57 protein-coding genes and 3 pseudogenes (1 of these 60 running past the window's edge) are annotated in these 57,671 nt (G+C 40.3%); 21 read left to right on the forward strand and 39 right to left on the reverse strand.

Going from position 1 to position 57,671, the window contains the following annotated elements:
* Positions 1 to 249 precede the first annotated feature (249 nt).
* Positions 250 to 1,509 (reverse strand): ATP-binding protein, encoded by a 1,260-nt coding sequence (locus M72_RS04530; RefSeq protein ID WP_055067350.1) that lies wholly within the window; start codon positions 1,507 to 1,509, stop codon positions 250 to 252.
* Positions 1,510 to 1,752: 243 nt separating this feature from the next.
* On the opposite strand from M72_RS04530, the pseudogene M72_RS16275 reads away from it, so the two are divergent.
* A pseudogene (locus M72_RS16275) lies at positions 1,753 to 1,989 on the forward strand (DUF6061 family protein).
* A 260-nt stretch (positions 1,990 to 2,249) separates the two neighbouring features.
* On the opposite strand, the gene M72_RS17055 reads toward M72_RS16275, so the two are convergent.
* The 6 genes from M72_RS17055 to M72_RS04555 form a co-directional block, all read right to left on the reverse strand.
* Positions 2,250 to 2,411, reverse strand: a complete 162-nt coding sequence (locus M72_RS17055) for a hypothetical protein (protein WP_155177687.1) — start codon at positions 2,409 to 2,411, stop codon at positions 2,250 to 2,252.
* A 5-nt stretch (positions 2,412 to 2,416) separates the two neighbouring features.
* Positions 2,417 to 4,861 (reverse strand): ABC transporter permease, encoded by a 2,445-nt coding sequence (locus M72_RS04535; RefSeq protein WP_055067351.1) that lies wholly within the window; start codon positions 4,859 to 4,861, stop codon positions 2,417 to 2,419.
* Entirely contained in the window at positions 4,858 to 5,532 is a 675-nt protein-coding gene (locus tag M72_RS04540; RefSeq protein ID WP_006426335.1) for an ABC transporter ATP-binding protein, read from the reverse strand. Before M72_RS04540 ends, M72_RS04535 begins: the two co-directional genes overlap by 4 nt.
* A gap of 136 nt (positions 5,533 to 5,668) precedes the next feature.
* Complete coding sequence (locus tag M72_RS04545) at positions 5,669 to 6,934, reverse strand: sensor histidine kinase (protein WP_055067352.1); 1,266 nt, start codon at positions 6,932 to 6,934, stop codon at positions 5,669 to 5,671.
* A complete protein-coding gene (locus tag M72_RS04550) occupies positions 6,910 to 7,599 on the reverse strand; it encodes a response regulator transcription factor (RefSeq protein ID WP_055067353.1) in 690 nt (229 codons plus the stop codon). The genes M72_RS04545 and M72_RS04550 overlap by 25 nt, the downstream gene beginning before the upstream one ends.
* A 391-nt stretch (positions 7,600 to 7,990) precedes the next feature.
* Positions 7,991 to 8,233: a hypothetical protein gene (locus M72_RS04555; protein WP_055067354.1), complete on the reverse strand. Its 243-nt coding sequence runs from the start codon at positions 8,231 to 8,233 to the stop codon at positions 7,991 to 7,993.
* A 179-nt stretch (positions 8,234 to 8,412) separates the two neighbouring features.
* Between M72_RS04555 and M72_RS04560 the strand changes: the two genes are divergently transcribed.
* On the forward strand, positions 8,413 to 9,681 hold the full coding sequence (locus M72_RS04560; protein ID WP_055067355.1) for an ATP-binding protein: 1,269 nt from the start codon (positions 8,413 to 8,415) through the stop codon (positions 9,679 to 9,681).
* Between the two features lie 147 nt (positions 9,682 to 9,828).
* Here M72_RS04560 and M72_RS04565 read toward each other — a convergent pair whose 3' ends face one another.
* From M72_RS04565 to M72_RS17315, 3 genes are all read right to left on the reverse strand, one after another.
* Positions 9,829 to 10,440, reverse strand: a complete 612-nt coding sequence (locus tag M72_RS04565) for an HAD family hydrolase (RefSeq protein ID WP_022045797.1) — start codon at positions 10,438 to 10,440, stop codon at positions 9,829 to 9,831.
* Positions 10,433 to 12,160 carry an AAA family ATPase gene (locus M72_RS04570; protein ID WP_055067356.1) on the reverse strand — a complete coding sequence of 576 codons (1,728 nt, stop codon included), beginning with the start codon at positions 12,158 to 12,160 and terminating at the stop codon, positions 10,433 to 10,435. Before M72_RS04570 ends, M72_RS04565 begins: the two co-directional genes overlap by 8 nt.
* 77 nt (positions 12,161 to 12,237) lie before the next feature.
* Positions 12,238 to 12,387: a virulence RhuM family protein gene (locus tag M72_RS17315; protein ID WP_138346057.1), complete on the reverse strand. Its 150-nt coding sequence runs from the start codon at positions 12,385 to 12,387 to the stop codon at positions 12,238 to 12,240.
* Positions 12,388 to 12,586: 199 nt separating this feature from the next.
* On the opposite strand from M72_RS17315, the gene M72_RS04575 reads away from it, so the two are divergent.
* Positions 12,587 to 12,910 carry a rhodanese-like domain-containing protein gene (locus M72_RS04575; protein WP_022045799.1) on the forward strand — a complete coding sequence of 108 codons (324 nt, stop codon included), beginning with the start codon at positions 12,587 to 12,589 and terminating at the stop codon, positions 12,908 to 12,910.
* 19 nt (positions 12,911 to 12,929) lie between these two features.
* Positions 12,930 to 13,853 (forward strand): GH25 family lysozyme, encoded by a 924-nt coding sequence (locus M72_RS04580; RefSeq protein ID WP_055067357.1) that lies wholly within the window; start codon positions 12,930 to 12,932, stop codon positions 13,851 to 13,853.
* A 21-nt stretch (positions 13,854 to 13,874) separates the two neighbouring features.
* Here M72_RS04580 and M72_RS04585 read toward each other — a convergent pair whose 3' ends face one another.
* Positions 13,875 to 14,987 carry a hypothetical protein gene (locus M72_RS04585; protein ID WP_141652694.1) on the reverse strand — a complete coding sequence of 371 codons (1,113 nt, stop codon included), beginning with the start codon at positions 14,985 to 14,987 and terminating at the stop codon, positions 13,875 to 13,877.
* A 221-nt stretch (positions 14,988 to 15,208) separates the two neighbouring features.
* On the opposite strand from M72_RS04585, the gene M72_RS04590 reads away from it, so the two are divergent.
* Both M72_RS04590 and M72_RS04595 read left to right on the forward strand, forming a co-directional pair.
* Positions 15,209 to 15,532 (forward strand): helix-turn-helix domain-containing protein, encoded by a 324-nt coding sequence (locus tag M72_RS04590; protein ID WP_022045802.1) that lies wholly within the window; start codon positions 15,209 to 15,211, stop codon positions 15,530 to 15,532.
* Positions 15,533 to 15,805: 273 nt separating this feature from the next.
* A pseudogene (locus M72_RS04595) lies at positions 15,806 to 16,261 on the forward strand (GNAT family N-acetyltransferase).
* A 227-nt stretch (positions 16,262 to 16,488) separates the two neighbouring features.
* Here M72_RS04595 and M72_RS17535 read toward each other — a convergent pair.
* The gene (locus tag M72_RS17535) at positions 16,489 to 16,620 is read right to left on the reverse strand and encodes a hypothetical protein (RefSeq protein WP_261291791.1); all 132 of its coding nucleotides are present in this window, start codon (positions 16,618 to 16,620) and stop codon (positions 16,489 to 16,491) included.
* A 314-nt stretch (positions 16,621 to 16,934) separates the two neighbouring features.
* Between M72_RS17535 and M72_RS04600 the strand changes: the two genes are divergently transcribed.
* The 6 genes from M72_RS04600 (at position 16,935) to M72_RS17060 (ending at position 20,456) form a co-directional block, all read left to right on the forward strand.
* A complete protein-coding gene (locus M72_RS04600) occupies positions 16,935 to 17,957 on the forward strand; it encodes a virulence RhuM family protein (RefSeq protein ID WP_055067359.1) in 1,023 nt (340 codons plus the stop codon).
* Between the two features lie 180 nt (positions 17,958 to 18,137).
* Positions 18,138 to 18,389 (forward strand): DUF3781 domain-containing protein, encoded by a 252-nt coding sequence (locus M72_RS04605; protein ID WP_055067410.1) that lies wholly within the window; start codon positions 18,138 to 18,140, stop codon positions 18,387 to 18,389.
* A complete protein-coding gene (locus M72_RS04610) occupies positions 18,386 to 18,853 on the forward strand; it encodes a GyrI-like domain-containing protein (protein ID WP_055067360.1) in 468 nt (155 codons plus the stop codon). The genes M72_RS04605 and M72_RS04610 overlap by 4 nt, the downstream gene beginning before the upstream one ends.
* Positions 18,854 to 18,914: 61 nt before the next feature.
* Positions 18,915 to 19,685 (forward strand): carbon-nitrogen hydrolase family protein, encoded by a 771-nt coding sequence (locus tag M72_RS04615; protein WP_055067361.1) that lies wholly within the window; start codon positions 18,915 to 18,917, stop codon positions 19,683 to 19,685.
* A gap of 90 nt (positions 19,686 to 19,775) precedes the next feature.
* Positions 19,776 to 20,159, forward strand: a complete 384-nt coding sequence (locus M72_RS04620; protein WP_055067362.1) for a VOC family protein — start codon at positions 19,776 to 19,778, stop codon at positions 20,157 to 20,159.
* Between the two features lie 99 nt (positions 20,160 to 20,258).
* Positions 20,259 to 20,456, forward strand: a complete 198-nt coding sequence (locus tag M72_RS17060; RefSeq protein ID WP_155175866.1) for a hypothetical protein — start codon at positions 20,259 to 20,261, stop codon at positions 20,454 to 20,456.
* 49 nt (positions 20,457 to 20,505) lie between these two features.
* Here the strand turns inward: M72_RS17060 and M72_RS04625 are convergent, their stop codons facing one another.
* The 4 genes from M72_RS04625 to M72_RS04640 all read right to left on the reverse strand — a co-directional run bounded on the left by M72_RS04625 (position 20,506) and on the right by M72_RS04640 (position 24,269).
* Positions 20,506 to 21,864 (reverse strand): transglutaminase domain-containing protein, encoded by a 1,359-nt coding sequence (locus tag M72_RS04625; protein WP_082413783.1) that lies wholly within the window; start codon positions 21,862 to 21,864, stop codon positions 20,506 to 20,508.
* A 118-nt stretch (positions 21,865 to 21,982) separates the two neighbouring features.
* Positions 21,983 to 22,246 carry a hypothetical protein gene (locus M72_RS04630; protein ID WP_055067364.1) on the reverse strand — a complete coding sequence of 88 codons (264 nt, stop codon included), beginning with the start codon at positions 22,244 to 22,246 and terminating at the stop codon, positions 21,983 to 21,985.
* 165 nt (positions 22,247 to 22,411) lie between these two features.
* Positions 22,412 to 23,887, reverse strand: a complete 1,476-nt coding sequence (locus tag M72_RS04635; protein WP_055067365.1) for a M56 family metallopeptidase — start codon at positions 23,885 to 23,887, stop codon at positions 22,412 to 22,414.
* The gene (locus M72_RS04640) at positions 23,871 to 24,269 is read right to left on the reverse strand and encodes a BlaI/MecI/CopY family transcriptional regulator (protein WP_082413784.1); all 399 of its coding nucleotides are present in this window, start codon (positions 24,267 to 24,269) and stop codon (positions 23,871 to 23,873) included. The genes M72_RS04635 and M72_RS04640 overlap by 17 nt, the downstream gene beginning before the upstream one ends.
* A gap of 241 nt (positions 24,270 to 24,510) precedes the next feature.
* On the opposite strand from M72_RS04640, the gene M72_RS04645 reads away from it, so the two are divergent.
* Positions 24,511 to 25,029 (forward strand): hypothetical protein, encoded by a 519-nt coding sequence (locus M72_RS04645; protein WP_055067366.1) that lies wholly within the window; start codon positions 24,511 to 24,513, stop codon positions 25,027 to 25,029.
* Between the two features lie 193 nt (positions 25,030 to 25,222).
* On the opposite strand, the gene istB is transcribed toward M72_RS04645, so the two are convergent.
* The 8 genes from istB to M72_RS04685 form a co-directional block, all read right to left on the reverse strand.
* On the reverse strand, positions 25,223 to 25,813 hold the full coding sequence (gene istB, locus M72_RS04650) for an IS21-like element helper ATPase IstB (RefSeq protein WP_206541804.1): 591 nt from the start codon (positions 25,811 to 25,813) through the stop codon (positions 25,223 to 25,225).
* 72 nt (positions 25,814 to 25,885) lie between these two features.
* Positions 25,886 to 26,851 carry a family 43 glycosylhydrolase gene (locus M72_RS04655; RefSeq protein ID WP_022046510.1) on the reverse strand — a complete coding sequence of 322 codons (966 nt, stop codon included), beginning with the start codon at positions 26,849 to 26,851 and terminating at the stop codon, positions 25,886 to 25,888.
* Between the two features lie 43 nt (positions 26,852 to 26,894).
* Positions 26,895 to 27,884, reverse strand: coding sequence for a LacI family DNA-binding transcriptional regulator (locus tag M72_RS04660; RefSeq protein ID WP_022046511.1), 990 nt, complete (start codon positions 27,882 to 27,884; stop codon positions 26,895 to 26,897).
* A gap of 96 nt (positions 27,885 to 27,980) precedes the next feature.
* The gene (gene arfA, locus M72_RS04665; protein WP_055067368.1) at positions 27,981 to 29,495 is read right to left on the reverse strand and encodes an arabinosylfuranosidase ArfA; all 1,515 of its coding nucleotides are present in this window, start codon (positions 29,493 to 29,495) and stop codon (positions 27,981 to 27,983) included.
* Positions 29,496 to 29,507: 12 nt separating this feature from the next.
* On the reverse strand, positions 29,508 to 30,353 hold the full coding sequence (locus M72_RS04670) for a carbohydrate ABC transporter permease (RefSeq protein WP_022046513.1): 846 nt from the start codon (positions 30,351 to 30,353) through the stop codon (positions 29,508 to 29,510).
* A 4-nt stretch (positions 30,354 to 30,357) separates the two neighbouring features.
* On the reverse strand, positions 30,358 to 31,242 hold the full coding sequence (locus M72_RS04675) for a carbohydrate ABC transporter permease (protein ID WP_022046514.1): 885 nt from the start codon (positions 31,240 to 31,242) through the stop codon (positions 30,358 to 30,360).
* Positions 31,243 to 31,318: 76 nt separating this feature from the next.
* Complete coding sequence (locus M72_RS04680) at positions 31,319 to 32,620, reverse strand: extracellular solute-binding protein (protein WP_055067369.1); 1,302 nt, start codon at positions 32,618 to 32,620, stop codon at positions 31,319 to 31,321.
* Positions 32,621 to 33,316: 696 nt separating this feature from the next.
* Entirely contained in the window at positions 33,317 to 34,081 is a 765-nt protein-coding gene (locus M72_RS04685; protein WP_055067370.1) for a YczE/YyaS/YitT family protein, read from the reverse strand.
* 129 nt (positions 34,082 to 34,210) lie between these two features.
* On the opposite strand from M72_RS04685, the gene M72_RS04690 reads away from it, so the two are divergent.
* Together M72_RS04690 and M72_RS04695 are read left to right on the forward strand one after the other, a co-directional pair.
* Complete coding sequence (locus M72_RS04690) at positions 34,211 to 34,600, forward strand: GntR family transcriptional regulator (protein ID WP_243275895.1); 390 nt, start codon at positions 34,211 to 34,213, stop codon at positions 34,598 to 34,600.
* Positions 34,601 to 34,605: 5 nt separating this feature from the next.
* Entirely contained in the window at positions 34,606 to 35,970 is a 1,365-nt protein-coding gene (locus M72_RS04695) for a DUF5808 domain-containing protein (protein WP_055067371.1), read from the forward strand.
* A 243-nt stretch (positions 35,971 to 36,213) separates the two neighbouring features.
* On the opposite strand, the gene M72_RS17065 is transcribed toward M72_RS04695, so the two are convergent.
* The 3 genes from M72_RS17065 to M72_RS17070 all read right to left on the reverse strand — a co-directional run bounded on the left by M72_RS17065 (position 36,214) and on the right by M72_RS17070 (position 38,073).
* Entirely contained in the window at positions 36,214 to 36,531 is a 318-nt protein-coding gene (locus M72_RS17065; RefSeq protein ID WP_055067372.1) for a hypothetical protein, read from the reverse strand.
* A 218-nt stretch (positions 36,532 to 36,749) separates the two neighbouring features.
* The gene (locus M72_RS04705; protein WP_138346109.1) at positions 36,750 to 37,409 is read right to left on the reverse strand and encodes an ATPase; all 660 of its coding nucleotides are present in this window, start codon (positions 37,407 to 37,409) and stop codon (positions 36,750 to 36,752) included.
* 508 nt (positions 37,410 to 37,917) lie between these two features.
* The gene (locus M72_RS17070) at positions 37,918 to 38,073 is read right to left on the reverse strand and encodes a hypothetical protein (protein WP_155175889.1); all 156 of its coding nucleotides are present in this window, start codon (positions 38,071 to 38,073) and stop codon (positions 37,918 to 37,920) included.
* 330 nt (positions 38,074 to 38,403) lie between these two features.
* On the opposite strand from M72_RS17070, the gene M72_RS04710 reads away from it, so the two are divergent.
* Positions 38,404 to 39,738: a TrkH family potassium uptake protein gene (locus tag M72_RS04710; RefSeq protein ID WP_055067374.1), complete on the forward strand. Its 1,335-nt coding sequence runs from the start codon at positions 38,404 to 38,406 to the stop codon at positions 39,736 to 39,738.
* A gap of 18 nt (positions 39,739 to 39,756) precedes the next feature.
* Complete coding sequence (locus M72_RS04715; protein ID WP_055067375.1) at positions 39,757 to 40,404, forward strand: potassium channel family protein; 648 nt, start codon at positions 39,757 to 39,759, stop codon at positions 40,402 to 40,404.
* A gap of 3 nt (positions 40,405 to 40,407) precedes the next feature.
* Here M72_RS04715 and M72_RS04720 read toward each other — a convergent pair whose 3' ends face one another.
* Positions 40,408 to 41,019 (reverse strand): DUF4317 family protein, encoded by a 612-nt coding sequence (locus M72_RS04720; RefSeq protein WP_055067376.1) that lies wholly within the window; start codon positions 41,017 to 41,019, stop codon positions 40,408 to 40,410.
* Positions 41,020 to 41,240: 221 nt separating this feature from the next.
* Here M72_RS04720 and M72_RS04725 point away from each other — a divergent pair, with 221 nt between their 5' ends.
* Positions 41,241 to 42,812, forward strand: a complete 1,572-nt coding sequence (locus M72_RS04725) for an AAA family ATPase (protein ID WP_055067377.1) — start codon at positions 41,241 to 41,243, stop codon at positions 42,810 to 42,812.
* A 34-nt stretch (positions 42,813 to 42,846) separates the two neighbouring features.
* Here M72_RS04725 and M72_RS04730 read toward each other — a convergent pair whose 3' ends face one another.
* From M72_RS04730 to M72_RS18045, 5 genes and pseudogenes are all read right to left on the reverse strand, one after another.
* Positions 42,847 to 43,791 (reverse strand): carbohydrate kinase family protein, encoded by a 945-nt coding sequence (locus M72_RS04730; RefSeq protein ID WP_055067378.1) that lies wholly within the window; start codon positions 43,789 to 43,791, stop codon positions 42,847 to 42,849.
* Positions 43,792 to 43,813: 22 nt separating this feature from the next.
* A complete protein-coding gene (locus M72_RS04735) occupies positions 43,814 to 45,280 on the reverse strand; it encodes a glycoside hydrolase family 32 protein (protein WP_055067379.1) in 1,467 nt (488 codons plus the stop codon).
* Positions 45,281 to 45,294: 14 nt separating this feature from the next.
* A complete protein-coding gene (locus tag M72_RS04740) occupies positions 45,295 to 46,974 on the reverse strand; it encodes a type 2 periplasmic-binding domain-containing protein (protein ID WP_055067380.1) in 1,680 nt (559 codons plus the stop codon).
* Between the two features lie 21 nt (positions 46,975 to 46,995).
* Positions 46,996 to 47,892, reverse strand: a complete 897-nt coding sequence (locus M72_RS04745; RefSeq protein WP_022045551.1) for a carbohydrate ABC transporter permease — start codon at positions 47,890 to 47,892, stop codon at positions 46,996 to 46,998.
* Positions 47,893 to 47,904: 12 nt separating this feature from the next.
* A pseudogene (locus tag M72_RS18045) lies at positions 47,905 to 48,843 on the reverse strand (ABC transporter permease).
* 219 nt (positions 48,844 to 49,062) lie between these two features.
* On the opposite strand from M72_RS18045, the gene M72_RS04755 reads away from it, so the two are divergent.
* Complete coding sequence (locus tag M72_RS04755; protein ID WP_022045553.1) at positions 49,063 to 50,088, forward strand: LacI family DNA-binding transcriptional regulator; 1,026 nt, start codon at positions 49,063 to 49,065, stop codon at positions 50,086 to 50,088.
* A 12-nt stretch (positions 50,089 to 50,100) separates the two neighbouring features.
* On the opposite strand, the gene M72_RS04760 is transcribed toward M72_RS04755, so the two are convergent.
* Entirely contained in the window at positions 50,101 to 51,471 is a 1,371-nt protein-coding gene (locus tag M72_RS04760) for an MATE family efflux transporter (protein WP_055067381.1), read from the reverse strand.
* 209 nt (positions 51,472 to 51,680) lie between these two features.
* Entirely contained in the window at positions 51,681 to 52,103 is a 423-nt protein-coding gene (locus M72_RS04765) for an Hsp20/alpha crystallin family protein (protein ID WP_022045555.1), read from the reverse strand.
* A gap of 355 nt (positions 52,104 to 52,458) precedes the next feature.
* On the opposite strand from M72_RS04765, the gene M72_RS04770 reads away from it, so the two are divergent.
* Together M72_RS04770 and M72_RS04775 are read left to right on the forward strand one after the other, a co-directional pair.
* Positions 52,459 to 52,959 carry an Hpt domain-containing protein gene (locus M72_RS04770; protein ID WP_261291792.1) on the forward strand — a complete coding sequence of 167 codons (501 nt, stop codon included), beginning with the start codon at positions 52,459 to 52,461 and terminating at the stop codon, positions 52,957 to 52,959.
* A gap of 13 nt (positions 52,960 to 52,972) precedes the next feature.
* Positions 52,973 to 53,197, forward strand: a complete 225-nt coding sequence (locus M72_RS04775) for a hypothetical protein (protein WP_055067383.1) — start codon at positions 52,973 to 52,975, stop codon at positions 53,195 to 53,197.
* A 70-nt stretch (positions 53,198 to 53,267) separates the two neighbouring features.
* On the opposite strand, the gene M72_RS04780 is transcribed toward M72_RS04775, so the two are convergent.
* The 4 genes in view from M72_RS04780 to M72_RS04795 are tightly spaced (at most 41 nt apart) and all read right to left on the reverse strand, a layout consistent with a single transcriptional unit that may run on beyond the window.
* Positions 53,268 to 54,101 carry a hypothetical protein gene (locus M72_RS04780; protein WP_055067384.1) on the reverse strand — a complete coding sequence of 278 codons (834 nt, stop codon included), beginning with the start codon at positions 54,099 to 54,101 and terminating at the stop codon, positions 53,268 to 53,270.
* Positions 54,098 to 56,038 carry a biotin/lipoyl-binding protein gene (locus M72_RS04785; protein WP_055067385.1) on the reverse strand — a complete coding sequence of 647 codons (1,941 nt, stop codon included), beginning with the start codon at positions 56,036 to 56,038 and terminating at the stop codon, positions 54,098 to 54,100. Before M72_RS04785 ends, M72_RS04780 begins: the two co-directional genes overlap by 4 nt.
* A gap of 41 nt (positions 56,039 to 56,079) precedes the next feature.
* Entirely contained in the window at positions 56,080 to 56,919 is an 840-nt protein-coding gene (locus M72_RS04790; protein ID WP_055067386.1) for a carbohydrate ABC transporter permease, read from the reverse strand.
* A protein-coding gene (locus tag M72_RS04795; protein ID WP_055067387.1) for a carbohydrate ABC transporter permease crosses the window boundary here: on the reverse strand, positions 56,916 to 57,671 show its 3' portion. The gene runs 96 nt beyond the window's last position; only the last 756 of its 852 coding nucleotides appear in the window; its start codon lies beyond the right edge, outside the window; its stop codon occupies positions 56,916 to 56,918. Before M72_RS04795 ends, M72_RS04790 begins: the two co-directional genes overlap by 4 nt.

Raw genomic sequence — 57,671 nt, forward strand, 5'->3', positions numbered from 1 at the left:
ATCTGCAAGGTTACTTGATAAAGTGGCAGGCAATGACTAAATAAAACTTTCCCTTATTTCCCTTACGATTATCTCATAAGGGAAAAATAAGGGAAAATACATATCGTTTCGCTAATGCACAGGCTGGAAAGCCTGTAAAATAGGGAAAGTTAGAAATACAAATTCCGGTATTTTTCCTAAGCTTTCATAGCATAAGGCGGTCTTAGTATATATGCATCTTTCACTCTTTCAAGTAATGCCCTTTACTTCCTATAGTTCCAACGAATCTGCATTCAATAAAAAATCATATACATTCATGATTAAAATTCCCTGATCATTATAAAAAGGTTTTGGTATATCAGATGTAATTACAATCTTCTTAAATGAATCATTTATTTTCAAAAAAGGGCGAATTTCCTGTGCCATTTTTGCTTCTGTCTCCAGCATATATGCTGACTGGATATAATATTTTTTAGAACCCTTATTACAGATAAAATCGACTTCCAATTGCTTTTTTACCGGTTTTGTATCCTTCCCCTTTTCAACAACAGTCAGATTGCCAACATCCACATGAAAGCCTCTCATTCTTAATTCATTGTAAATGACATTCTCCATAGAATGTGTCACTTCCAGTTGCCTGTAATGAATTCTTGAATTTCTGAGTCCCATATCCATAAAATAGTACTTCAATGGCGTACCGATATAGGATTTTCCCTTAATATCATACCTGTTCGCCTCTTCAATTAAAAAAGAATCCTCCAAATATTCAATATATTTCGTAATCGTTGTTGCTGTAATCTTCGAATTGTTTACACTTTTAAATGTCTTCTGAAGTTTGTTAGGATTCGTCAAGGCACCAATTGCGGATGCCAAAACATCAAGCAATGATTCCATTTCTCCAACGTTTCTGATTTTGTTTCGTTTCACAATATCACTGATATATGTTTCCTGAAACAGATTATCCAATAGATTCATTTTTTGCTCATCCGTCTCAGCTAATACCACCAACGGAATACCTCCATAAGTAATATATTCGTTCCATCCATCATATTTATTTCCATCATAGCAACTCATAAATTCCGAAAAGCTCAAAGGGTACATATGAACCTCATCCCCTCTACCGCCAAATTCAGTAGCTATATCTCTGGATAAAAACTTTGCATTACTTCCCGTTACAAACACATCACAATTCTTCTTATCCACTAAACCATTAAGCACACTCACGAACTCATCCAGCAACTGCACTTCATCTAAAAGAAAGTAGTATTTTTCATTATCTTGAAGTTGTTCCTTTGCCCAAGGGTAAAAGATTTTCGGATCTCGGTATTCTATATTATCAAATAAATCAAACGCCATTTCAATGATGTGTTTTTCATCCACTCCATTTTCAAGCAGATGATTTTTAAACAGGGTTCGCAATAAATATGATTTTCCACATCTTCTTATTCCTGTTACAATTTTAATCAGACCATTTCCTTCACGCTTTATAAGTTGTTCTAAATAGTAATCTCTTTTAATTTCTTTTACCATGACATTTTCTCCCAAAAGATATTTCGGTTATTGTATCCCTAAATATCTTCTATTATACCCAGCAGCATGATACTATGCAATCTTCTAAAAGATATTTCGGTTAATATTCACCAAAATATCTTCATCTTTCAGATTTTCTACTCATTCTATTCAAATTGTTTTTGTTTAAATCGATTTGAACAAAGTGTTTCCGGATTAAATTTAGCCACAATTTTATATATGGCGATCAATTTTCTTAAAGAGATGAAAACAATATTTGCAGAATACAATCCCCAACGCAATAGCATTGATGTTTATACCAGTGCAGGCTATATGCTCCGCATTGACTGTTGGGAAGCTGAAAAAAATTTGAAAACCACACCCTGTTCAGACTGAGCATTAAATGCTCTTGCTATTGATGAGCCACTTGAATATGCAAGGCTGTATCTTGATGGGACGGTGCAGATGTGGGTAGATGCAGAAGATTCTTTTTATCTGTGATGATTAAGCTGTCACTCCCAGTATCTCAGAAAGTGACAGTTCCTTTATCTATCCAAATATAATTTGGTTTTCGAGCTTCTCTATGGAAAAATCAAAAGAGCTAATACTATAATTTTTTCCCGCAATTTGGACAATGCTTTACATTTAATGGTCTCCATGGAATCATGACACCGCATTCTGGGCATCTGTAAAATATAACTCTTACTAAAAATCCAATAATAATAATAATTACAATTCCCAAAATTGTACCAACATTAATTTCAGATTGAAAACATATTACTTGATGTCGGAGTTGCATACACACGCATTATATCATATTTTTTTCCGCCTGTTGAATAAGTGCTATACACCGTTTCAAAAGTTGCACCACTACGGGAGATTTGTGTATTTTCTTCTCCTGTTAAAATATTTAGTTCATCCAAGCTTATCATCCCTGATACCTTATTCTTTCAACCAGCGTTTCCTTTTTCAGATTACTGCTTAAAACGCAGGAAAGTACAATCTGTAACAGACCGACCAAAAAAATCATAATAAAAATTGGTACGATTGGAACATGATAGATATTCATTCCAAATATTCCATTATGTTTTGCATAGGAAAAAAGTGCATAGCCGAGCGGCAGACCAATGATCAAAGCTACGCATATGGTACCAACCGTAAAAATCAGTCCCTGTAACTGCAGGCATAAATTTAATTGTTTATTTGTCATACCCACAGCCTGTAATACACCATATTCCTGCTTTTTTGTCGTAATATTCATGATCATGGTGTTTGCCATATTCATAAAACCGATGAGTCCTACAACCGCTATAAACAGATAACAGCCGAGCTTCATCATGCGGGCTGCGACTTCTGCATTTTGTAACTGCGCATGATAGGTATCCATTTTTATATGTGAAGATTTAGAAATCAAAGTATTCAGACTTTGTTCCACAGATGCCACATCTTTTTTATCACAGTCCACCCACAGATAGCCATAGGCTGTTCCCCTCGGATTCATGGAACGGTATACACCTTCCGGAATGACAAGATAAGTGCCCGCACTTACAAAGGATCCCGCAATCTTTCCCTGATAGGTATAGGTTCCACTTCCATTCTCAAAGTCAAATGCAATGGATTCACCCGGAGCATATCCATCTTCTTCCATCCACATCAACCAACCAAAGAAAATTTCACCATTCTTTACCGCCTGATCATAGTCCATAGAGCCAATATCCCCGTCCTGGCGCATAAAATCAAAATCATTTTTACTCACAATAGCAGCCGGAAATCTTGTTCCGTTCAGATTTACAGAGACAATCTCTCTCGTCATGACATCTGTCACGCCCGGAATGCTTTTGATTTCTTCAATCAGCGAATCATTCAATGGATCATCCGTCAGAATCGTATCCAGATTATTCTCCGGATATCTTTCATCGTACTCAGCAGAATAGTCAAGCTGCAGTTCAAATTGTCCATGATTAACGGAAAAACGTGCTTCATGCTCCGTATCAATATTTCCTACATAATTAGAGATAATCACAAACAATGCGCAGGAAAGCCCCAGTGTGAGGATGGTACCAATGGTTCTTTTTGGATTACCCGTTATATTTGCCATTGCCATAGAAAACACGGTGACATTTTTTCTGCCATTTCGTTTTCCTTTTTTGTGTGTTTCTGCATTTTCTAAATACCGTGTTGCTTCGATAGGTGAAATCCGTGAAACAATTTTCATTGGTTTGCGCAGTGCCAAAGCAACGGTAAGAAATGACACGAAAATACAGAGAAGTATAACAGGCAGGGAAAACAGTGGCACCTGCTGATTTTGGACTCCCATAGAGCCCATTCCGGTTGATACAAGGTTTCCCTGTTCTACCAGCCAGTTAAAACCGCATTTTGCAATCAGAAAACCAAGAAGCAATCCAACCGGTATTGAAAAAATTGTCAAAAAAATGCCCTCTCTGAAGATCAGTTGTTTCATCTGCTTTTTTGTCGCTCCCAGAGCCTTGATTTTTCCATACTCCTGTATCTTGTTGACAATACCGACCTGAAAAATATTATAAATAACCACAACAGAGAAAAGTACAATTGCAAGAATCAGAATTCCACATACCGCAATCGTTTCATAACTCGGCTGCAAGACCCATTGCAGATAGAGATCATTGACTATAACGTTTTTTTCTTCGATCCCACAAGCTGCTGCAATCTGCTTTATAACCGGTTCAATATTATTCATAGATACATTTGCAGAATCATTTAAAGTAAAATAAATATTATACTGTCTGTCATTCTCTGCGACGTGCTCATCATAAAACTCCTGTGACCCGAAAGCAACATAAGATGCCTCGATGGTATACTCATCCCGGTCATATAGGATTCCGCTGACAACAAACTCTTCCGGCTTATATTCTGACCGCATCCCTGCACGGTAATCCAGTGTAACCGTATCTCCGACCTTTACATCATCATATCCCATTGCACGAAAAAAAGCTCTTCCGGCGGCAATTTCCTGCATTTTTTCCGGATACTTTCCTTCCTTTAACTCATATTCCTTATTATAGGGAAGCATTTTTCTTGCAGTCTCATCCATGCAGACAAACCCGCCGTTTTCATTGCCTTTTATGATGCCTTCTGTACACATAATTCCTATTGCATCTATTTCTGCACGGCGGCTTACTTCCTTTAACTGCGAGGCATCTGCTGCGACAAACAAACCATAATTGCTTCCATATGAGCCTGCCGCCTGACTTTTCTGTAAACGGATCATTCCATTTCCCACAGTACTGATAATCACAAGCAGCATCGTGGTCAAACATATGGACATCATAATCAGTATACTTCTTGTCTTGTTCTTTTTGTCATTGCTATATGCAATCCTGCTTATTGTCTTCATCTAAAATCCACCACCTGTCCATCCTCAATCACCAGAATACGATCAGCGACCTGTGCAATTTCGTCATCATGGGTAATCATTACAATTGTCTGTCCATATTTTTTTGCTGTCATCTTAAGCAGGGCGATTACCTCATCACTGGTCTTGGAATCAAGATTTCCTGTCGGCTCATCTGCAAATATAATTTCCGGACGATTCACCAGTGCTCTTGCAATTGCTACTCTCTGCTGCTGTCCTCCGGATAACTGATTTGGCAGATTATAAATCCGGTTTTCAATCCCCAGAGTTGCAATGATATCATTTACATACGCTTCATCCACTTTTCTTCCATCCAGCCCCAGTGGCAGTACAATATTTTCCCAGACATTAACAGATGAAACCAGATTAAATGCCTGAAAAACAAATCCGATTTTTCTTCTGCGGAAAACAGCAAGGGCATCTTCCTTCATCCTGTATAAATCTTTCCCGGCTAAAGTAACACTGCCTTTTGTAGGGGTGTCAAGCCCTCCAAGCATATGAAGTAATGTACTTTTACCAGAACCTGACTTTCCGACAATTGCGACAAATTCTCCCTGCTCAATCTGAATATCCACCTGATTAACCGCTTTGACCTGATTCTCACCTGCGCCATAAAACTTACAAAGCTGCTTGGTTTCTAATATCACACTCATGTGTTGCCTCCTTTTTCATTCTGTAAAGTGTACCTTTTCAACCTACATCCAAATTGTATCAGGATAATCTTTCATTTCACTTTCAAAAAACGAGCAGAAGTCTTACAGAATTGTAAGATTTCTGCCCACTTAAAATTTAACCAACATATGGTAATTGAATCACAAACGTGCTTCCTTTTTTCTTTTTGCCGAAGGTTACCATGATTGTACCTCCGTGTTTTTCGATAATTTCTCTCGATAGAAAAAGTCCGATTCCTGTACCACTCTTTTCCATGACCTTCCTGGAACTTCCTCTGTAAAATCGTTGAAAAATTTTGTGATACTCATTCTGCGGAATACCAATTCCCTGATCCTCAATTTCCATTCTTACAAGATCGTTTCTTTTTTGTAACCGGATAAATATTTTTGAACCATCCGGGCTGTACTTGATTGCATTATCCAGAACGTTGATCACAGCTTCACCAAGCCATCTTTTATCCTGCATAACCATGCATGTTTCCAGCTCTTTTGCATAGTCAAAAACGAATTCCATTTCTTTCTCATCCGCTTTTGGATAAGTACAGTTCACAGCAGATATGACAGTATCCATAAGCGGAAGTTTTTTCTTATTAATCTGAATCAGTCCAGTTTCCATCTTGGATATTTCAAGAAGCGACTGCAATAATGTCTCCAGTCCATCCAGAGCACTCCGACAACGGATACGAAACTCCTCCTGTTCTGTGGCACTTAAGTCATTCTGCATCAGCACACTAAAACATGTATCCAAAGCTGCAACCGGTGTCTTTAACTGGTGAGAGATATCAGAAACCATTTCTTTCGTGCTCTCTTTTTCTTCCCGTGCTTCTTCCTTTAGCAACTGAATATGATGTCCGATTGCTTCAAGCTGGTCATTCAATTTTTCCAGTTCTGCATGATTTTCCGTTTTCAGTAAATCATCAAATTTATTTTCACGGAATCTGATCAGAATTTCTTCCAACTGGTCTAAAATTTTCTGATGACACGCATCTTCTTTTTTCTTCCAATAAAGTAAAAAAGTCAAAAGAAGCACGCATATCACAGTGCTTACAGCACCAGTCACCATAACCTGATGCCGGAATTGCATATAAAATGCATTCCCTTTATTTCCCCAGTATCCATATTGCTCCAATAATTGCCTTCCCTGTTCGTTGGTTTCAATATCCTTATCCTTAAGCAATTCCGAAACAGCATCCAGCCCGGAAAATTCTTCCTTTGCAGCAATCTCTGTCATAAGATTCATTTTATATTTATAATCTTCATAAAACACATATGTGGTAAAGCAATTTAATATTGCAAACAATACTATGACAGGCAAAACCAAGGAGATCGCTACTGTGATCTTCTTGCGATATCTTTTTGTCACTGCCTTACCTCCTGATTCCATATATACCCAAGACCTCTGATATTCTTTATATAGACCGGTGCAGCCGGATTGTCTTCAATTTTCTCACGGAGTCTTCTGATATTGACAGCGATTGTATTTTCATCCACAAAATCCCCTTCCAGATCAAACACATTTTCCAATATTTGTGTTTTTGAAAGAATCTTTTTCGGATTCTGCAGAAAAAAAGTCAGCATTTTCAACTCCGTTTTTGTCAGACTGATTTCACGACTCTTTATCAGGACTTTCATTTCTCCTGCGATAAATACGATATCTCCCGAAATCATCTTTCCGGCTTCCGTTTTCTCCTGTCTGCGGCGGAAATGTGCTTCTATTTTCAAAAGAAGTACCGAAAGACTAAACGGCTTTGTAATATAATCATCTGCACCTGCTTCATATCCCATAACCTGATCCATCTCCTGATCTAGTGCTGTAAGACAAATAATGTATGTATTATAATTGCATCTCATCCACCTTACAAATTCCAGTCCATTCCCATCCGGAAGATTCACATCACAAATGGTAACATCCACATTATTATCACTTGCAATTCTTTTCGCTTTTTTCACTGATTCTGCTGAAAAAACCTCATATCCGGATTTTTTCAGTGAAAATGTAATTCCACGATTTAAATTTTCATCATCTTCAACCACGAGTATATCTGGCATAGCATATGCACCTCTCTTCTAACATCTCATAAATTGTGATTCTGTCATCCCTACAAACAAGAATTGAGATTTCACCTGTTTTAAGAAATTTAATAACTGTTATATTTTGTTATTAAATTCTCCGCAATCCCTTGAAAACACTGGATTTATCGCAGGTGAGTTTTTTCTTAGACTTTCCCTTATGTTATATCTTCCCATATGGATTTACGAACTCTGATAAGGGAAAAACAAGGGAAAGAAAATTCTCTAAACAGTATAACACAAAATGAAAACGACATGGTGAACTGATTGAAATGCTTCTACTCATATCTCCATTTACATTTTATTATTTCTACAATTTAGAAATTCGCACTATTATTTGTAAATGGAGATTGATTCATCTAAAATTATTTTATTGTCGACTGTATTTTACTGCTTTCACGACTGTTTCAATGCCATTAATTGTTAATGCCAAAATGATGATTGAGAGAAATACCTTATTAAAATGTATAAAAACATGTGAAATAACTTCTGCATCCGTTCCAAATAACTGCTCAATACCATCAAAAAATCCACTATTCATAATCCTATCATTTAACAGCCAAATGCTTGTTAATGCTCCATCAATAATATTGGTGATAATGGTAACAAGCATCACCCTTCTTCCGGATTATCTGACAAGCCAATCGGCTCCCTGTTATAATACCCATAAATACGCATATACTATCTATATCTCTATACGCATTGAATAAGACAACTTGTTTATAATAATGTCTTGTGTACAAGACAATATTGATATATAATTATCTCATATAGAAAGAGGTGACATATATTATGAATCGAGATACTTTAAAACAAATCATGATTGATCAAAAAGATATTTATCTCAACAATCCATTAATAACAAGACAATATTTTCTAGAAGCCAATGTCAACTATTGCTTTGTTGGTATCAGAAGAACCGGAAAGTCATATATGATGTATCAACAAATAAAACAATTAGAAGCCGATGGAATTCCCCTATCCCAAATTATTTATGTAAATTTTGAAGATGAGCGTCTTTTGGAAATGACTGCTGAAGATTTAAATCTCATTTTAGAAATTGGATTAGAAATATCCGAAACTGATATCAAGCCATATTTATTTTTAGACGAGATTCAAAATATTAACGGGTGGGAGAAGTTCGTTCGCAGAATTGCAGATATGAAGTATCGAATCAATATTACCGGCAGTAATAGTAAAATGCTAAGCAGCGAAATAGCTTCCACTTTAGGCGGGCGTTTTGTTATTATGAATATTTATCCATATTCTTTCTCTGAATATCTTATTGCAAATAATATGACAAAGAATTACCTGGATGTTATTAGCACCAAAGACAGGGCAGATGTCCAAAATCAATATAACAAATATGTAACCTATGGAGCATTTCCAGAATTAGTTGAGATAAGAAATAAACGAGCTTTTTTAAACAGCATCTATCAAACTGTGTATCTCGGTGATATTATAACCAGAAATAAAATCACCAATGATTTTGCAATAAGGCTAATCCTAAAGAAAATTGCAGAATCTGTCACAAAACCTTTATCGTATAACCGACTGACTAATATATTAAAAAGTAGTGGAATGTCTATCGGTAAACAAACCGTAATAAACTATGTCAGCTATATGACAGACTCCTACCTGCTCTTTACTCTGCAAAACTATGCCGCCAAACTTGTAGAAAAAGAGACTTCTCCTAAGTATTACTTTATGGATACCGGACTTCTAGGACTTATGCTGCTAGACTGCAAATCTGCTCAGCTGGAAAATCTTGTTGCAATCGAACTGATACGACGTTATGGTACCGAAAATGTCTATTTCTTTGAGAATAATGTAGAAATTGACTTTTATATACCATTAGACAATCTTGCTATTCAGGTCAGTATGCAGGTTCTGGATAACATAGATACAAGAGAACGTGAAACCAGAGCCTTTGTGAAGCTAAATAATTTTATCTCCAACGCCAAATGTATTCTCATTACTAATAGCGAAGAGGCGGTGATTGATTGCGATGGGATCAATATTGAGGTAATTCCTATTTGGAAATGGTTGTTGGATAACTAATCGAGTAGGAGGCGGTGATTAACCGCCGTCCTCTCACAGCACCGTACGTACCGTTCGGTATACGGTGCTTTCAATAGTTGACGTGCACGGACTGGTAAGCTGTGGCTAAACATCTTCATTTTAACCTTACTCCTTTACAATACTGTTTTATTTCTCAGACAGCATCCTCTCCAGCTTTTTCTTTCCGGTCTCATAGTCTGTAAACACTATTCCCTCCATGCCAAGCTTTCTGCCACCCTCGATATTCTCCAGTCTGTCATCTATGAACACACATTCTTCCGGATTCAGATTATATTTATCAAACAGACACTGATAGATACCGGCATCAGGCTTTATCATCCCAACCATAGCTGAAATGACTTTGCCGTCAACAAGTGACACAAAACTAAGTTCACTGTGTGTATGAAGTTCGAAATATTCCTTTGGATAATTCGATAACAAATACACTTTATAGCCTCTGTTCTTTAACTCCTTAATCCAGTCTGCTGCATAGTCGGATGCCTTTACAACAAAAGCCTTTCCCTCTTTGAAAAATCTCCTGATATCCGCCTCATACTGTGGAGCCACCTTAACCATCTCATCAATTATCTCGTTCTCAGGAATTACACCACGGTCCAGCTCAACCCAGACAGGGTTTTCATATGTTGCATGGGCTAAAGCTGCTATTTTATTTTCTTCAATGCCAATCTCACGCATTGCCTCGTCCGGCTGGAACCTGACAAGCACGTTTCCTATATCAAATATTATGTTTTTAATCATTTATTTTTTCTCCTACAACCCTGCACCTCTTCCTGCAAAAAGCAATACCATATGCTAAAATATCGCACCTGCCCTCATCGCGCAGAGCCTCATCATACCTCTTCTCCTTAATCTGCGCCATAGCAGCCTCACACGCTGCATCAAGGCTTATCATCTCTTTTGCATATTTCACTTCAATAACGATACCTGCATCCGGGTCCTCCGGCTTGATTAAAATATCACTGAAACCGTCTCCCGACTCACGATTTGACTTAATAAGCCAGCCCGGATTGCTTCCGCGAAGCAGACCGAGGAGCAGACCGTGATAGAAGTTCTCCTTCATATCATCAGAAGCCTTGGTATCAAGTATACTTATCATGCGGCTCATCACGATGTTAAGCTGTCTTGCAATCTGCTTCTCATCTTTATCAAGGATGGCTCTGGATAAAAGCTTCATGGTATCATCATCTTTTGCGACAACAACCTTGAACCACTCCTGAATCTGGAGAACAAACACTTCACGCACCTCTTTATTTGGAATCACCAGCTTGTAGGCATAGCTCTCGCTGTCAGGCAGCCTGACCTCACCAGCCTTAGTCAGGTAGCCTGTTGTAAAAAGTACACTCCACAGATTGTCTATAGTATTGTCAATCTCATCATAGGTCAAGTCAAGGCGGAGCTGTTTCTCAACAAAACCACCAGCCACGAGCTTTTCTATCTCATCTCTCGTAGTCTGGTCCGCCTTGTCCACAAAGCGCTTCACCATGTCATTGCCACTGCTGTTAATCCAGAATGCACTCGGCCTGGCTGATGGGTCCCAAACCAGCTTCTTGGCAAAATTGATTACATCCCACGGACAATAAATGTCGGTATTACCGAAATGATAGCCATCATACCACTCCTTTACATCAGGGTATCGCTCAGACCTGTCATAATCTAAAAGCAGCTTCCTGACCTCATCATCAGTAAAACCAAACTGTTCATCATGCGCGATATCTACAATGGAATTGATTTCAAAATTGTTGAGACCTGTAAAAATACTCTCCTTGGATACACGTAGACAGCCTGTAAGTACGGCAAACTGTAGAAACTCATTAGTCTTGAGTGCCTGTCCAAAGAGCCCTCTGATGAGTGAAACCATCTCTTTATAGTAACCATTCTGGAATGCCTTATCCAGAGGTACATCATATTCATCAATTAATATTACAGTCTTTTGTCCAAAATGCTTATATAATAATTGAGATAAAATCTGCAGACTCGATACAAGCACTTTTTCATCCATTGCATTCGTTCCATCCTTCAATGCAATAATCGCCTTGTAGCGCTTTTTTTCATTTTCTGACAAATATTCACTATCTTCTAAAAAGCCGAATCTTTCTGCCTCTATTCCAATGAGCTCAGTAATACGATATCTAGCATCCTCATATTTCAATCCCTCCACGCTCTTTAATGACAGAAATATAACAGGATATTTTCCCATATGTTCTTCGCAAAGTGCCTTATTTTGCGCAATATATAAGCCATCAAACAATGACTCATCCGCACCGGTTTCAAAAAAGGCTTTAAGCATACTCATGTTCAGAGTTTTACCGAAACGACGTGGCCTCGTAAAAAGAGTGACCTCTCCACCAGTTTCAACCAATTGCTCTATGAGCTTTGTCTTGTCAATATAATAAAATTTATTCCTTCTGATTTTTTCAAAACTATCAATTCCTACCGGCAGTTTTAAAGTGCATGCCATATGAACCTCCACAAAACGTATCAATCCGCTATACTTAGCTATAGTATAGCGGATTGATGGGCAAATTACAATTATTATTACCGTTGCGGCTTTTCCGTATTAATACCAAACTTGCTTGAAATCGTCGGAGAGACAGGGATTGACAATAAATCTTCCTGATATGCTTTCTCCACTGCCTGTTTATGGGAAATACGTTCATTATCTTTCAAAATATCCTGTAACAGCACGTTCCAACTGACGAATCTGTTTTTCGTCCTTTCCGTTTTATTCCAGATAGGCGGTTGTGTTGATAAATTATTATATCTCCTAAAATTATCCTTTAAAACGGGAAACACAGGCTGTGCCCACCGTTATTTTTCTTGCAATCTTTACCAAATAGGGTATAATAATCTGAATAGTTGCATCTTTTATTAAGGGGGTTTTACAATGTTAAGCATTTTTATGAAAAAACTGACCGTCAACGAGGCCAAAAATAAAGTAACCACATCCGATAACGCAGTCCTCATTGACTGCCGTCCCAAAGAAGATTATGCGCACGGACATGTAGCCGGTGCCATCAATTTTCCAATCGAAAAAATCACGGAAGAACGTGTCTGCCGCCGGCTTCCGGACAAAACAACCGGACTGTATATTATCGGAAGTTATTACCACAAACCAAACGTTGCCATGAAGAAATTTAAAAAACTCGGTTACAAAAATCTTCACTTCAGCGGATTTATGGAAGAACATCACGGCATGCTGACACGTTAAGATAAACAGGAGACATAAAATGATAAAAACAAATGGATTTCGTGTTCTGGCGATGGTAATGACAACTCTATGGATGGTTACAATAATCCCGGTTACCGTTGTGCAGGCAGCAGACTTTCGTGGACAGGGATTTGATTTATCAAGCTATAATGGAACCGTATACTGGGAACAGGTTGCAGAAGCAGACATGGATTTTGTAATGATCCGTACCGGAGAGGGCCGGGCACCGGATGTTGATACCCAGTTTGCGGCAAATTATGATGGTGCTGTTGCTGCCGGGCTGAAAGTCGGTGTGTATCATGTGTGCTGCGTGCGGACTCCGAAAGAAGCCGTGGAAGAAGCAGAGTATTGTCTGGAGATTCTTGATGGAAGGGATCTGGATTATCCGGTTGCCTATGACATGGAGCGCAAGGGCACCTTTGCAGGTGGCAGGGAAAATACGACTGCGATTGCAAAGGCCTTTTGTGACACGATCGCCGATGCCGGTTACGTGCCGATGATTTATTCTTCCGCTTCCTTCCTGAACGAAAACTTTGACTGGAAAAAGTTGAAAAACTGTAAAGTCTGGGTTGCATCTTACAGTGATACCAGACCAAAGCTGCCGGTATCTGCAGACTTATGGCAGTATACAAAGAAAGGTTCACTGGAAGGTGCCAACACCGACAAAGGATATTGTGATCTGGTCTATTCCTATATGGAAGCAACAAGTATTAAGTTCACGAAACCCACACTTACCATGAAAAAAAATACGACCGCGCAGGCAACGGTCAAAATAAAACCGAATGGCTGCACGGATCGCAAATCTTTTACGTCTTCTAACCCAAAGGTTGTTGCGGTCAATAAAAAGACCGGTAAGCTGACCGCCAAAAAAGCAGGTAAGGCCACGATTACGGTAACAACCGGAAGTGGCAGGAAAGCGAAAATGAAGGTTGTTGTGAAGTAAATATGCCTGATTGCCCGTGTATCAAATGTGCGGATCATCCGGATCTTCTTCCTCGGATTCTGTCGGCAGTGTTTCGTTCCCCACAGTCTCTTTTGGCAGTGCTTCGTCCACCACAGTATCTTTCCGCAGTGCTTCGTCCACTACAGCCTCTTCCGGCAGTGTCTCATCCCCTGCAGCCGCATCCGGCAACGTCTCGTCGGATACCACTTCATCCACAATATCCTCACTCTTTCGGAACCGCTCCAGAAACTGTTGTTTCCATGTTTCCCATTTCTGCAGTCTCTTCCCCTGTTTTTCTAAGCGCACTTCCTGTTTCTGTTGGATTTTCAACAGTTTTTCGGACTCTTTTTTCTGCAGACGGTCCTGTCGCAGTTCCTCTTTTATCTGCTGCTTCTGATTCTTTTTCACCTGTTTCTTTGCAGACCGCTCGATACTGCGAATCATGCTTTTGGCATCTCCCACCCTGCGGCGTGCACTGCGGTACGGATCGTATAAAAAGTAAGAAGCCGTTGTCAGTGCAAGCAGGAAAAGTCCGACAGCCAGACAATAGGGCAGTGCACGTTCGTAATAAGAATAGTGCAGTTCACAACCAATAAACAGGATCAGCATCCCCGGAAAAATCAACGCAGAAAACACATCACAGACAAACTGCCAGAACTTCGGGCACTGTTTTTTATGTACCAGAATGGCTGCCTGTACTCCGGTAAAAAACATAAGTACAAGGCATGTCTGGGAAGCGATGCCATGCAGATACCCGGCAAACACACACAACGCAAGCGAAAAGAAAACCATTGCCAGCGCATAGCCCCTGCGGTACGCATAGCCGTATTCCCGCATGCCCTCCCGTTTGTCTGCGCTCAGGTCATGCATTTCATACACGCGGTCGTCCACACGCGCTTTCATATCTTCCCGGTATCTCCGCCCCTCTTTTGCATGCGCCATATTCTGATCCATGTCTTCGTCGAGTTCCTGCAGCATCTGCTGCTCCCGCAGGATCTGCTGCAAAAGCTGATCTTCCTGCGCCCGGCGTTTTTCCAGTTCCTCCCGGATCCATGCCGCTTTCTGTATCTGAAGACTGTTTTTCGTCAGGGATTCCTCTTCTATCTGCTGTTCTCTTTCGATCTGATCACTCATGGTATTGTCCACCTTTCTTTTTCCATCATAAATGGAATACATTTATTTGTAAAGTTTTGTTCCAGTATTTCATATATTACAGAACTTTTCTTCTCTTAATGTTGTAAATATTCCATGTATTACAGAACTTTTCTTTCATTTTTTGTTTTAATTTCCCTGTTTTTTGATATGCTAATGCATTAGAAAGATACTTTATAAAATACAAATTAGCAGGGAACTCTATGCATATAAATCTAAATGCCATGGGCACACGCATGAAAAGACGCAGAAAAGAATTAAAAATGAGTCAGGCAGAACTGGCAGAAAAAGTAAATGTTTCCAACAATCATATTTCTTCGATTGAAACCGGAAAACAGATTCCAAGCCTGACAACATTTGTAAAAATCTGTGAGCAGCTGGATACCACTCCCGATTTTCTTTTACTGGGAAGCCTGCACACGGACAATCTCCCGAAAAATATTTATGATTCTCTTGCCTTGTGCAACAAAAAAGACCTTCCATTGATTCAGGATATTGTAGAGAATTTCGTTTCCAAGCGGGAGTAATAATTAAGGACTTTGCATGATGCAAAGCCCTCTTGTGTTTCCCTTTCTAAAGGATAATTCTAGGACACATAAAGTGTGGTAATTTTATGGGTGGATTGCTATGTATGGCAGTCCACCTTTCTAAGAATCTTCGGGAAAATATAAGTGGAATATAAGAATTGTGCATGGTACAATAGAAAGAGAAAAATTAGATTGATCGAGCTTAAAGCTGGGATACTTCTTGTTCGAAGGACAAGAAGGTTGAGTTGAGAAAGATTATAACCATCGGGAGATATAAACTCAAAGTTATTTGGTAAGGTATTAGATACTTTTTTGTACGAGGCGATTTTTATTCCCGAATGGATTTCTGCACCATCCAAAGATATTATTAACCAGCCAGATTTGCAGGTATATGTAAAAGACTTTGGTAAGAATAAGGGAGACTTATGTTTGGTTGCTCAAGTTAGTGATAAAATTGTTAGTGCAGTATGGGTTCGGATTATGAATGATTACGGGCATATAGATAATGAAACACCGTCTTTTGCAATTTCACTTCTTAAAGAGTATAGAAACTATGGTATCGGAACAGAATTAATAAAACAGATGCTAATGAAATTAAAACTAGCAGGATATAAATAAGCATCATTATCTGTTCAAAAGATGAATTATGCTGTTCGCATGTATAGGAATGTAGGATTTGAAATCGTTGATGAAAATGATGAAGAATATATTATGATTTGTAAATTATAGGCACTTGTAAATGCCGGTTTAACAAAATAAAAGGAACTTTCACATTAACTAATTTTACCACACTCCCACGAGTAGATTTTATCTGCCCGTGGGAGTACTTTTTTCAGCTTAGTGATTTATCTTACAGCAACCATGATACAAAATATTCAATCCGACCGAAAAGCCAATCCACCAGCTCACTACATTGATATCCACTGGAATATACCTTACGGCAATCAATGCCAAAGTTACGCTGACAATACATAAGGCAAGGTTGCTGTGGTATTCTCTGCGAAAAACACATTTACCTTATAGGTGGTCTGTCCTTTTCTTTTGGTAAAAGAGGACATCGCCCGCTCCTTACTTGCTGTCTGCTCCATAATAATTTCACCTCCTCCTTGAAATGCAAACATATGTTTGTTATAATTGAAGTATCTTTGATGGACTGCGACAACGGATAAGATAAATCTTCATGGAATACGGACGATGTGCAGATGATGTTTTCTTTTATGCTTACAGATGAAAAGTCCTCGCTGAAGGTATGTAAACACTGCGGAAAAGCCTTTGTTGCCAGCAGACCCAACAGCGTATTTTGCAGTGGTAAATGTAAAAACCGGTATAATGTGTATAAGAGCCGGGCTAAGGATAAAGACAACACTAACTAATTCATCTGCTATAAGAAAGAAGGCTGATTATGAATACAGATATTACAAAGCAAATGGAAATGGTACTGTACAGAACCGAAGATGACAATGTAACGGTCAGTGCCTTGATAAAAGATGAAACGATATGGCTGACACAAAAAGCTATGGCTGAATTGTTTGGTATTGACAAATCGGGCATCAGCCGCCATTTAGCAAAGATTTTTGAATCCGGTGAACTGGATGAGGAAGTGGTTGTTGCAAAAATTGCAACAACCACTCAGCACGGAGCAATGCAGGATAAAACGCAGACTATTCCTACCAATTATTACAATCTAGATGCCATTATTTCCGTTGGTTACAGAGTAAACTCCATTCAGGCAACCAGATTCCGTATATGGGCAACCAGTATTTTGAAGGAATATATGATAAAGGGCTTTGCTATGGATGACGAACGCCTGAAGCAGGGTAAAACAGCTTTTGGAAAAGACTATTTCCGTGAATTGCTGGAAAGAGTTCGCTCCATCCGTGCCAGCGAACGCAGAATATGGCAACAGATAACGGATATATTTGCCGAGTGCAGCATTGATTACAATAGAGATTCTGATACTGCATATCATTTTTATGCAACCATACAGAACAAATTTCATTATGCCATTACCGGTAAAACAGCGGCTGAAATCGTCTATAATCAGGCTGACCACACCAAGGAAAATATGGGCTTGACCACATGGAAAAATGCTCCCGATGGTCGTATTCTCAAATCTGATACACCGATTGCCAAAAACTATTTGGACGAGAAACAGATTCGTCAGTTAGAACGTGCTGTCACAGGATATTTTGATTACATAGAGGATTTGATTGAACGTGAAAACGTCTTTACAATGGAGGAATTTTCAAAAAGCGTGAACGAGTTCCTTGCGTTCCGCAGATACGATATCTTGAAAGATAATGGACGTGTTTCCCATAAGCAGGCAGTGGAGAAAGCATATCAGGAATATGATATTTTTAACAAGACACAGCCGATAGAATCTGATTTTGATAAGATATTAAAAGGATTGGAAAAGAAAAAATAATTACTTTTCTGGATTATGCGATTATGATACAATTACGGAAAATAGTTTTTTAGAATCTGACAAATCGGGATTGACCGAGCTCTTTGAGCGAGGGATACTTCTTGTCCGAAGGGCAAGAAGGTGGGCGTGAAAAGAATTAGAACAATCGTAATTTTATGAAGAGAAATGGATAATTATAAAATGAATGCAGATGATGAATTACTAAAGAATTTGGATAAATTGCACACAACAGAATTAGGCGTAGAACGCATTAAAAGAAATCTGTTTTTAGATACAGATGATGTAGTCGGCTGGTGTAAAGCTAAAATCGATTCTGTAAAGGCTGTAATCACAAGAAGTGGGAAGAACTGGTATGTGAATATAGATAACTGTATCATAACTGTAAATGCTTATAGTTATACGATTATTACGGCACATAGGGAAAAGAAATGAAATATACAATTCGTGAATTAGAAGCATTTTCAGTTATAGGACAAGAAGTAGAACTTACAAATTATCATAAACGAAATATTCAAATCAGCACACAATTTTGGAGAAAGTTTAACGCTGATTTGAAGAAATCCTATCTTTCGCAATTTGAGAATTGGATAAAATATGCCTTTATGATAAAGAGAAACGGAAAACTGTTTTATTTTTGTTCTATTCCAAAAAGAAACGTAATTCCAGACGGCTTTATCTATAAAGACATACAGTCGTATAAATATCTTGCTGTAGAGCATATTGGTTCTATGGATAACCTATATGAAACTTACAGAAAGATTTATCAGGAAATATTACCTAATACGGACTACACGCCTCTGCAAGAGGAGTTTTTGCACTTTGAAAGATACGATTATCGTTTTCATTGGAATAGAGAAAATTCAATCATTGAAATATGGATACCAATTAAGGGTTAGTGAAATTCAAGTTTATATAGCTGTAAATGTTTTTTACAGCGGAAAAGGAGATGATTGATAAATGAGAATTGGAGCGTATCAATTTGCGATATCTGGAGATGTAAATGAGAATTATAAAGAAATAGAAAAAGCAATATATTTAGCAAAACATAAAGATGTTCAATTACTGATATTTCCAGAATGTTCATTAACAGGATATCCACCTAGAGATATATCAAATTCATCATGTGTCAATTTTAACCTTGTGCAGTCAATGTGTGATAGACTTCAATCGGTAGCTGACCAAAATGATATTTCTTTTATTGTCGGAACCATATTTAAAGAAAAAGAAATATATAATAGAGCATTACTATTTCAGCCTAATAAACAAATCAAGTCTTATGACAAGCGGGCTTTATGGGGATGGGATAATGATAATTTCGCAAAAGGGAATAGTGATGGAATAGTTGAGATAGATGGGGTTGTGTTTGGAATTAGAATTTGTTTTGAAATAAGATTTCCCGAATTTTTCAGAGAATTGTATAAAAGAAATACCGACATAAATGTGGTTTTGTTTTATGATGTAGCGGATACGGACGACAAGGAGCGATATAGTATGATTAGAGGACATCTGCAAACTCGTGCAGTTGAAAATGTTACTACTACTATTTCAGTAAATGCTACCTCGCCTTTTCAAACGGCACCGACAATGGTTTTTGGAAAATCTGGTCAATGTATCAAGGAATGTGTTAGAAATAAACCGGAACTATTGATTTATGATTTTGAAAAGACTGTTAATGATTTCGGAGAAAATGGAAGAACATCTATATCTAATTCATTGATTAACTGGTAACTGATTCTTTTGCAATTTCTTATTTATTGTGAATGAGCTTACATGTGCTATAATAAAACAAATTAACAGATTGAAATTTGGAGGTGAATTATGAAAATCGAACACATTGCTTTATATGTAAACGACCTGCAAAAAACTCGTAGCTTTTTTATGAAGTATCTAGGTGCAAAATCAAACGAAGGATATCATAACCTGCAAACTAACTTTCGCTCCTATTTTCTGTCATTTGATGATGGCACACGATTGGAGATTATGAATAAGCCAGAAATGCTTGATTCACCTAAGGAGCTTGCTCGCACGGGGTATGCACATATCGCATTTAGTGTAGGAAGTAAAGAAAAGGTTGATGCCTTGACCATAGAGTTGAAAACTGATGGATATGAAGTAATCAGCGGTCCCCGGACAACAGGAGATGGTTACTACGAAAGCTGTATTGTTGCAATCGAAGGCAATCAAATTGAGATTACAGTTTGAACCCGTTAACTTCAAGTTTACCAAAATGACAACCGACAGGAAACGTGATATTTTTTACAACAAAGATATCAATATATCTCCACTAATTTCCATAAATTTATGGAATTAAAATTTCATGATACTTATAACATAGAAGGAAACGGACCGATGCAGGAGCTTACACCCGAACAGATAAAAGAGGAAGAACACAAACGCCGCAAACGTGCTTGGAATCGTACTTATTGGAGACGTAGAAAAGAGCGTGAACAGGCGGCAAAAGCTGCAAAAGAAAAAGAGCTATCTGAGGCAGTCGGCTAGACTGTCCCAGAAATAACCCTTAGATAATGAAACTTGCCACAGAGTCTTATTATCTGGCATAATCTGCTCCTGTCAGATAATAATGCTCCCAATCATATTTTCCATCCTCCGACAGATCTTTTGCCGTCTCTGCAATATGATCTGACCAAAGGCTCTCCGATAAATAATATTTATAATTTTCATATCCTCCGCCAACCGGATCATCCCATGTACAATCAATATAATACCACTTTCCGTTAACCTTAACCTGATTCCATGCATGACCACCTCCATCTGCTGTACCGGATACAAACCTGCATTCAAGCCCAGCAGATATTGCCATCATATAAAAAGCAAACGCATAACTCTGGCAGACACCTTCTTTATGTAACAATACTCCACCAGCTCCATATGCCCAGTTTTCCGCGGTACTATAATCTCCATTATTGACATAATTGGCATGATAGATTAAATAATCATGAATGGCTTTTACTTTCTCTTCCTCACCCATTCCATCCTTCACTACCTGATCAACTGCTGCAAAGGCCGCATCAAATACAGCTTTTCCATCCTCTGTATATCCTCTTGCGTCTTTTTTTATCAGCGTATCCTTGACCGAATAACTGACACTAATTTTTTTGCTATATATCTCTTTTCCGGCAATAACAGTAAATGTATGATCTCCCGGAGTATAAACAATCTGATCCGGCAATGCACTGCCATCCATCTGAATTTCGATGCCTTTATTTTTTAACTGTTTATAATGGAATGATTTCCCCAAAAATTCCCATTGCAGAGAATCTGCATCATAGTTTACCCCAGCCTGGGAATTCTCTATTAATCCATCAAAAATCACATCTTTATCACAGATGTACAGGGTAATATTTCTGGTAAACTGCCCATACGAATAATAAAGCGATCCACTTGCCTGATAACCATTATATTTCTTGAAATTACAATTTCCCCTGTGGTCAATTTCCTTAAAGGCACTATCAACATACAGCTTTACCTGACTTGTATCATACTTATCGGATACTAACTTTAACTGAACCATCTGTCCGCCAAGAATCAGTTCCTGATTAAGTCTTACATCACTTTTCTTTTCCGGAACAACCGTGATCGTATAGCTTTTCTTTTTCGTACCGCTTTTTACTGTGATGGTTGTAACGCCCAGACGAAGAGCTTTTAATTTTCCCTTTGCATCTATGGAAGCCACCTTTGGATTCGTACTTGAATATTTACAATTTTTATATCCTGACGGTGCTTTCACCGCAACCGTCTTCCTGCATACAACCTTTGTTGACTTCGTAATATTTTGCACAGTGGCCGCATATGTCGTTTCCACTGTTGGTTTCACTGCGCTTATTGAAGTACATATAATTGTCAATGTAAGTACAAATGCCATGCAACGTTTCGTCCACCTGTTCATCTTTAAACTCCTCCATCTTTTCCTTTATCTGTTTTTTAATATTATTCTTGGGCTGATTTGATCGTCAGCCCAAGAAGTTCGTTAATGGAATCCGCTCCCTTTTAATTTACTTTAGTTTTTAATCCAGTAATTTTCCATCTCTGTATGACCATTCAAGGTAGTCCGGATTCTGATAATATAAATCCGTATTAAATTCTGAAATTTTATCACTGACCTGCTCAAAGCTAAGGCAATGATCCATTTCCGCATCATGTAGTAGTTTCTTAATACCTTCTTCACCGATGGCTTTAACGATATCACCTCTGTGATTCAAGGTCTCCCTTGCAATATACTCAATCAATGCACACACATAAAAATAATCATTTCTTTCTTTCGCTGTCATAAATTACCTCGCTTTTTATGAATGTCAAACAGTCAAGTGCAGACAATGTATGGAAACTGATCTGTCATCTGATATTTCCAAAAATTTTAAAATATTCACGAAAAAATCGCTATACCGTTTATTACAGTATAACGATTTTTTATAAAAATTACAATTTTTGATTTTCTATCGCTGTGTATTTCCTGCATTCTGCTCTGAATCACTTAACATTGTAGCAATCCCGGAAATCTTAACCGTATCTACATCCGTATTTTCTATAAAAACACTCCGTATAAATTCTTTGTCGGATGTTTCAAATAACTGTCCCACCTCTCCATTTGCCTCAATATAGACCCGTTTATGGGCGGATGTCAGAATCCCCACACAAATTGTTTTGTCTGCGCGGATGTTATCGACCGTGATGCTGATTTTCTGTGGTTTTCCTTTAACCGCCCATTTGCATAACGTCTGTTTTGGAATCTCTGCGGAAAGTTTTATGCTATCCTCTGTAATATCCTCAGGAAATGCATCCATAACTGCCTGTTTATAAACATCATACGGTTCTTCCTTTACCATATAACTGTGTCTGGCATCCGGATCTGTCTCTATTTGCGTCGCATAGCAGACCTGATTGTCCATAACCTCCATCTGTACATTCACTTTTTTCTGCTGTACAGTCTTTGCATAGATTTTTTGTACAGCTTTTTGTGTACCGATGCCGGCTCCACAGGTAAAGCAGATACTGCCAAGAAAAACCAGAATAAAACTTGCCAAAACAGCCAGTGGTTTCATCTCTTTTTGTTTTCGGTACTGCTTCATCCGGCGGATACGCTCCTGTAAATGATTCTGCGCCCCAAACATGGAAAACGGAAATTCGAGAGGACGGGTCTCTTCCGTAAGCAGTTCAAGTGCTGCACGAAAATACTGTCCGACAGAAAAAACATTTTCGGAATCACGGCAGCATTCCATGTCGCATGCCATTTCCGACCAGAAATCCAGCCTGCGATTGAAAATATAGATCAGCGGATTATACCAGAATAAATCTTCCAGCACTCTGCCCACACATTTCAACGTCAGGATGTGCTGCCGCACATGTACAAACTCATGCGTAAGCACAATCTGCAGACTCTCCGGAGAAAAATCCCTCACCGGCAATACAATCCATTTATGAAATAGCCCCAGCACCATCGGGGAAGAAATACCATAGCAGCAATACACTTCTACATTTCCCCGGATCTTTAAACGCTCCTTTGTCCCTGCCGCAACGAGCTGCAGCCGTTTTTCCGCCGGCATCCGGTGCTTTTTTATGTAATGTTCCACCCGGTAATAACGAACCAGATGAAGCACAAGAACCGTTGCTGCACCAAGCAGCCAGACCACTGCCGCCACACACTCTATGTGCGCAATCACAGGTGTCAGTTCAAACAGGTGCCCCTTGATAAACAGTGCCTCCCCCATTTTGCGGTAATGCGTAACATACAACAGGAGAAACAGCCCCGGAAACAGCCAGAACGGTAACACCACAAGCAACAGCCCATATATATAGCGGTATTTTTTTAACCCATCCAAAACGCCTGCAACAACTGCATATACCGCAAATGCAATACTGCCTGTAAGTGCAGTAAACAGCCCCATGTAAAACAAATTATTGATCCAGTTCATCAATGCTTTTTCTCAACTCCTCTATTTCCTCTTTGGTAAGTTTATGATCTTTATAAAAAGCAGTTAAAAACTGTGCAACCGATCCACGGTTCCAGAATTTTACAAATTTGCGACTCTGCTCCTGCTGATAGGAAAGTTCCGGTATTATGATCTCATATGTGGCATTGCGCCCGCTCTGGTTCATCCTTAGAAAGCCCTTTTTCACCAGCTTTGCAATATAAGTTGATACGGTCTGGGATTTCCAGTCTTTCCCGTATGTTTCGTTTGTCAGTTTCATAATTTCCTGTAGTGCCATTTCATGGGGATGATCCCAGATTGTTTTCATCACCATGGATTCCGCTGTAGTCAGTTCCTCCATATTTTCCCCTTTCATCGTTAACATTGATAATATTTTTTGAGTATAAACTAAGATTATAGTTTTAGGTTATAGTGGGATAATAACATAAAGATATACAAATTACAACTATTTTACGCAAGTTTCAAGATTTTACGACCAAAACAACATTTTTCTATCAATTTTGATAATTTTATTCTCTTGAAAACTTTCTGATTTTTTTATACTATATAGATAATGAATGTTACGAAAAAGAGTAATTTAATCACAATGATAACGGAGGAATAAGATGAAAAAAGTAACCGTTTTACTTATCCTTTCTTTGGCGATATGCCTTGCTGCTTGCGGAAAAAAAGTGAGTACACCTGATGAAATGTTAGATGTTGTGAAAGAAAAAGAAAATATATCTGCTGAAGTTGATATGATAGAGTGTGGCCGTATTGTAGATAATGATACTACCATAGTTGTCGGAATGACAGGGGAAAACGACAAAACATATCATTATTATGCAGCACAGTTTTCCAAAAATCAGGATGGAAAATATAAATATAAAAATGCCATTTCCTTGAATGATATAGGATGGCAATTAAGGTTATGTAAACTGAATACCGGATATATCATAGTCTGCAATAATGAAAATGTTAGTACCATACAGGCTGTCATATCGCCACGAAATGGAGCTGATATAACCAAAAATATAGAAATTAATAATATTCCCTTTGTATATTATTTGGACATGTCGAATATTTCATCTGATTATGATATACAATACAAGTTTTTAAATGAAAATGGAGAAGAAATTCAGTAAAATAGAAGGGCATTTTAGTCAGTGTTATTATATAATCAAAATCTCAGTCTTAGGAATAATCCTGAGATCTTTTTATTTTGTAATAAATACTTGCTGTATTTGTCAACCGAAAATTCGGTCAACCGCTCATTGAAAACTAGGTCACTATAGACCAAGTTTGGCACCTGCAGCATTACTGCCACAGGTGCAGTTACTATTTTACTACTGTTTCGAAGTCGGTTCCGTTGTTCCGCAGAGTTTCACGGAGCCTGTAGGAATCGCCTTCCATATCAATCAGATAAGCTTTGTATGTAAGCCTATCAACGATTGCACTTGTAATGGCGGCATCTTCGAAGATTTCGTCCCATCTCTCAAATGTAAGGTTTGAAGTAATAATGGTTGATTTCTGGGATGCCCTTAATGAAAGGACTGTGAATAACAAATCAGTAGCTTCCCGATCAAAAGATATGTAACCAAACTCATCAGCTATGATCAGATCGTATTTTTCAAAGCGTTTCTGATATGTGCGGAGTTTTTGCTTGCTATTACTTTCTTTTAGTTCTGTTACCAGATAAGGAATTGTTGTATACAGGACACGATAGCCCTGTTCACAGGCCTTTATTCCAAGTCCGATAGCCGTGTGCGTTTTCCCGGTTCCCGGATTGCCGGTCATAATGATGTTTTTTCCTTCTCTGATAAAATCCAGCGTACACAGCTCCGGTAGGCATTTTCGCATTCCTTCCGGGAGAAGATTCATTTCCAGATCTTCGATGTATTTTCGGTATGGAAATTTAGCCGCTTTGATTTTTCACTTAGGCGGTCTGTTTTTATATTTGCTTGTTTTAGTGACTCCTCCTTATTCTTTCTGAAAATCATGTTAAAAGTTATTGCCATAGTTAAAAACGGGTTCAGTTCTTGAATTCCATTTTATTTTCATCCGATAAACATGACGATTGTGATCATACAACGGATCACCTATAATTTCATCATACTGTCTGGCATGATAAATCATTACATCATTACCTGTTTCATCTTTTACAAACGAATTATGTCCTGGTCCATATATTTGCTTATCAACATCAGTTTTCAAAACAGGATTACATTCCTTCTTCCAAGCACGAGGATTCAAAATCTCTTCATTTTCGCCAATGCTCAGCATTCCCATACAATAGCATTCTCCCGTTTCACTTGCTGAATATGTCAAGAAAATCTTTCCATTATGTTTGATTACTGCCGGTCCTTCATTTACCCAAAAACCAACCCTTTCCCATTCATAATCAGGAGAGGATAAAAGTACTTGCGCTGTAGCAAGTTCTGTAGGAGACTTCATCTCTGCAATATACAAGTTAGATATTTTCTTACCGATATTTACTTTCTCAGCCCATACACAATATCTCTTACCTTTGTTTTCAAACACCGTCATATCCAATGAAAAATCATTGAAAGAAAAAGCATCAGTTGCCTTTACCATTCCAAGTTCTTTCCACGGATCATTTAACGGATTCTGTCCTTCACACACTAACACATATGGTCTTATAGCCCATATATCATCAATATCTCCTCCTGCATAATAAATAAACCATTTATTGTCTAGATAATGAATCTCTGGTGCCCAAATATGCACGCTCATGATTCCCTTATCATGCTTTTTCCATATAGTTACTTCATCTGACTCTCTTAACCCGTTTAAAGTATTACTCCGTCGCAATACTATTCTGTCATACTCCGGCACGGAAGCTGTAAAATAATAGCTTCCATCCGAATGCCTATACACATATGGATCTGCACGCTGTCTAATAAATGGTTTATTGTACTCAGTTTCTATATAATTGTTCTTATTCATATTCATATCTCCTTTATTCGCACAGGAAATATGAATACGGTAATTATAATGTATCTCTATCTAATATTTTGTGATTCAAATATATAGACTTAGGCGAATATACTTCTGATTCTATCTGTTGGATAAGTTCCACTACCGCAGTAGATGCAACTCCCTCAACATTTGTCGAAACCGTTGTAAGTTTTGGAGAAATATATTGTAAAACACTGATATCATCAAATCCCATTAATCCAAAATCTTTTGGAATTTCATAGCCTTCCTTAGCAGCCCATTGCATTATCATCAATGCATAGCTGTCTCCTGAACAAAGAAAAGCGGTTCTTTTATCCAGATTATTTTTGCAAACTGTTTGCACTTCTTGTAAAAATTCATTTTTTCCAATTACATGCATATTTACATCTGGATACATCCCCATAGCATTTCTAAATCCCAATTCTCTCTGCTCATGCGTATAAGTATTTTTCACTTCTTTCATCTCAAGCGGAGGACAGATAAACAGAATCTTCTCATAGCCCTTTGATACAATATGTTTTACCGCATCCATGGTCGCAACCATTTCATTTACCTGTACAGTTGTAATCTTTTCTGATACCTGATTGCCAATACATACTACCGGAACATGCAGTGATAAGAGAAAATCTTCAAATTCTTTTCCTTTGTTTATTGGGTTAATCAATATCCCTTCCATTTGACGTTCAGCCAATCCCTGAATAAGTTTTTTCTCCCATTCAAGGCTATCATCACAAACTACTATATTAGTAAAATATCCTCTTTTATCAGCCTCTTTATTAATAGTATTTAATGATTGTACAAAGTACATGTTTTCGATATTGATTGTTACAACCCCAAGTGACATTGTTCTTCCATGATTTAAGCTCCTAGCCAGAAGATTCGGGCGATAATTATTATCTTTAGCAACCTGCAATATTCGTTCCTTAGTGTCCTTTGACACACTTCCACCATTTAAAGCTCTAAGAACTGTCGTTCTGGAAACACCACACTGCTCTGCTATCTGATTTACTGTAATTGCCATATCCGTACCCCCGTATATTTCTAGTCAGAGTATACCATAATCGCCTGTTATCATCAATGAACTCACGATTTTCTCAGGATTCACTATATATTCCTGTTACTGATTTATTCTTAATCTAACCACATTAAATGATAATGGTTTTAATACTACTTTCGCCTCCCCATTGCCCAGTTTCACATTGTCAACTGTTTCCGGTTTAACAGCATCATGCTGAAATTGATTTGTCATTTTTTTATCTGCTGCTGTCATACCGATACTTTCGATTACACTATCTACTTCAAAATCCGACAATTGAAGTGACACTTTCTGTTTATTATCTTCATCACGATTTACTGCAAAAAAGACTAACTCTCCATCCTCATCATTCCATACAACAATAAAATCTACATAAGGCACATTGTTAAATTCTTTACAGTCATATACTGGCCCAGTACTCGAGACATTTAAAACTATCCCCTTAGCGTAATTTGCGAAATAATAAAATGGATAATATATAGTCTGTAACCAATGCCCCCCACCCTTTTCTGTCATAATACATGCACTTATATTAGTAAGAAGTGACTGGCATGCGATTTTAATTGCATCTGCATTTCTAATTATTACCATCTGCATCTCTGCAAACAATAACGCATCTTCAAGGGTGTAAATCTGTTCACTGATTGCGGGTGCTATCTGCCATGGTTTCTCATCAATTTCATTATTTACAGTATTGCTTGGCACAGCCCATACGCCCCACTCATCAACGCTAAACTTCATATCTTTTTTAGAACGTTTTTTTTGCTTGATAACCTGTGCAACAGATCTAATAGTATGAATATACTCTTCCATATCAACCGATTGTGCCAGAAAAGTTTTTGTTCCCTTTTCCTGTCCTGCATAATACTGATGCAGTGCCAGATAATCTGCAACATCATAAGTTTTATCCAATACTTCCATATCCCACTCAGGATATGTATCCATACTTGACAGAGAACTTCCGCATACAATCAGTTCAATATCAGGATCTATCAACTTCATAACCTTTCCGGTCTCAGCCGCAATCTTTCCATACTCTTCCGCTGATTTGTGTCCTATCTGCCAGCTTCCGTCCATCTCATTCCCCAAACACCACATTTTTATTCCGTATGGCTCATCTACACCGTGAGATTTACGCATGTCACTATACTGTGTTCCGCTAGGAAAATTACAGTATTCAAGATAATGTGCAGCATCTTCAACACCCCGTGTTCCTAAATTTACCGTAAAAATAGGATTAACATTTGTTTTTTTTGCCCATTTCATAAACTCATTTGTACCGAATTCATTTGTTTCAATTGACCTCCATGCAAGATCAAGTTTATGCGGTCTCTTTTCTTTAGCCCCAACACCATCCTCCCAATGGTATGCAGAAACAAAATTACCACCTGGATAACGTACTGTTGTTACATTCATTTCTTTTACGCGATCAATCACATCCTGCCTAAAGCCGTCTTCATCAGCATTCTTGTTGTCAGGTTCATATATTCCAGAATATATGACTCTTCCCATATGCTCAAGAAAAGAGCCAAACAATCTAGAATCTACTCTGTCAATTTGAAATTCTTTATTACATACTACTTTTGTAGTTTCCATCTTCCTCAACTCCTATCCTTTTAATCCACCACTGCTCATGCCTTCAACAAAGTACTTCTGTCCAAACATATAAAGTACAAACATCGGCAGTAATGAAACAAGTGCTCCTGCAAAAGCAGCACCATATTCAATAGTATTTTGTCCTATAAATAATGCTAATCCATTTGCAAGTGTTCTCATTTCTGTACTGCTTGTAACAATCATCGGCCATAACAGATCATTCCAAGAGCCATTAACACTTAAAATAACCAATGTTATTACCGCTGGTTTTACCTGCGGAAGCATAATTTTCCAGAATATTCCAAATTCCGACAGGCCATCAATTCTGGCTGCCTCTGCCATTTCTTTCGGTATCCCCGTAAACGCAGCTCTCATCATAAATATTGAACCAGCAACTGCCACTCTCGGAATTATAAGTCCCCAATAAGTGTCATACATTCCCATCTTGTATACAACAAGGAATAACGGAACCATAATTACCTGAAAAGGAACCATCATTGTTGCCAATGTCATCAAAAATGTTCCTGTTTTACCTTTAAATTCGTAAAATGCATATGCATATCCAGCCATACTATTTACGACAACAGCTAAAGCAGTTGTTACACCTGCATATATTACAGAGTTTGCAATATAACGAATAATGTTAATTCGCCCCTGCACGTCCACAAAGTTTTCAAGTGTAAATGTTTTAGGAATAAATGTAGGTGGCCATGAAATGATCTCTCTTTCTGTCTTGAAAGCACTAAATGTCATCCAAATGACCGGCACTAAAACCAGCAAAGCAATTATGATCAATATCAAAGCAACCGGTACATTAAAGAATACTTTCCCAATACTTATCGTCTTTTTCTTTTTCATACCGTTAGTCCTCCTTTACCATTCTTCTATACATCAAGACAGTAATGAACATAATAATAATGAAAAGTACTACCGACATTGCCGATGCATATCCCATGCTTGAATTTGATGAAAACGCTCTTGAATATATATAACTAACAGTTGACTCTGTAGTATAATTTGGTCCACCGTTTGTCGTTACATATATGATATCAAAAATCTGAAGAGCACCTGCAAATCTGGTCATCATGATATACCAGAATGTAGGCCGTATGGAAGGAACTGTTATATGTAAAAACTGAAGAATTTTTCCCGCCCCATCCATTTGAGCTGCTTCAAATAATGAAGGTGATACCTGCTGGATTGCAGTAACATATATTATTGTCGAAATACCAAAGCTTCTCCATATTGATATAAACGAGATTACAAATATTGTAAGTCCCGGAGTATTCATAAAATTAATTTTTCCTAATCCCATTGACTGTAAAGCAGCCGTTATAAAGCCTATATTTGAATGTAAAATCATTCTCCACATAATACCTATTACAGTTGCAGAACAAATAACAGGGAGAAAGTACACTGCACGTAAAAACTTATTTCTCTTATTATTTTTGCTAATAAATGCTGCTATTACCAAGGCCCCTAATACTTGCACAGGTACCTCAATGCCTGTAAAAATCGCAGTAACCTTTAAACTGTTTATAAAGCGTGGATCATGAAATGCTTCTACAAAATTATCCCATCCTACGAATGTAGCATGATTCATCGTAATAGGGACATCAAAAAAGCTTAAACCAAATGCCATAATTAAGGGAATTATATTGAATAATATCAATAAAATTATTGAAGGAGCGATAAAAACATATGCACTTCTGGATGGTCTATTCCAATACTTTCTTATTTTTTCCATCTATTACTTCAACCTTTCTATTGAAAGGGCGACCTTTTATTAAAGCCGCCCCTTCTTTTGCTATTTATGTTTCCTGCTATTTGTTGTATTTATCAACTATCTTCTGGGTCGATTTCTGAGCTTTTGCTAACGCATCTTCAACCGATGAATTACCAAATGCCACCGAGTTGATCATCTCTGGAATAACATCTGATAATACAGAATTAATGCCAGGGAAGTTTGAATCAACTATAAAATCTGTAGGAGCTTCCGGATTAGCTGCCGACATGGCGCTCAGTTTCTTATTAGCCTTATATTCTTTGTTATTTTGAACTGAATATGTATATGCCGGGAATCCATTCTGAAGAGACCACTCTAAAGCAGGACTGCTTCCATCTTTATCCTGGGTATTCCACCACTTGATGAATTTATAAGCAGCTTCTTTTTCGGCATCACTTGCTGCTGTTGTAATACCAAATCCAATAACCTCAACAGAATTCATATCTCCTGCATCGCCCTGTGGAATAAGCCCGATACCATAATCCACCCCGGCAGTGTCAAGTCCTGCTGTTACCCAAGGACCTCCAACAGTAATTCCAACCTGTCCTGCACTCATCATTGAATCCGTATCTGCTTCAAGAGGATTATCGCCATCGTCCACCATATCTTTGTACATGTTAAGGAAATTCTCATATCCCGCATTATTTTCAAAATTAGCCTTCCACGTTCCATTATCATCAGTAACAGCCAATCCCCCAAATCTCTGCATAATGTGTGCAATTTGGTAGGCATAATCATAAGAAATTCCTGAGCCGTAAATATTTTTGGTTGAATCAGAAATCTTTGCTGCATCCTGCTGCCACTCATCCCATGATGTAGGAGGTGTCTCAGGGTCAAGACCAGCCTTTTTAAACAGATCTTTGTTCCAGTACATATAGTATCCAACTACCTGGAATGGGACGAAATATGTTTTATCACCATCAGAACAATAATCCAAATATGACTGAATAAAATCATCCTTATTCAAATCTGTCTTATCAAACACATCACTAACATCCTGCAAATAGTCCCCATATGTAAATCTGTAAGCACTTGAGCTAAGAATCATTGTTGGCCCTTCGCCAGCTGCAAATGCTGTTGATAACTGGCTGTCAAAATCTGATGAAATATCCATCTTTACTTTGATTCCATCAGTATTTTCCTTATTAAATTTATCAACCATCTTTACCAGCATATCTCCATCAGCTCCGGTAAAGCTATTCCAGAAAGTAACTGTTGTCCCTTTTGATGAATCTGATTTCTTATTTTTTGCATTACCTGTTGATCCACCACAGGCTACAAGTGATGTAACCATCATTGCCGCCAATCCCAATGCCATAAACTTTTTAAACTTATTCATATATCCTCCATTCTGAAATATGTCCAATTATTCTACTTCGTCAAGCAAATAACCTTCAACTATTCTTGCTGCGTCGTGTTGTACACGTGTACATTTATCTTGTAAATTAAATATATTACCTGTTCTTGTTAATGTCAATATTCTTTTGCATTTTTGTCTGTAGTGTCATATTTCCAATTATTTTTTTGTGCATTTTTACTATTTGCAATATTTGTACTCGTGTTCATTTCAGAAAATTAAAATCTCTGTGTAAAGTATTATATTATTCTTCGCAATATTCTAGGAAAATGCATCCATATTTGCCTGCTTATAAACATCATACGATTTTTGCTTCGACATCCACAGGTGTCAGTTTAAACAGCACACAATCAAAAACTATATATATAACAACTGACTGACCAAAAAAGATAGTACAAGATGGGTATCAGATGCTTCTGATTCAATAGTATAGTCTTATTTTCGTCACCACCACGCTTGAAATATGCCCTGACTTGAGCTCACGAAAACTGAAATGAAATTGATTGAATAATTATTCTCCTGAGAATTTCCTGATTATTTTATACTATATAGAAAACGAATATTTTTAGAATTGATTATGTAGATTGCGGTTTGAAATTTTCCAGATGGTTTACTGCATACCTACAACAGGGAACGCTCCCCGTTTGCAGTAATTCCACTGGAAAAGTAACCGCCTGTTTACTCCTCGATTCCGGCAAGTGCCGTCAGTTTTTCCTTTGTAAAATGATTAAAGACCGCAATCGTACGCCCTACAAGGATCACGGCAAGCACCGTTCCGATCCCGATACCATGCAACCGCCCGGTGCAGACCAGGCTGATCACAATCGTAATTGTCACGTTGAGCACATCAAAACAGTTCTTCGTAAATCCGACACTTCTGTGAATACAATCCGCAATCGCCTGTACGATTCCATCGCCAGGATTCGGGACAATCCGCATATTCAAAGACATTGCTGCACCGATTCCTGTACAGAGCAGGGCAAGAAGCAATACGAGCAACCGCTGCACCATAACCGGTGCTGTCATATTTCCTTCCGGAAATGCCGGCAAAACCGATGAAAACACATTTAAAAACCGCGTAAACACGATGCTGAGTGGAATCTGCAAAATGTCCATAACAAAAATAAGCTTCCGGTTCATCCGGTTTGCATGTTTCAGTAAATCTTCCGTGCCGTTTTCTGTCTCCCGAAGTGACTTTTCCACCCTTTTTTCATACTGCTTTTCCCGGATATTGTGCAAAACCAGTTCCAGTATTACGAAAATTGTGTATAACACAAGTGTTGTATTTCCGAAATTGTGATGTGTGATCTCCGATACGCTGTAAGATACCGAAATGATTGGAGATACGCCAAGTCCCGCTTTCGTATTCAGGGTAAGACCCATCGCCAGGATTAATAATCCTGCAATATAGATCAATACACGATAGATCATTGATTTTTTCATAGAATAATTTCCCTTTCTTCTATAACCTATTATGCACTTTTTTATTTATTTTTCAATGCCTAAGATTCCTTCTTGTTTTACTTGACATTTTGTATTGTTTGTATTATTGTAGCTAATACAAAATACTGTATGATATTTACGGAAGGAGAAAACATGGTAATTTCCATCAATGATGCCTCCGAGATTCCGATCTACCAGCAGATCCGCAATCAGATCGTGCTCGGCATTTCGGACGGGCGGCTTGCTCCGGGCGAACAACTTCCCACCGTGCGGGCACTGGCAGAGGAGATCGGTATCAACTCCATGACCGTCAGCAAAGCCTACACCCTCTTAAAACAGGAGGGCTACATCTACACCGACCGCAGAAGCGGTGCCCGCGTGCGGCAGGAATTTGAAACGAATAAAGAATTGTCGGAAAAATCCCAGGAACTGCTGCGCCAGATCATTTCCGAAGCGAAAGTAAGCGGCATGACGCAGACAGAATTTTTCGACTTATGCAAACGCATCTATAAGGGGTGATTGTTATGATTATGAATATTATCTTTTTTGCAACCATGTATCCGATCGTCTTTATCATGCTGTTTTTGTTTTCCACACAAAACAAGTATGAGAACGGACGCCTGTTTGCCGTAAACATGAAAAAAGAATGGATAAAAGATGCCACCGTCGCAGACATCCGGCAAAAATTTAAAAAGGAAATGCGTTACTACGCCATTCTCCTTGCGATTGTTCCATTTGTAAGTCTGCTGACCTCCCATATGTCCATTCAGCTTACCATCTGGATGTTCTGGCTTCTGGCAGCGATTTTTCTGCTTTCCCTGCCGATCATGCGTGCGAATCACCGGTTGAAAACATGGAAAACGCAAAACCATCTGTACGAAGACCGGCAGCCGGAACATTATGTGGAATTAAAACAGGCTGGCTCCGTAAGAAAAGTCCGGTTTCTCCCGTTTTTCCTGCCAAATATAATCGGTATCGCAAGTGCCCTGTTGCTGCTTCCAAAGTCCAGCGGGCTTGGGATTTCCTGTCTGATCGGTGCCTCCTGCGGGCTGGTCTTCTGGCTTGCAGCTGTATGGATAGACCGCCAGCCGGTTTCCGTCATCAGTACGGACAGTGACGTGAATATCAATTATGCACGCGCAAAGAAAAACCTCTGGAAGAACTTCTGGCTGATCTGCTGCTGGCTGAACACGGCACTGATCCTGTTTCTGGAGATCCTTACCCTGTCTGCCAGACACATGGGAATATGTTCCATCGCCGGCATGATTGTTTATACACTGCTTTTACTCCTGCTGTGCATTTTCTGCATGATAAAGCTGAAAAAAATTGACCGAAGCTATGCACAAAAACGGAATCTGACCAGCGATGAAAATGATGACAGAAACTGGATCGACGGCATCCTCTACTACAATCCATCCGATCCCCATACGATGGTAGAACAGCGCGTCGGCATCGGGACAACGGTAAATATGGCCACATCCCTCGGAAAAGGACTTACTATTTTCAGTGCCATTATGATGCTTTCCTTCCCTCTGTTATGCATATGGTTGATTCAGGAGGAATTTACTCCCATTGATCTGGTGATCCAAAACCACACACTATGCGCACAGCATCTGAAAACAGATTATCAGATTCCGCTTAGTGAAATCAAAGATCCCACACTTCTTACCGCAAGTGATCTGCCGGACTGGACCAGAACATACGGCACCAGCATGGATACATTGGAAAAAGGCACATTTACCATCTCCGGAGGGGAGGATGTCAATGTTTTCTTAAATCCAGAAAATGATGCGTTTCTCCAATTTTCCGCAAATGGGAAAACTTACTATATGGGTGGTGTAGACGATACCCAGACAAAGGGGATTCATGAAGAACTGCTGACCCATTAGGTCCGCAGTCTTTATTGGAAGGTCGCAAGACTTTTTATATCATACGTCCCCTGTATGACTGGATTTACTGATAAAAGAAGACATCTCTGTTCCGAAAAATTTAATGAACCGGTATATTCACAAAACGTATGTTTCAGAATCTGCAGATGAAGAACTTGAGTTTGATTAAACCTTGTAAAAATGGTGGCTGATTTATTGACCATCGCAAAAAATTGAAAAACTTACACCATCACTTCACAAACTTTATTCAAATTTTATTTCAGGTAAACTTAAATAGGATGTGGGACATATGGAGCTTTTTCTTTCGACTATGTCCCACATTTTCCTTTTGTTGGGACATATGCAGATTTTCTTTTGACTATGTCCCACATTTTCCTTTTGTTGGGACATATGCAGATTTTCTTTCTGATTATGTCCCGTTTCTGGATTTCTGTGGGAGGTTTCCTCGCCTTTTTTTGCATATGTCCTGCTTTCGGATTTCTGTGGGAGGTTTCCTCGCCTTTTTTTGCATATGTCCTGCTTTCGGATTTCTGTGGGAGGTTTCCTTGCCTTTTTTGGCATATGTCCTACTTTGGGATTTCTGTGGGAGGTTTCCTCGCCTTTTTTTGCATATGTCCTACTTTGGGATTTCTGTGGGAGGTTTCCTCGCCTTTTTTTGCATATGTCCCACCTTTTAATACCGCCACAAAATCTTTATCAGATGATACTTATTTGTTTATCAACATACCCTGTATATAAATTTCCAGAGCAAAATACTCTCATTTTCCTGCCTTTCAGAATTATTTAAAATGATAAGTAATTAACTTTTGCACAATTGCAGTATCCAGCGGCTGCTCCATAGTCTCATATGTTGTAATCAGCCGATCTCCCGGATATATCCCATTTCTCGCATACATATGTAACTTATCCGCGGCATTCTTTGCATATTCAGGCAAGTCCATCTTCCCAAAATGTTCCCAATAAATTTCTTTTCCTGTCAGCGGATGAAGAATTGTAAAATCCGGATAAAACACTGCCTTCCCGATTTTTAATTCACACTCATAACGGTATGCAATTTTTTCCATATACAAATTCATTGCAATCAATGCTTCTGACTTGGATCGTACATATTCATTTTTACAGCTTTTATACTTCAATTGTTCGGGATAATTGGGATTTTTAGGATAGGAAGTATCACTCCATATAAGTTCTTCCTGCGTAACCATCTGATAGAATGGACAGAGCAATTCCTGATACGCCGGATCTTCTGAAAGAAACCTGTCCGACTTTTTATTTTCACCAACTGCATGTCGTTGATAAAGTTCTAATGCATACAGTTCTTTTTTACACTCTGTCTGTTTTTCCAATAAGAATCTTTTGTATGCCAACTGCTGTGCATATTCTCTGTGTTTCTTTGGAATATACGTCTGTGTGTGACCGTCACTGTGAAACCATTTCACCCGGTTTCCATTGTGAACACAAATAATTTTTCCATCAGGAAGATGCAATAGTTCTTCACTGATTTGTTGTAATTCTTTCGTAAGCCTTCTCTTCTCCGAAAGAATCTGATGATAAATTGTTATAAAAACCTCTCCTTTCTGTGCATTAATATGACGTTATTAAAACACAACTTCATTCTCATGTAAAGTAAATTTTTATATTTTTTTAACAATGGGATATATCGGAAAAAAGTAAATTCATATATCCCGCACCTCCCTTCTGTTGGGACATATAAAATTTTTCTTTACATAGATATCCCGGCAATTTATCTCTTCAGGATATATAGCAACTTTCTTTGCAATTATGTCCCATTTAGAAATCACTACGGGACTTTTTGTCTTATTTTTGGTGTATACATCCCGTTTTCAGTCTCTCAAGGGACTTTTTCATCAAATTTTTTTACATATGTCCACTCCCCTGTTTCTCGCAGGATCTTTTCATAACTTTTTCCCACATATGTCCCATATTTTAATTTTTTCGTACAGATTTATATATTCGCATGCCGTACTTCTCTGCCGGAATCCGGTAATCCTTCAGCTGTTTGTTGGTCTCTGCCTGTAAAACTGCCTTCGCCAGTTCCAGATTTTTCGTTTTTTCTTCTGTGGAAAGTTTTAAAAAATGCATTGCTCATACAACTTCCTACACCCTATATAAGTTTATATAATTTTTCACAACAAGGTGATGAACTTTCTCTCTATTCTGTAAATAATCAACATGTATCCTTTTGAGTTTCTGATACCATTCTTTTTTCCACATCTTCCATACAAATTCTGATCCCCGTTATTATATATTTACAACTGCAATTCTTACAGATCCCACCATTGTTTTCGCATTTTGATACAAACGCATAATAGTTTACAAAAATTTTACTGTAAATTCGTATATCCTCACAAATGCGTTATTATGTAGATGATGTTATAATACGTAGAATAAATACAGGAGAAATCTAAACATATGTCAAAAGTGGTTCACAGGAAGAAAAGACTTTCCTCCTTTAAATTAATTGTACTGGGCTTTGCCGCTGTCATTTTTGTCGGCGCACTGCTGCTGATGCTTCCGGTCTCTTCGGTTTCCGGAACACAGACTCCTTTTCATGAGGCACTATTCACCTCTGTTTCAGCGGTATGTGTCACAGGGCTTGTTGTACAGGACACCGGCAGTTACTGGTCTTCTTTTGGTCAGGCAGTTATTTTGCTGCTGATCCAGACCGGCGGGCTGGGTGTCATCACCGTTGCTGTTTCCTTTGCCATTTTATCCGGACGGAAAATTTCGCTCATGCAGCGCAGTACAATGCAGGATGCAATTTCTGCACCGAAAATCGGCGGTATTGTCCGCCTGACCAAATTCAGCGTACAGGGTACATTGTTTATTGAATTGCTCGGCATGACTGCCATGCTTCCGGTTTTCTTCCATGATTATGGCATCAAAGGCATCTGGATGGCAGCCTTTCACTCTGTATCTGCATTTTGCAATGCCGGTTTTGACCTTCTGGGAACTTCCAGCCAGCCGTTTGTATCTCTGGGCAGATACATCGCAAACCCACTGATCAACCTCGTAATTATGCTTTTGATCATAATTGGTGGCATCGGCTTTCTGACGTGGGACGATATCTGCACCCATAAATGGCATATCAGACGTTATCGCGTACAGAGCAAAGTCATTCTCTGGACATCGGCTTTACTTATTATAATTCCGGCCGTATTCTTTTTTGTTGTGGATTTTACGGGTTCATCAACCGGCACCAGACTGCTGGCCTCCACGTTTCAGTCTGTAACAACAAGAACTGCCGGTTTTAATACCGCAGATCTTACAGCAATGACACCGACATCAAAATCTGTTATGATTCTGCTGATGCTGATCGGAGGATCTCCCGGCTCTACTGCCGGCGGCATGAAAACAACAACTTTTGCAGTCCTTATTTTAAATATGGTTGCCACGTTCTGCCAGAAAGAGGACATTGAAATTTTCGGTCGGCGGCTTGACAGTCATGCCATTAAAAATGCGGCCACCATCGTCGCTTTATATATCATTTTGTTCTTTATTGGAGGGATTGCCATCAGTTCCATCGAACACCTTCCGCTTCTGGACTGCCTGTTTGAAACGGCATCCGCTGTCGGAACCGTCGGACTTACACTTGGAATTACACCAACTCTCGGCATCCCGTCCCAGCTGATTCTGATCCTTCTGATGTTTTTCGGCAGAGTCGGTGGGCTTACCTTAATTTATGCGGCAATTTCCATAAAACAAAACGGAGTAAAACTGCCGCTCGAAAAGATAACAGTTGGTTAAAAAGGAGTTGAAAATACCATGAAAAATATATTATTAATTGGATTAGGAAGATTTGGAAGACATGTTGCCATACAGCTGAACAATCTTGGTCACGAAGTGATGGCAGTCGACAACAACGAAGAACGTGTCAATGAGGTTCTTCCGTTTGTCACCAATGCTCAGATCGGTGACAGTACCAATGCCGATTTTTTAAAATCCCTTGGCATTGGTAATTTTGATGTGTGTATGGTAACGATAGGTGGAAATTTCCAGAATTCCCTTGAAACTACTTCCCTGCTCAAGGAACTCGGTGCAAAAACGGTTGTATCGCGTGCAGAACGGGATGTACAGAAAAAATTTCTTCTGCGAAACGGTGCAGACGAAGTTGTTTATCCGGAAAAACAGATTGCAGAGTGGGCTGCTATCCGGTATACTGCCGATCACATACGCGATTATATTCAGGTGGATGAGGCACATGCAATTTTTGAAGTGGAAGTTCCAGAAAACTGGATTTCCAAAACAATCGGTCAACTGGATATCCGGAAAAAATTCGGAATCAATATTGTTGCCATCCGGGAAGACAGCAAAATTAATATGGCAATTTCTCCAAATACCGTATTCCAGTCTGGTACCACATTGCTTGTTCTCGGTGAATATAAAGAACTTCAAAAATGTTTCCGTATGTAGTTTCTATTTCCATAACAGATTCCACAGGTTCTGATAAGCAGCTGTTTCATACAGATTTATATAATTACATGCCGTACTTCTCTGCCGGAATGCCGGATATAAAAATCCTGCTTCTGGCAGCCCCGGCTCATATTCTCCCTCAAGCGGTCCCACGGCACACAGAAGATAATTGTATACTTCCTCGGAACCTTCCTGCCATTCCTTATCGGTTCCTTTCACTGGAACATCATACATTCCATGAAACAAAAAACAATAACTTTCTTTTCCCGGTGCAACACGTTCCCCGATCATTTCATAAAGCAGATCCAAAAACGCATCGTTCTGCAGCCCGGACTCTTTGATTCCATCCAGAAGCTGCCAGATACTTCCCGGTTTTCTTGCGGTTTCCGGAATCCGGTAATCCTTCAGCTGTTTGTTGGTCTCTGCCTGTAAAACTGCCTTCGCCAGTTCCAGATTTTTCGTTTTTTCTGCTGTGGAAAGTTTTAAAAAATGCGTGTTGAATGTACCATCTATATATCCTTCTGCATCATAATATGCACCGGCGATCCGGTCAATGTGTGACCGCGCCGGAGTCATGCGCCGTGTCAGTTCGAGCATGTCTTCCCGATTAATCATGATTTCCTTCTCCGTTCTTCATTTAAGAAAATTATACTGGTATTTTCCAGATTTTCCAAGAGAATATCAGATTATAATTTACATAATCCTGTTATTTTTGTATATTTAATCGCATAATAGTATGTAAGTGTGCTGTTTCTGCGGAAATAGTTGAGTCTGCAGGCATTCCTGTGATATGATACATTTACACGGGCAAACGTGTAATTAGAGGAGGGTACTGCATGGGAAATTATTTAAACCAGGATGGAAAAAAATTTTACGAAATTACACATTCTGATATCTACGTGGATAAGACAGAATTATTGACCTATACAAATTCTGTCTTACAGACTCTGCAGAAATATATATGTATCAGCCGTCCCCGCCGTTTTGGGAAATCAATAACCGCCAGCATGATTGCTGCCTACTACAGCCGTGGCTGTGATGCAAAAGAACTCTTTTCCCCATATAAAATTGCCCGGAATCTGGATTTTGACACCTATCGTAATAAATACAACACCCTGTTTTTAAATATGCAGGAATTTTTAAGCCGGACGAAAAACATCTATGAACTGCTTGATCGCATGAAACGGCTGGTACTGCGGGATTTAAAACGGGAATACCCGAATGTTGATTATTTTGATGATACAGATCTTATTGAATCCATGCAGGATGTATATCAGGAAACTAACTGTCCTTTTGTCGTAATCATTGATGAATGGGACTGTATTTTCCGGGAATACAAACAGGATAAAGAAGCCCAGGAAATCTATCTGGATTTTTTGAGGGATATGCTAAAAGATAAGTCCTGTATTGCACTCGCTTATATGACAGGAATTCTTCCGATCAAAAAATACGGAACCCATTCCGCTTTAAATATGTTTGATGAATTTTCCATGATAAATCCGGGACCTCTTGCATCCTATGTCGGCTTTACCGAACTGGAAGTCGCTGCCCTTTGTACAGATTATCATATGGATCTGGATGAAATAAAAGCATGGTATAATGGATACTCTTTTGAAAAAATACCATCCATCTATAATCCGAGGTCTGTTGTAAGCTGCATGCGTTTTGGGAAAATTGGAAATTACTGGAACCAGACAGAAACATTTGAAGCCCTGCAGATTTATATCGATATGAATTTTGAAGGATTAAAAGATGATGTTCTCAGTATGATAGCCGGGGAATCCGTTCCTGTCAATACCGGAAGTTTTACCAATGATATGACAACCTTTCGCACCGAAGATGATGTGTTGACTCTTTTAATCCATCTGGGCTATCTTAGCTATGACTACGAAAACAAAACCGTAAAAATACCAAACAATGAAGTGCGTGAAGAATACGTTAACAGTGTTTCCGTATCCGACTGGGGCGAAATCTCTAAAGCCCTGAAAAATTCAGCAGACACCCTGCAGGCAATCTGGCAGGGAAGGCCAGAACAGGTAGCACTTGGGATTCAGCAGGCGCATTTTGAGACATCACATATCCAGTATAATGATGAAAATGCGTTAAGTTATACGGTTTCACTGGCACTCTATGCCGCACGCAATTTCTATACGATACACAGGGAATTTGCCGGCGGTAAGGGATTTGCGGATATGGTATTTCTTCCACGGAAGAAGTTTCCGGATAAACCAGCACTTGTTATCGAATTAAAATGGGATCATAGTGCACAGGGCGCAATCACGCAGATTAAACAAAAACAATATTGTGAAAGCCTGAAAGAGTATCATGGAAACCTTTTACTGGTCGGAATCAATTACGATACCAAAAGCAGGATTCATACATGTAAGATAGAACCATTTTCTTTGTAAGAAACGGGAGGGCACTGCCCTCCCATCCCATTTCTTATAGCATTTTTTCAATTTCTTCTTTCTCCGGCATCACGCGGAGCGCGCCTTTGCGCGTCGTGATCAGAGAAGCCGCCGCATTGGCAAAACGAAGCATCTCTTTCAAATTTTTCTCTTCAAGCCCCTCCAGTCCATGCTCCAGCACATAATGCAGAACACACGCACAGAACGTATCTCCCGCACCGGTCGTCTCAATCGTATTTGGCTGAAGAAACGGCTTTGCCTCCACAATTCTGTCTTTATAATACGCCCGGCTTCCCTCTTTTCCCATGGAAACCAGTATGAGCGGAACCGGATAGCGTTCCCGTATCCAGCGGACTCCATCCGTATAATCTTCTTTCCCCGTCAGCCACTGGATTTCATTATCCGATATTTTTAAAATATCACACTGTCCCAGACCATATAACACCTGTTCCCTGGCATCTTCCATGGAGTCCCAGAGCGGTTTGCGGATATTCGGATCAAAGGAAATGAGTGCACCTGCTTCTTTTGCGACCGCGATCGCTTTTTTCGTTGCTGCGCGGACACCCGGATGCGTCATGGACAACGTTCCAAAATGAAAGATTTTTGCTCCACGGATTATTTCCTCCGGCAGTTCTTCTTCCGTCAGCATCATGTCCGCACCAGGATTACGGTAAAAGGAAAAATCCCGGTCTCCATCCGGATACGTATGTACCAGTGCCAGCGTCGTGTGCACCTTGTCATCCTTTAAAAGTCCGGCTGCATCAATACCGACTTCCGTGATCGCATCTTCCAGCTGCTTTCCGAAAAAATCGTTTCCTACTTTTCCGATAAAAGCCGTCTTATGTCCCAGGCGCGACAGCATTGCCAGCACATTGCACGGTGCGCCTCCCGGATTTGCCTCAAACAGCGGATTGCCCTGCCCGCTGACTCCGTTTTCGGTAAAATCAATGAGCAGTTCCCCCAAAGCCACTACGTCCATGTTCTCTTCCTCCTGTTACTTTTTATAATATAATATCATACTTTTCGACCGTAATATACATCTTTTTATCGCTGAAAAACCGGATTCCCTCTGCCTCCAAAGGGGTACAAACCGCCGTTGTTGCCACCTGCTGCCCGTCATTGATAAAAAGCTCAATGGACTGACGGTCCAGAATAAACCGCATTTTTTTAAGTCCTTTTGGATCTGCAATTTTAATTTTGCGCACGCAGACCACATCTTTTGTCACACCACAGTATGTGCGGTCAATCTCCAATATTCCTGTTCCCTTATGATAAGTAAAACTTGTCTCGTATTCCTCATCTGCGGCAAGCTGTATGGAAAAAACGTTAAAATCCTGTTCATCCATTGTAACAGTCAGATCCATCGTCCGTCCGCAAATGCCGGAAAGTGCTGTCTCACCATCAATCTCTGCATGCTCATAATGGCACGGATTCTTATGATACTGCGCAATCTCCCGAACCGGCTGCTGCCAGATCTGTCCGTCTTTTACTTCCAGTTCCCGCGGAAGAGTCATCATGCCCTGCCAGTCCTGCGTATCCGGCACCACACAGGCATCCCATGACTTCATCCATGCAATCATCACACGCCGCCCATCCGGGAGAAGTGTGGTCTGAGGTGCATAAAAGTCCAGTCCGTAGTCAATCGTATGCGGTTCTTCTTTTTCAAATATATGCGAATTTTTATCGTAATTTCCAAGAAAATAAACAGAATTATTTCCATTGTGGAATTCGTATTTTTCCGCTTTCATATTCTGTGGGGAACAGATCAGTACATGTTTATCTCCCAGTGGGAAAAAGTCCGGACATTCCCACATCGTTCCGACTTTTCCGGTACTGTTTGCCGCAAGAACGGTCTCAAATTTCCATTCTTTTAAATCTTTGCTGGAACAGAGCACGACCTGTCCGATCTGCCTGTTATCCTTGCTTCCGACAATCAGATAATAGGTGTCCTCTTCCTTCCAGATTTTCGGGTCACGGAAATCAATCCGGCTACAGTTTTCCGGCAGCATCTCCCCGGTCACAACCGGGTTGTTTTCATACTTTACATAATCCCTGCCATCCCCGAATGCGATGCACTGGTTCTGTCGTTCCTCTTCCCTGCCGTCCGGCAGTGTAATCTTTGTGACACCGGTATAGACCAGCACATGTTTGTTATCCGCTTCAATAGCACTTCCGGAAAAACATCCGTTCCGGTCATAGTCCTGATCCGGTGCAAGTGCTGCCGGAAGCTGTTCCCAGCTTATCATATCCGTTGTCACACTGTGCCCCCAGTGCATCGGTCCCCACTCCCTTGCATATGGATAATACTGGTAGAACAGATGGATTTTTCCATCGTAAACGGAAAAACCGTTCGGATCATTGATCCATCCGGCAGGTGCCGAGATATGAAACAACGGTCTGGTATTTTTATCGGTCTGTGCTGCTTTTTCTGCCTCATATGCTCTCGCTTTTTTTAACATCTCACTCATACAAATTCTCCTGTTTATTTTTCTTCTTTCAATGACTCCTGATACTGATCGAAATATTTCTGTTTGATTGCCAGATAATCGGAAAGCCCGTATTTCTCCATTTTCTTTAAATAGGAATCCCACTCTTTGTCGATTCCGCCATTTAAAATCCAGTCTGCTTTTTTCTGCTCCGCATATTTTTTAATATCGGTATCATACTGGGATACTTTATTGGTATCGTCAATACTCATAAACACATTCGGATATACATACTTGCTTTTCATATCCTTCAGATATGTTTCATGCATATTGTCCAGACGCCATTTAGCATCCGCCGGCTGTGTGACATACACATCATAATACTCATTGAGAACTGCAAGCGGACCGTTGACAGACTGCGCCTCACGTACCTCTACCGGTGACTGGTCGCCCAGATCCAGATGCTTCAACATTTCACCGCCATCTTTATTTGTGGACAGTTCAAAAATATTAAACGAATCCTTTTCCCCATAACTTCCCCAGTTATTCTGCGGGGACTGAAGCGGCGCATACATCTGATCAATCCAAGCTGCCGCCAGTGCCGTGTTCCGACAGCTGGATGTAAGCACACAGCGGCCTCTGTCAAAACCACTTGTTTCACTGTTATTCTGTCTTGTGATATTTCTGGCTCCCTCCGGACCGGTCAGTGCCGGAAGCATCACATAATCGGTATTATTGTCAATATTTGCAATATCCCAGGTAAAGCAGAGACCGTAACGGTGATTTTTACCTTTTGCCACATAGGTTGACCACTCCTGCGTAAATGCCTCCGGATCTACAAGATCCTCTGTTACCAGCTTATGCAGCCATTCGATGCCTTCTTTGTAACCTTCCTGCACGGTCGTATAAATCACGGTTCCGTCATCTTTTACGGCAAAATGATCGCCCGTATCTCCATATCCTTCGCCAAATCCGTTGATGAGAATCGCCGGATCCTGATCGCCATTGTTGATGATAAATGACATCGGAATCACATCTCCCTCGATATCAAACTGTTTTTTCAGATCATCCGCATGATCCCGGAACGCAATCAGCACCTGTTCCAGTTCATCGGTTGTCGTTGGAATATCCAGTCCCAGATAATCCAGCCACTTTTTATTGATATAAGGAATATCCCCGATTGCCTGAATGGCTTCTTTCCCTGCGCCAAGCTGCTCAATCCACGGAAATGAATAAATATGTCCGTCCGGTGCGGTACACATCGTCCGGTATTCCGGATATTTCTCAAAGACCGCCTGAAGGTTTGGCATATATTTGTCAATCAGATTTTCCAGCGGAATAATAATTCCCTGCTTTGCATAACGAAGCAGATCATAATCGCTCATTCCTGCATTAAACAAACCATCCGGAAGGTTTCCAAACTGTGCCAGTGCCAGATTCTTTTTATCGGAAAACTGGTCTGCCACAAAACAGGTCCAGTCAATATGTACATTCGTCTGTTTTTCGAGTCTCTTAAAAATAATCCGCTCGTTCGGATTCTGCGTAGAGGTTGCCGGAGCACTTGTGATAAATGATAATTCTGCCTGTTCTTTCAGTGGAAACTGTACTTCTGAAACCGGTATATCCGGATTGATCTCTGCCTCCAGATGCTGCTCTTTTCCGCATCCTGCCACACCGGTCATCATAGCAAATGCCAGTCCGAGTGCCAGACATTTTTTAATTTTTCTCTTCCACATATCTGTACCTGTCCTTTCTGCTTAACCTTTTACCGATCCAACCATAACACCTTTGTCAAAGTATTTCTGGAAAAATGGATACATAATAAGCAATGGTAAACTTGATACTACAATTGTTGCGTATTTTAACTGTTCGGCAACTTTTGCCATCTCCGCGGTACTCTGAATGTCCGCGATCATGCCCGGCTGCGGTGTATTCTGTACCAGAATGGAACGCAGAACCAGCTGCAGTGGCTGTAAGTTTGCATCATTTAAGTAAATCATCGCATCAAAATAACTGTTCCACATACCGACAAAAGACCACAGTGCCAGCACCGCGATAATCGGTTTGCACACCGGCATCATAATCTGGAAGAAATGCTGGATCTCATTTGCCCCGTCAATTGCGGATGCCTCCCGCAGTTCTTTTGGAATGGACTGATAGTACGTTCTTGCCAGAATCATATTCCAGACATTAAATGCTCCCGGAATGAGAATTGCCCACACGGTATTTACCATATGAAGCTGATTGATCAAAATAAACGTCGGGATCATTCCACCGCCGAAAAACATGGTAATCAGAAAAATCACGTTAAAAAATTTTCTTCCGACAAATTCTTTTTTCGACATCGGATACGCTGCTAACAATGTGACAAATACGGAAATTGCCGCAAATGCCAGTGAATACAAAAACGAATTTAAAAATCCGCGCCAGATCATTCCGTTTTCCAGCACACGCCGGTATGCATCCAGTGTCCAGTCTTTGATGTGAAAACTCAGTCCCTGATTATTCAATACCGTCGGGTCCATAAAAGATGCTAAAACAACATAGACCAGCGGAACAACAATTGAAAGAACAAACAGTCCAAGAATGGCATAACCGATTCCAAGCACCAGCCGGTCTGTCCGTGAATATTTCATTTTACTAACTGTTTCCATTTCACGTTCCTCCTATAATCCTTCTCCATCGTTTAATTTTTTTACCACCCAGTTCACAAATATAAGCAGGATCACATTGATCACCGAATTAAACAGTCCCACTGCCGTAGAATAACCGTAATCGCCATTCAAAAGACCAATCCGGTATACATAGGTTGATAAAATTTCAGAAGCCGGTAAGTTCATATCTGTCTGCAGGGCATATGCCTTTTCAAAGCCGATGCTCATAATGTTTCCGGCCTGTAAAATAAACTGGATCACGATAATATCCTTGATTGCCGGAAGTTCCACATACCAGATCTGCTGCAAAAGATTTGCACCGTCCACAATGGCTGCCTCTTCCAGTTCCTTGCTTGCATTGGATAATGCTGCAGTATACATGATGGATGCCCAGCCTGCTCCCTGCCAGATTCCGCTTGCAATATAAATGGTACGGAATGCGGACGGCATGGTCATCCAGTTTGTATTCATCCCCAACAGGCGGTTTAACGGTCCTACCGGAGATAAAAACATACGCACCATACCACAGAGCACGATGACGGAAATAAAATTCGGTGCATAGATCAGCAGCTAGATTTTTTTCTTAATCCCCGCCTTGCGGATACGGTTCAGTAAAAGTGCCAGAATAATTGGTATCGGAAAACTCCAGAGAAGTCCAAAGATACTCAGCTTTAATGTGTTCAGCAGGTAGTTCATAAAATCCGGTGATGATAAAAATCTCCGGAAATATTCCAGCCCCACCCACGGGCTTCCCAAAACTCCTTTAATGACATTGTAATCCTCAAATGCAATCAGAAGTCCTCCCATCGGAAGATACTTGAATATGATTGTGAGTAACAGTGCCGGCATCAGGAAAAAAACATACAGCTGCCAGTTTTTCTTTATATAAGACAGCTTACTCCCCATGGTTTGTTTTTTCGCAGAGCCGACTTGTTTTGCCAGTTTTTTCATGCGATTGCTCCTCCCTTTTCATCGTATTACTCGTTCTGCTTTGGTGTAACCGGTAAAGTAACCGGTTACTTTATATTCTGATAGTACTACAAAGTTTCCGATATGTCAACACTTTTATTTATTAAAGTAACCGATTACGTAACTAGTTATTTTTTCATTGCTATTTTTCTTTCCGGTTGTTATACTATGGATAAAACAGATAAAGGAGACAGCTTTCAGATGGGAAAGAAACAGGTAACATTTGCAGATATTGCAGCATATACGAATTTTTCAAAGACAACCATTTCCAGATATTTTAATCATCCGGACTCCCTGACGCTTGAAAATCAGGAGAAAATTTCACAGGCTCTTGATACTCTGGGTTACAAAAAGAATAAGCTTGCAAAGGTTCTTGCCAATGGAAAGAGTGAATTTATCGGAATCATTATTCCGAACCTTTATCTGCACTATTATTCGGAAATGCTTACACAGATTCTTTCCAGCTACCGCGATTTTCATTATAAATTTCTCGTATTCGTCAGCGACAACGGACCGTCCGAGGAGGAACAGTACATTGATGAACTGATGGCATACCAGATTGAGGGCCTGATCGTGTTAAGTCACACTCTTTCTTCCGAAAAACTGGCTTCTTACCAGATCCCTGTCATTGCCATTGAGCGCGAAGCTGAACATATCTGTGGCGTAACCAGCGACAATTATATGGGTGCGCTCCAGGCGGCAACGCTTCTGATCCGAGACAAATGCGATGTACTGATTCACGTTAATGCGGATGTTCCAAAGTCCATCCCTGCCTATGACCGTATCCGTGCCTTTGAAGATACCTGTCAGGAATATCACGTTCCTTATGAACTGAATTTAAATGTAATAGGGGATTCTTATCAGGACATTTTTGCACAAATGAAGCACATTTTCTCTGATATTGATGAGAAGTATCCATGCAAAAAAAAGGGGATTTTCCTCGCCAATGATACCTATGCAAATATGTTTTTAAACCTGATTTTCCAAAAATACGGATGCTTTCCTGACAGTTATGAACTGGTCGGATTTGACAATTCCCCGATTGCAAGCGAGGCAATTCTGCCTATCACAACGGTCGGACAGCAGATCGACCTGATCGCCAAAACCGCAATAGAACTTCTGGTACAGCAGATGGAAGAACGCAAAAAAAGAAGACCGGTTCCTCTTTCGGAACCGATCCATAAACAGATTACACCGGTACTGATCCGCAGGGATACGACCAGCTGATTTTTTATAAATTTATGATTTTTCTTTCTGCTCCATCCCCGTATGCGTCAGATCCTTCACCCACTTATATTTCCGAAAATGATAGAGCGTCCACGGAATTTTTCCAACCTCATCAATACAGGTACACGCGTATACGACAATCACCGGCCAGTGGAACCGGTAAGTTCCAAGCGCAGCAAGTGGAATCGCGATTCCCCACATTGTTACGGCAAGGCTGTACACATCAAACATTGTATCACCGCCGGAACCAAACACGCCATTGATGGTAATTTCGTTGACGGAGCGGCCAATCATATAGACGCAGAGCACAACAAACATTCCCTTTAAATATACGGCTGCCTGCGGTGTCAGTTTGACAAAATGCAAAATAAACGGTGCCGAAATTCCCATGAGAACCATCATGGCAACTCCGCACACAAAGGAAATCTTCATCATCCGCGTACCATATAATTTCCCCCGTTTTAGGTTGCCGGCACCAAGCTCATTTCCGACCATAATCCCCGCCGCACCGGAAATTCCGGCACTCAGGCAGCAGATGATATCACGGACAACCGCCGCCACAGAATTGGCAGCGGCCGCGTCTACTCCCAGATGTCCCATAAAAGAAGAATACGAAGTAAATCCGACTCCCCAGAACAGGGACGCACCGAGAATCGGCATTGCGCATTTCCGGAAATCCCGTGCCAGTTCCCGGTTTCTTTGAAACAGACGGGTCAGATACGGACGGATGTAGCCCGGACGGCTGGAAATCAGGATACAACAGGCCAGTTCTATCATCCTTGCGCTTAATGTCGCTGTTGCTGCACCCCGGACACCCATCGGGGTAATACCCAGTTTTCCGTAGATCAAAATGGCATTCAGTGCAATATTGATCCCTACCGTAGCAGAACTGATCAGTGCCGTTGTCAATGCGTGCTCACTGATTTTCATAACCACCAGATAGCATTGGGAAATTCCTGTAAGCAGATAAGAAAATCCGGCAATCCGCAGATACTGCACGCCATAACCGATCAATACCGGTTCATCCGTAAAAAACAGCATCAGATACTGTGGGAAACAGATACAGGCAATGAAAAATGCAATCGACACCAGACCACAAAGCCGCAGTGCCATACAGAAAATATCATCCACCGTTTTGATATTGCCCCTGCCCCAGTACTGTGCCCCGAGAATCGCCAATCCTCCGGTTGCAGCAGAAAGAAGCATATTCTGGATAAACTGAATCTGCGTGGCAAGTGAAACTGCCGACATGTAATTCTGGTCCATCCCTCCGAGCATAAACGCATCTGCCACGGCAACCAGTGCCAGCATCAGGTTCTGCAGCATCATCGGAAGCATAAGACTCCAGAGTTTTTTATAAAAAATCGTATCGTTTGTAAACATAAAATTCTCTCTTTTTCCTGTGTCATTTCATCTCAATCCATTTATTATATTGCCTTTTTCATCATTAAGCAACATCAATCATTGCCACTTGCCTCTATACCTGCATATAAAGTTTTGTTTCTTCGGAAAAAAAGAATTGTGACGCGAAAAAAGCCGCTGCAGGAAAAATACCTGCAACGGCTCAAAAATCAGGGGATATTTATAAAGGATTACGCAATAGTAATATATTTCTTTTCTTCTGTCTTTGTCTTATCTTCCTTTGGAACAAACAGGGTAAGAATACCGTTCTGGAAACTTGCCCGGATATCTTCCTGACGGAGATACTCGCCCACATAGAATGATCTCTGGCAGCTTCCGGTATAACGCTCGCGGCGCAGATACTTACCTTCCACGGTCTCTTCTGCACTCTTGGCTGCACTGATCGTCAGATAGCCTTTGTGCAATGCTGCCTGCACTTCTTCTTTCTTATAACCAGGCAGTTCCATCTGCAGCTCATATCCGTCTGCCAGTTCTCTGATATCTGTCTTCATCAGATTCTGTGTGTTTTGCGATGCCTGCTGCTTCGGGGCTTTCTTGTTATATTCACTATCGTCATACCATGGGTTAAAAAATGTATCAAATAAATCGTACATAAGTCATTTCCTCCTGTAAACGTTTTGTTCTTTGTTTATGTCCCTATTATAGCACGTTATTAGCACTCGTCAAGTATGAGTGCTAATAAAATTTCTAAAAATTTTATTAAGTCCCGGTTTCTAAGGATTTCCGGATTTTTTCCACATCTGTTTTTCGCAGATCCCCATGAATATTGGATTCAAATGTTACATACTCATAATCTTTCTGATATTTCTTTAGCTGTTTTACCAGCTTATCCGCCTGTTTTTCATATGCCTGCAGATCTATTTTTTCATATTCTGAAACCCCTGATTCCGCTTCGAAAACGGTCTGCCCTACTGCGGATCGGAGGAAGCATTAAAACAGATCATACAGATTTTTTACAACACCATCGACAGCAAATCCAAAAAGATTGAACAATGTCTAAAGGAACAATTAATAAAGGATTATACGATTGAAGTCCACGCATTAAAAAGTTCCGCATTGCTGATCGGTGCCCCCGGTCTGTCCGAAGCTGCAAAGGAACTGGAAATGTATGGAAATGCACAAAATCTTGCTGCACTTGAAGAAAAAACAGGACCGATGCTTGCCATGTACCGAAGTCTTAAGTCCCTCCTGCGTCCTTATGTGGAAGATAACGAAAGCAGCAAAAAGGAAGTTTCTTCTGATGACTGGATTACCGTTCTTGAGCAGATGCATCAGTGTGTAGAACAGTTTGACATGGATGGCGTGGATCATGCCATGGAAACCATGGATACGTTTCAGACACCTGATAAGCTCAAAGACCTGATGGAACAGCTGCGGGTCTGCGTTGCAGATGTGGAAATGGAAGAAATTATGAAATTAACTGATACAATGGTCAATTTATTACAATAGAAGGAGAGACATTATGCACGAAATAAAAAGCCCATTTCTCATCCTGATGGAGGAACAAAGTTATCTCGCACAATCATTAGAAAGTGCTTTTGAAAAACAAAATGTCAAAGTAAAAATTGTAACGATAGCAGAAGCCAGCAGCATTGTCATCTCGGAAAAACCAAGTGGTTACCTGATCTGCACAAGCCCGGAGCTTTTAAAGAAGGCTGTCAGCGTAAAAGTAATGGTTATTTATTAAAGAGCATGAATCCTCAGAAACTGCACGCGGCAATTGATGACTTTTTTGCATCACGGGGCAAATAAACCGGTTACGATACCCATCGCTTTTTGCGGTGGGTATATTGATATCCCACAAAAATGCTCCCTGCCAGACAGACAAACATCCCACACCGGTCTGCTTTATATCTCCTGCACTGTGTCTCGTAATAATATTCAATTCCCGTTTTGCGCATTTTTGCAATCTGGCGCAACTGTTGTTTTCTCGTCTGAACATTTTCTTTCCACCCGGAAAAATCTGACCACCTGCCTGGAACCAGTTCTGACAGTGTCTGCCAGCTGCGTAAATAATCCATACGCAGCACATGTCCTGTCAGACCATATTGCAACAGAAAATTTTGTGCTTCCTCCATTTTATCACTTGCCAGCGTCAGACGGCAAAACACTTTCTTTTTCTGATCTTTCCCCTGCAGATACACACCGTTTCCCGGCTGCTGCACAACACCGCGGATGGTACGCGTCTGATGATCCACACAGATCTGCAGTCCGGTTACACTGGTACTACCAAACAATTTCCACGCTGTATTTTTTCCAATCAGACATCCTTTCCCGTCATCTGCCGGCAGCACCGCAGATGCCGGCAATATCCATTCGGAGGAACCATACAGCCACACCACGTTTGTCTGCACACTTTTTCCGAGATCCGGATCCGTCACTGTCTGGTCAGCAGTTTCCCCCCATGCCGTAAATACTGCGCTTTCTGCGATGTTCTGTGCGTCCTCCGCAGAAATCGGTTTCTCCAGATAAAGAACCGGATTCTGCCACACAGCATCTGCACACTTTTCTGCACGCGCCGCTCCCATGGCAAAAAGAACCGCTGTAAACAGACATCCTCCCACCAGAAACAACGCAATCAGACGCCTCATGATTCCTGCAGGCGAACGTTTTCTCCTGCCGAAAGGATCGCATCGGAATCCACAATCACAGCATCTCCCGATGACAGATCGCCATCTTTCATTGCCGCATATTCTCCATTTTTCTCAGCAATTGTCACATTTGTTTTCTTTGCCACATACGCTCCTCCAAGCACCGTATCCGCTTTTTCCATCGTGTATACAAAATATTTGTCTTTTTCGCTGTGTATGGCGGTGATTGGCAGCGTGACAGAATATTCTTCCGAAGTTTTACACAACTCCATACTTGCATTTGCCCCCAGGGAAATTGTTTTTTTCGGCACATACACCGTAACTTTTACAGTATGGTCTTCTTCCGTTTCCGTAGAAAGAACCGTCATGTCCTCCCATGTCCGATCCCCTGCTTTTAATGCAACCGTATCACCGGAGTCCACATATACGGCATCTTCCCTGCTGACCTGTGTGGTAAAACGCAGTCCACCGGAAGTATCTGCCAGCAGAAAGGCCGCCGTGTCCGTTGTTTTTTCTCCCACTGTAAGCTGTACACTGCTTACAACACCGCTCATCTGTGCCTTTACTTTTCCTCTGGACGCTTTCACTTTCTGCAATGTTGCAAGCTGCTGTTGTTTTTGCGTAATTGTGACCGCATTGATTTCTGCACTATTGTCTTTTGCTTCTATTTCCGCAGCATCCGCAAGTGCACGTTTTGCTTCCTTATCCTGCTGTTTCTGCTGTTTTTGTGCAGTCTTTACCGCTTTTTTCGCATTCTCTGCCGCAGAAGTGTCCTGTGGTTCTTCGTCTTCCCCCTGTACAAATGCCTGCAAGGTGCATTTGGATTCCTTCCATTTCTGTTCCGCCTCGCTGACAAGCTTTTCATATTTGCTCACAACATTTTCATAGTCCTCCTGCGCACGGGCAAGCGTCTGTCTGCGGTCTGCTTCCTGACGGGATGCTTCGTTTTTCTTTGCCTGCTGCCGGAGTTTTTCGGTTGCAAGCTCATCTTTTAAATCCTGCACCGTGTTGTACTGATTTTCCCACTGATCAGAACAGGAATTCCACTGTGCCGTCAGCGCAGAAATCTGGCTTTCCAGTGATGCAATCCCTGTTTTTAAATTCTGCTTCTGTGCTTCGTCTTTCTCCTGCGCAAATGCTTTTTCTAATTGTGCTTTCTGCGCATTCAGACGATCCATGGATTTTTGTATCCCGTCTTTTTGCTTTGTGAGAGCATCCAGCTTTTTTTGCGCAGCATCCAGTTTACGCTGTTTCTGGTTGATCTCTATCTGTGTGATGGTATTGGAATAATCAGTTTCCGGAGTTTTTGCAGCATCCTCTATGGCGCGTTTCGCCTGCTGCACTTCGGTTTTCTGCTGTTCCAGGGCATCATCATACGTCTTTTTTGCCTCTTTGACCGCTGTCTGTAATTCTTCCAGCTTTTTTTCATATGCCTGCGCCTGCTCCCTGCGCAATCTGGTTTTCGTATCTTTTACATCTTTCTTTGCGTCCCTGACGGCATCCGCATTGTTTCTGACCGTATCCCTGTAATCCTCTTTGGCACGGATAACCGCCTGGTTCCGGTCACTGTTTTTCTTTGCCTCGGCAGAGAGCAGCGCGTCATTTTGCAGCTGCAGTATTTCAATGTCATCAGAAAACGTCCGGATTTTATCTTTCAGGCTGTCCATGTCAAGCACTGCAAGCGTCTGTCCCTTTTTTACGTTTTGTCCTTTACGTACATTCACTTTTGCCACCAGAATATCCGCCGGGGCATACACTGCCTGATCCAGCAGTTTTTCCACTGTACCGTCCCCGGTCACTTTATGCTCAATCTTACGCGCCTGTGGCTGCTCAATGCGCACCTGCGCAACGGTAAAAGATGCTGCCGAACGGGAAATCACTGTAAACAAAAGCATGATTCCCAGCAACACGATAAATATTTTTGTGGGTTTTCCCATGTATTTCCTCCTTTGCATTTTCTATTTCATAATCACCCATTCTATTCTTTTACTGCCGCTGCTGTAATGCCTAGTTCCAGGTACTGCTGCCCCATGCCAAATACGCAAAGCGCCGGAAGCAGTGCCACCAGAGAACAACACAGTGCAAACCCCGTCTGTCCCTCTTTGATCTCCGGCAGATACAGCGAAAGCGGCCACAGTTTTTTAGTCTGCAGAAACACCAGCGGCTGCTCCATCATACTGAAACACTCCAGGAACTGCAGCACCAGTGCCGAGAAAATTCCGGAGGAGCCAAGTGGCACCCCTATCGCCCAAAAAATCTTCCATTCCCCGGCACCGTCGATCCTTGCTGCTTCCAGCAGTTCTTCCGGTATTCCGCAGAAAAAGCGGTACATAAGAAATACCGAAAAGGTAGAAAACACCCCCGGCACAATGACTGCCCATGTCGTATCCATCAGATGCAACCGATTGAGCACCAGATATTGCGAGAGCATTGTCACCTGAAACGGTAACATCATAAGCAGAATATATAAGAAGTATAAAAAACGTTTCCCGGGAATCGGATAACGTGCCAGCCCCCATGCCGATGGCAGGCCAAATACCAGCTGTCCGGCAAGTATTCCTACCGTAATCTTCATCGTATTCCAGAACATCTGAAAAAATTCTGGAGAATCGAAACAAAGCTCCACCAGATTTCGCAGCGTCGGATACAATGGAAACAGTCTCCAGCGCGCATATCCCTTTGTACTCTCCAGAACCGGTGCAAGATATTCCGCCAGTTCCCCGCTTCCCATCAGACTTCCGCAAACAAGAAAGACAAGCGGTGCCGCGGTAAGGGCTCCAAATAAAACAAGAATCGTAATGACTATCGCTTTTTTCATTCATTTGTCTCCCACAATTTCTGAAGCAGCAGGACAAATACTGTAATGACCAGTGCAAGAAGTACGCTTCCCGCCGCCATTTTATCCACAGACAGATCCGTAAACCAGTTATTGAACAGGTGCTGCAGGAGATACATATCTTCCTGCGGATAATTTCCTGCCACAAGATAGGCCTCCCGGAACACCTTAAAAGAGTTCAGAAACGAAAGAACCACAATGGTAAAAATCAGCGGTCGGATCAGGGGCAGCGTAATCTTAAAAAACTGCGTCATTCTTCCTGCACCATCCATCTCTGCCGCCTCATACAGATCCGGGGATATCGAGCAAAGTCCTGCAAGCCAGAGAACCATTGTATAACCCAGATTTTTCCAGATATAGCTGAACACCAGCACAAAAAACGCTGCACCAGTGTTCATCCAGTCAACCGCATGGATTCCGCACAAATGCAGGATACCGTTGACAAAACCATGTTTGTCAAACATCAGTTTCCAGAGCAGCACAAGCGATGCCGCCGGAATTGCCATAGGCACCAGATATGCAGCTTTGAGCAGACGCAGCTTTTGATGAAATGCCATCTGCCATGCATGCAACAGAAAGGCAAGCACTAAGGAAATCCCCAGCAATAGTGGCAGACATACCAGAAGAAACCGCAGCGCATTTTTTACGGCAAGCAAAAATGCACGGTTATGTAACACAATGCGGTAATTTTCGAGTCCGCAGAATCTGCCACTGACCGCCTGCACAAAGGAGCG

Origin of the sequence: Roseburia faecis (genome assembly GCF_001406815.1) — a bacterium.
Taxonomy (GTDB): Bacteria; Bacillota; Clostridia; order Lachnospirales; family Lachnospiraceae; genus Roseburia; species Roseburia faecis.

Excerpts from the sequence above, each read along its gene's own strand:
- M72_RS04530 (WP_055067350.1), bottom strand. The coding sequence starts at position 1,509 with ATGGTAAAAGAAATTAAAAGAGATTACTATTTAGAACAACTTATAAAG.
- M72_RS04535 (WP_055067351.1), bottom strand. The coding sequence starts at position 4,861 with ATGAAGACAATAAGCAGGATTGCATATAGCAATGACAAAAAGAACAAG.
- M72_RS04540 (WP_006426335.1), bottom strand. The coding sequence starts at position 5,532 with ATGAGTGTGATATTAGAAACCAAGCAGCTTTGTAAGTTTTATGGCGCA.
- M72_RS04545 (WP_055067352.1), bottom strand. The coding sequence starts at position 6,934 with ATGGAATCAGGAGGTAAGGCAGTGACAAAAAGATATCGCAAGAAGATC.
- M72_RS04550 (WP_055067353.1), bottom strand. The coding sequence starts at position 7,599 with ATGCCAGATATACTCGTGGTTGAAGATGATGAAAATTTAAATCGTGGA.
- M72_RS04555 (WP_055067354.1), bottom strand. The coding sequence starts at position 8,233 with ATGCTTGTTACCATTATCACCAATATTATTGATGGAGCATTAACAAGC.
- M72_RS04560 (WP_055067355.1), top strand. The coding sequence starts at position 8,413 with ATGAATCGAGATACTTTAAAACAAATCATGATTGATCAAAAAGATATT.
- M72_RS04565 (WP_022045797.1), bottom strand. The coding sequence starts at position 10,440 with ATGATTAAAAACATAATATTTGATATAGGAAACGTGCTTGTCAGGTTC.
- M72_RS04570 (WP_055067356.1), bottom strand. The coding sequence starts at position 12,160 with ATGGCATGCACTTTAAAACTGCCGGTAGGAATTGATAGTTTTGAAAAA.
- M72_RS04575 (WP_022045799.1), top strand. The coding sequence starts at position 12,587 with ATGTTAAGCATTTTTATGAAAAAACTGACCGTCAACGAGGCCAAAAAT.
- M72_RS04580 (WP_055067357.1), top strand. The coding sequence starts at position 12,930 with ATGATAAAAACAAATGGATTTCGTGTTCTGGCGATGGTAATGACAACT.
- M72_RS04585 (WP_141652694.1), bottom strand. The coding sequence starts at position 14,987 with ATGAGTGATCAGATCGAAAGAGAACAGCAGATAGAAGAGGAATCCCTG.
- M72_RS04590 (WP_022045802.1), top strand. The coding sequence starts at position 15,209 with ATGCATATAAATCTAAATGCCATGGGCACACGCATGAAAAGACGCAGA.
- M72_RS17535 (WP_261291791.1), bottom strand. The coding sequence starts at position 16,620 with ATGGAGCAGACAGCAAGTAAGGAGCGGGCGATGTCCTCTTTTACCAAA.
- M72_RS04600 (WP_055067359.1), top strand. The coding sequence starts at position 16,935 with ATGAATACAGATATTACAAAGCAAATGGAAATGGTACTGTACAGAACC.
- M72_RS04605 (WP_055067410.1), top strand. The coding sequence starts at position 18,138 with ATGAATGCAGATGATGAATTACTAAAGAATTTGGATAAATTGCACACA.
- M72_RS04610 (WP_055067360.1), top strand. The coding sequence starts at position 18,386 with ATGAAATATACAATTCGTGAATTAGAAGCATTTTCAGTTATAGGACAA.
- M72_RS04615 (WP_055067361.1), top strand. The coding sequence starts at position 18,915 with ATGAGAATTGGAGCGTATCAATTTGCGATATCTGGAGATGTAAATGAG.
- M72_RS04620 (WP_055067362.1), top strand. The coding sequence starts at position 19,776 with ATGAAAATCGAACACATTGCTTTATATGTAAACGACCTGCAAAAAACT.
- M72_RS17060 (WP_155175866.1), top strand. The coding sequence starts at position 20,259 with ATGGAATTAAAATTTCATGATACTTATAACATAGAAGGAAACGGACCG.
- M72_RS04625 (WP_082413783.1), bottom strand. The coding sequence starts at position 21,864 with ATGAACAGGTGGACGAAACGTTGCATGGCATTTGTACTTACATTGACA.
- M72_RS04630 (WP_055067364.1), bottom strand. The coding sequence starts at position 22,246 with ATGACAGCGAAAGAAAGAAATGATTATTTTTATGTGTGTGCATTGATT.
- M72_RS04635 (WP_055067365.1), bottom strand. The coding sequence starts at position 23,887 with ATGAACTGGATCAATAATTTGTTTTACATGGGGCTGTTTACTGCACTT.
- M72_RS04640 (WP_082413784.1), bottom strand. The coding sequence starts at position 24,269 with ATGTTAACGATGAAAGGGGAAAATATGGAGGAACTGACTACAGCGGAA.
- M72_RS04645 (WP_055067366.1), top strand. The coding sequence starts at position 24,511 with ATGAAAAAAGTAACCGTTTTACTTATCCTTTCTTTGGCGATATGCCTT.
- M72_RS04655 (WP_022046510.1), bottom strand. The coding sequence starts at position 26,851 with ATGAATAAGAACAATTATATAGAAACTGAGTACAATAAACCATTTATT.
- M72_RS04660 (WP_022046511.1), bottom strand. The coding sequence starts at position 27,884 with ATGGCAATTACAGTAAATCAGATAGCAGAGCAGTGTGGTGTTTCCAGA.
- arfA (WP_055067368.1), bottom strand. The coding sequence starts at position 29,495 with ATGGAAACTACAAAAGTAGTATGTAATAAAGAATTTCAAATTGACAGA.
- M72_RS04670 (WP_022046513.1), bottom strand. The coding sequence starts at position 30,353 with ATGAAAAAGAAAAAGACGATAAGTATTGGGAAAGTATTCTTTAATGTA.
- M72_RS04675 (WP_022046514.1), bottom strand. The coding sequence starts at position 31,242 with ATGGAAAAAATAAGAAAGTATTGGAATAGACCATCCAGAAGTGCATAT.
- M72_RS04680 (WP_055067369.1), bottom strand. The coding sequence starts at position 32,620 with ATGAATAAGTTTAAAAAGTTTATGGCATTGGGATTGGCGGCAATGATG.
- M72_RS04685 (WP_055067370.1), bottom strand. The coding sequence starts at position 34,081 with ATGAAAAAATCAATGATCTATCGTGTATTGATCTATATTGCAGGATTA.
- M72_RS04690 (WP_243275895.1), top strand. The coding sequence starts at position 34,211 with ATGATATTTACGGAAGGAGAAAACATGGTAATTTCCATCAATGATGCC.
- M72_RS04695 (WP_055067371.1), top strand. The coding sequence starts at position 34,606 with ATGATTATGAATATTATCTTTTTTGCAACCATGTATCCGATCGTCTTT.
- M72_RS17065 (WP_055067372.1), bottom strand. The coding sequence starts at position 36,531 with ATGCCAAAAAAGGCAAGGAAACCTCCCACAGAAATCCGAAAGCAGGAC.
- M72_RS17070 (WP_155175889.1), bottom strand. The coding sequence starts at position 38,073 with ATGCATTTTTTAAAACTTTCCACAGAAGAAAAAACGAAAAATCTGGAA.
- M72_RS04710 (WP_055067374.1), top strand. The coding sequence starts at position 38,404 with ATGTCAAAAGTGGTTCACAGGAAGAAAAGACTTTCCTCCTTTAAATTA.
- M72_RS04715 (WP_055067375.1), top strand. The coding sequence starts at position 39,757 with ATGAAAAATATATTATTAATTGGATTAGGAAGATTTGGAAGACATGTT.
- M72_RS04720 (WP_055067376.1), bottom strand. The coding sequence starts at position 41,019 with ATGATTAATCGGGAAGACATGCTCGAACTGACACGGCGCATGACTCCG.
- M72_RS04725 (WP_055067377.1), top strand. The coding sequence starts at position 41,241 with ATGGGAAATTATTTAAACCAGGATGGAAAAAAATTTTACGAAATTACA.
- M72_RS04730 (WP_055067378.1), bottom strand. The coding sequence starts at position 43,791 with ATGGACGTAGTGGCTTTGGGGGAACTGCTCATTGATTTTACCGAAAAC.
- M72_RS04735 (WP_055067379.1), bottom strand. The coding sequence starts at position 45,280 with ATGAGTGAGATGTTAAAAAAAGCGAGAGCATATGAGGCAGAAAAAGCA.
- M72_RS04740 (WP_055067380.1), bottom strand. The coding sequence starts at position 46,974 with ATGTGGAAGAGAAAAATTAAAAAATGTCTGGCACTCGGACTGGCATTT.
- M72_RS04745 (WP_022045551.1), bottom strand. The coding sequence starts at position 47,892 with ATGGAAACAGTTAGTAAAATGAAATATTCACGGACAGACCGGCTGGTG.
- M72_RS04755 (WP_022045553.1), top strand. The coding sequence starts at position 49,063 with ATGGGAAAGAAACAGGTAACATTTGCAGATATTGCAGCATATACGAAT.
- M72_RS04760 (WP_055067381.1), bottom strand. The coding sequence starts at position 51,471 with ATGTTTACAAACGATACGATTTTTTATAAAAAACTCTGGAGTCTTATG.
- M72_RS04765 (WP_022045555.1), bottom strand. The coding sequence starts at position 52,103 with ATGTACGATTTATTTGATACATTTTTTAACCCATGGTATGACGATAGT.
- M72_RS04775 (WP_055067383.1), top strand. The coding sequence starts at position 52,973 with ATGCACGAAATAAAAAGCCCATTTCTCATCCTGATGGAGGAACAAAGT.
- M72_RS04780 (WP_055067384.1), bottom strand. The coding sequence starts at position 54,101 with ATGAGGCGTCTGATTGCGTTGTTTCTGGTGGGAGGATGTCTGTTTACA.
- M72_RS04785 (WP_055067385.1), bottom strand. The coding sequence starts at position 56,038 with ATGGGAAAACCCACAAAAATATTTATCGTGTTGCTGGGAATCATGCTT.
- M72_RS04790 (WP_055067386.1), bottom strand. The coding sequence starts at position 56,919 with ATGAAAAAAGCGATAGTCATTACGATTCTTGTTTTATTTGGAGCCCTT.